Origin of the sequence: Kitasatospora sp. NPDC059648 (assembly GCF_042734825.1) — a bacterium.
Taxonomy (GTDB): domain Bacteria; phylum Actinomycetota; class Actinomycetes; order Streptomycetales; family Streptomycetaceae; genus Kitasatospora.
Genome location: NZ_JBHWDU010000025.1, coordinates 55,431 through 97,302, shown reverse-complemented (window position 1 = coordinate 97,302; position 41,872 = coordinate 55,431). Strand labels below are relative to the sequence as shown.

The 41,872-nt window shown below is 73.7% G+C and carries 32 protein-coding genes and 1 tRNA gene (1 of these 33 running past the window's edge); 11 read left to right on the top strand and 22 right to left on the bottom strand.

Annotation, left to right across the window (positions count from 1 at the left end):
- Positions 1–209: 209 nt before the first annotated feature.
- Positions 210–473: a hypothetical protein gene (locus ACFV1W_RS17705; RefSeq protein ID WP_380417503.1), complete on the bottom strand. Its 264-nt coding sequence runs from the start codon at positions 471–473 to the stop codon at positions 210–212.
- Between the two features lie 88 nt (positions 474–561).
- Between ACFV1W_RS17705 and ACFV1W_RS17700 the strand changes: the two genes are divergently transcribed.
- Positions 562–1,230 (top strand): helix-turn-helix domain-containing protein, encoded by a 669-nt coding sequence (locus ACFV1W_RS17700; RefSeq protein WP_380417501.1) that lies wholly within the window; start codon positions 562–564, stop codon positions 1,228–1,230.
- On the top strand, positions 1,227–2,873 hold the full coding sequence (locus tag ACFV1W_RS17695; protein WP_380417499.1) for a tyrosine-type recombinase/integrase: 1,647 nt from the start codon (positions 1,227–1,229) through the stop codon (positions 2,871–2,873). Before ACFV1W_RS17700 ends, ACFV1W_RS17695 begins: the two co-directional genes overlap by 4 nt.
- Before the next feature lie 79 nt (positions 2,874–2,952).
- Here the strand turns inward: ACFV1W_RS17695 and ACFV1W_RS17690 are convergent.
- Positions 2,953–3,026: transfer RNA gene (locus ACFV1W_RS17690), tRNA-Thr, on the bottom strand.
- A gap of 183 nt (positions 3,027–3,209) precedes the next feature.
- Between ACFV1W_RS17690 and leuE the strand changes: the two genes are divergently transcribed.
- Complete coding sequence (gene leuE, locus ACFV1W_RS17685) at positions 3,210–3,860, top strand: leucine efflux protein LeuE (RefSeq protein WP_380417497.1); 651 nt, start codon at positions 3,210–3,212, stop codon at positions 3,858–3,860.
- Positions 3,861–3,916: 56 nt separating this feature from the next.
- Here the strand turns inward: leuE and ACFV1W_RS17680 are convergent, their stop codons facing one another.
- From ACFV1W_RS17680 to bldG, 11 genes are all read right to left on the bottom strand, one after another.
- Entirely contained in the window at positions 3,917–5,554 is a 1,638-nt protein-coding gene (locus ACFV1W_RS17680; protein ID WP_380417495.1) for an alpha/beta hydrolase, read from the bottom strand.
- Positions 5,555–5,666: 112 nt separating this feature from the next.
- Positions 5,667–6,833 (bottom strand): hypothetical protein, encoded by a 1,167-nt coding sequence (locus ACFV1W_RS17675; protein ID WP_380417493.1) that lies wholly within the window; start codon positions 6,831–6,833, stop codon positions 5,667–5,669.
- 323 nt (positions 6,834–7,156) lie between these two features.
- Positions 7,157–8,368, bottom strand: coding sequence for a DNA polymerase III subunit delta' (locus ACFV1W_RS17670; RefSeq protein WP_380417512.1), 1,212 nt, complete (start codon positions 8,366–8,368; stop codon positions 7,157–7,159).
- 221 nt (positions 8,369–8,589) lie between these two features.
- On the bottom strand, positions 8,590–12,027 hold the full coding sequence (gene tmk / locus ACFV1W_RS17665; RefSeq protein ID WP_380417492.1) for a dTMP kinase: 3,438 nt from the start codon (positions 12,025–12,027) through the stop codon (positions 8,590–8,592).
- Positions 12,028–12,308: 281 nt separating this feature from the next.
- Positions 12,309–15,173 carry a type I DNA topoisomerase gene (gene topA / locus ACFV1W_RS17660; RefSeq protein ID WP_380417490.1) on the bottom strand — a complete coding sequence of 955 codons (2,865 nt, stop codon included), beginning with the start codon at positions 15,171–15,173 and terminating at the stop codon, positions 12,309–12,311.
- A gap of 441 nt (positions 15,174–15,614) precedes the next feature.
- Positions 15,615–16,085: a DUF3592 domain-containing protein gene (locus ACFV1W_RS17655; RefSeq protein WP_380417489.1), complete on the bottom strand. Its 471-nt coding sequence runs from the start codon at positions 16,083–16,085 to the stop codon at positions 15,615–15,617.
- A 171-nt stretch (positions 16,086–16,256) separates the two neighbouring features.
- A complete protein-coding gene (locus tag ACFV1W_RS17650; RefSeq protein WP_380417487.1) occupies positions 16,257–17,789 on the bottom strand; it encodes a methyltransferase in 1,533 nt (510 codons plus the stop codon).
- A 334-nt stretch (positions 17,790–18,123) separates the two neighbouring features.
- Positions 18,124–18,897 (bottom strand): small secreted protein, encoded by a 774-nt coding sequence (locus ACFV1W_RS17645; RefSeq protein ID WP_380417485.1) that lies wholly within the window; start codon positions 18,895–18,897, stop codon positions 18,124–18,126.
- Between the two features lie 161 nt (positions 18,898–19,058).
- The gene (locus tag ACFV1W_RS17640) at positions 19,059–19,427 is read right to left on the bottom strand and encodes a cyclophilin-like fold protein (RefSeq protein ID WP_380417483.1); all 369 of its coding nucleotides are present in this window, start codon (positions 19,425–19,427) and stop codon (positions 19,059–19,061) included.
- Positions 19,428–19,659: 232 nt separating this feature from the next.
- Positions 19,660–20,079, bottom strand: a complete 420-nt coding sequence (locus ACFV1W_RS17635) for an ATP-binding protein (protein ID WP_380417481.1) — start codon at positions 20,077–20,079, stop codon at positions 19,660–19,662.
- A gap of 158 nt (positions 20,080–20,237) precedes the next feature.
- The gene (gene bldG / locus ACFV1W_RS17630) at positions 20,238–20,579 is read right to left on the bottom strand and encodes an anti-sigma factor antagonist BldG (RefSeq protein ID WP_030289397.1); all 342 of its coding nucleotides are present in this window, start codon (positions 20,577–20,579) and stop codon (positions 20,238–20,240) included.
- Between the two features lie 221 nt (positions 20,580–20,800).
- On the opposite strand from bldG, the gene ACFV1W_RS17625 reads away from it, so the two are divergent.
- A complete protein-coding gene (locus tag ACFV1W_RS17625) occupies positions 20,801–23,158 on the top strand; it encodes a DEAD/DEAH box helicase (RefSeq protein ID WP_380417479.1) in 2,358 nt (785 codons plus the stop codon).
- Here the strand turns inward: ACFV1W_RS17625 and ACFV1W_RS17620 are convergent.
- The 8 genes from ACFV1W_RS17620 to ssd form a co-directional block, all read right to left on the bottom strand.
- Positions 23,153–23,743 carry an Rv3654c family TadE-like protein gene (locus ACFV1W_RS17620; RefSeq protein ID WP_380417477.1) on the bottom strand — a complete coding sequence of 197 codons (591 nt, stop codon included), beginning with the start codon at positions 23,741–23,743 and terminating at the stop codon, positions 23,153–23,155. The genes ACFV1W_RS17625 and ACFV1W_RS17620 overlap by 6 nt on opposite strands.
- On the bottom strand, positions 23,731–24,117 hold the full coding sequence (locus ACFV1W_RS17615) for a TadE family type IV pilus minor pilin (protein ID WP_380417475.1): 387 nt from the start codon (positions 24,115–24,117) through the stop codon (positions 23,731–23,733). Before ACFV1W_RS17615 ends, ACFV1W_RS17620 begins: the two co-directional genes overlap by 13 nt.
- 112 nt (positions 24,118–24,229) lie before the next feature.
- Positions 24,230–24,487 carry a DUF4244 domain-containing protein gene (locus ACFV1W_RS17610; RefSeq protein ID WP_380417510.1) on the bottom strand — a complete coding sequence of 86 codons (258 nt, stop codon included), beginning with the start codon at positions 24,485–24,487 and terminating at the stop codon, positions 24,230–24,232.
- Positions 24,488–24,595: 108 nt separating this feature from the next.
- Positions 24,596–25,195: a type II secretion system F family protein gene (locus ACFV1W_RS17605; RefSeq protein WP_380417474.1), complete on the bottom strand. Its 600-nt coding sequence runs from the start codon at positions 25,193–25,195 to the stop codon at positions 24,596–24,598.
- 182 nt (positions 25,196–25,377) lie between these two features.
- The gene (locus ACFV1W_RS17600) at positions 25,378–26,391 is read right to left on the bottom strand and encodes a type II secretion system F family protein (RefSeq protein WP_380417472.1); all 1,014 of its coding nucleotides are present in this window, start codon (positions 26,389–26,391) and stop codon (positions 25,378–25,380) included.
- A gap of 16 nt (positions 26,392–26,407) precedes the next feature.
- Positions 26,408–26,596 carry a hypothetical protein gene (locus ACFV1W_RS17595; protein WP_380417470.1) on the bottom strand — a complete coding sequence of 63 codons (189 nt, stop codon included), beginning with the start codon at positions 26,594–26,596 and terminating at the stop codon, positions 26,408–26,410.
- Positions 26,593–27,861: a TadA family conjugal transfer-associated ATPase gene (locus ACFV1W_RS17590; RefSeq protein ID WP_380417468.1), complete on the bottom strand. Its 1,269-nt coding sequence runs from the start codon at positions 27,859–27,861 to the stop codon at positions 26,593–26,595. The genes ACFV1W_RS17595 and ACFV1W_RS17590 overlap by 4 nt, the downstream gene beginning before the upstream one ends.
- Positions 27,862–27,944: 83 nt before the next feature.
- Positions 27,945–29,069, bottom strand: a complete 1,125-nt coding sequence (gene ssd, locus ACFV1W_RS17585; protein WP_380417466.1) for a septum site-determining protein Ssd — start codon at positions 29,067–29,069, stop codon at positions 27,945–27,947.
- Positions 29,070–29,792: 723 nt separating this feature from the next.
- On the opposite strand from ssd, the gene ACFV1W_RS17580 reads away from it, so the two are divergent.
- Complete coding sequence (locus ACFV1W_RS17580) at positions 29,793–30,713, top strand: HAD family hydrolase (RefSeq protein ID WP_380417464.1); 921 nt, start codon at positions 29,793–29,795, stop codon at positions 30,711–30,713.
- A gap of 381 nt (positions 30,714–31,094) precedes the next feature.
- On the opposite strand, the gene ACFV1W_RS17575 is transcribed toward ACFV1W_RS17580, so the two are convergent.
- The gene (locus ACFV1W_RS17575) at positions 31,095–31,985 is read right to left on the bottom strand and encodes an oxidoreductase (RefSeq protein ID WP_380417462.1); all 891 of its coding nucleotides are present in this window, start codon (positions 31,983–31,985) and stop codon (positions 31,095–31,097) included.
- 215 nt (positions 31,986–32,200) lie between these two features.
- Between ACFV1W_RS17575 and ACFV1W_RS17570 the strand changes: the two genes are divergently transcribed.
- The 6 genes from ACFV1W_RS17570 to ACFV1W_RS17545 all read left to right on the top strand — a co-directional run.
- Positions 32,201–33,220 carry an ATP-binding protein gene (locus ACFV1W_RS17570; protein ID WP_380417460.1) on the top strand — a complete coding sequence of 340 codons (1,020 nt, stop codon included), beginning with the start codon at positions 32,201–32,203 and terminating at the stop codon, positions 33,218–33,220.
- 438 nt (positions 33,221–33,658) lie between these two features.
- On the top strand, positions 33,659–36,082 hold the full coding sequence (locus ACFV1W_RS17565; RefSeq protein WP_380417458.1) for a SulP family inorganic anion transporter: 2,424 nt from the start codon (positions 33,659–33,661) through the stop codon (positions 36,080–36,082).
- A gap of 242 nt (positions 36,083–36,324) precedes the next feature.
- The gene (gene acs, locus ACFV1W_RS17560) at positions 36,325–38,280 is read left to right on the top strand and encodes an acetate--CoA ligase (protein ID WP_380417456.1); all 1,956 of its coding nucleotides are present in this window, start codon (positions 36,325–36,327) and stop codon (positions 38,278–38,280) included.
- Between the two features lie 871 nt (positions 38,281–39,151).
- Positions 39,152–40,609: a Na+/H+ antiporter NhaA gene (gene nhaA, locus ACFV1W_RS17555; protein ID WP_380417454.1), complete on the top strand. Its 1,458-nt coding sequence runs from the start codon at positions 39,152–39,154 to the stop codon at positions 40,607–40,609.
- Between the two features lie 201 nt (positions 40,610–40,810).
- A complete protein-coding gene (locus ACFV1W_RS17550; RefSeq protein ID WP_380417452.1) occupies positions 40,811–41,287 on the top strand; it encodes a phage holin family protein in 477 nt (158 codons plus the stop codon).
- 77 nt (positions 41,288–41,364) lie between these two features.
- A protein-coding gene (locus ACFV1W_RS17545; RefSeq protein ID WP_380417451.1) for an alpha/beta fold hydrolase crosses the window boundary here: on the top strand, positions 41,365–41,872 show its 5' portion. The gene runs 485 nt beyond the window's last position; 508 of the gene's 993 nt are visible here — the first part of the coding sequence; the start codon lies at positions 41,365–41,367; the stop codon falls past the right edge of the window.

The following is a 41,872-nucleotide window of genomic DNA, read 5'->3' as shown; positions in this document are numbered from 1 at the left end:
GTTTTTTATATCGCGCGGGGCTGGGGGGTGTTGGGGGGGGCCACCGCGCCCCCCTTCCCTTTTTGGTGTTGGGCGGGGGGGGGGGGGGGGCCGGGGGCGCCCTCGGCCGCCGGGGCCCCACGAACGTACGGTCATGCCGCAGGAAGATCCACTCTAATCGGGCAAGTACGCCCACGGCAGACAGGCTTGTGAATCGGTCTCTCGCCACGTCAAGCTGCATCAGCCGCCGAACCCTCACCGACCGCCGCCTCGATGCCGAGCAGGCGCAGAAGGTCCGCCGTGATCACGCGGTACTTCTTGCCCAGCCGCAGGACCCGGCAGGGGTACGCGCCGAGGCGGGCCAGCTCGTAGCCCTTGCTCCGCCCGAGGCCGATGGCCCGGTTAGCGGTGTCGAGGTCGATGGCCGCCGGCAGCCTGAGAAGTTCGGCCCGACCCATCCCCTGCGCCGTCGCCGATATATCACCAGTTCGCATATGAACTCCAAATCCGAGCTGCCCCCGGACGGGGGCTGCGGCGGAATGCCGCAACGGAGAAGAGCTTTCCAGTGGCTACTGTGTCGATATGACACAACGCCGCGCGGAACACTGGCCCACCGACGACAGAGACGCGCCCGACTGGCCCGAACGGATCACCAAGGACGTGATCCGAGCAATCACCCGAAGGAGGCAAGACCTTGGACTGTCCGCGCAGGATGTGGCCGACGAAACAAGGGACTTGGGCTACGAAGTCCCCCGGAACGTCATCGCCAACTGGGAGTCCGGCAGGCGCAAGACGATCACGATTCCCGAGCTGATCGTCGTGGCCGAGGCCCTGGACATCGCACCGGTCGAGCTGCTCTTCTCCCCAGCCCTCGGCGGCTGGGTCGACTACCTGCCAGAGATGCCCAGCGACCGCTGGTCGGCGCTCACCCACTTCACAGGAGAGGCCCGCCACTCGCTCGGGATGTATCGGCTCCGCCTCTACCGGGAGCACGAACGGATCTGGCAGGAGCTTCAGGAGGAGCATCACGACGCGTTCCAACTGGAGTTCAAGTTGTTTCGGGAGGAATGGCCTCCCGGCTCGCAGGAGAAACTCGACGCTTTCGTCGCCGCCGTCCGCGAGCGGCTTCAACCCGTCAGGGCACGACTGCGCGAGATCGGCCTGGAGGTTTCGCCCCTCGCGCCAAGCCTCGGTTTTCTCGACGCCGAACTCCCCCCTCTCAAAACCGATACCGATCTGGAGGACGAATGAAGGGTTCCACCTATCACCGCTGCTACTGCCGCGACGCCGAGACCGGAAAGCCGCTCGGCAAGGCGTGCCCGAAGCTCGGCAGCCGAAAGCACGGCGCCTACTCCATACGCCAGGAGCTGCCCAACGCCGAGGACGGCACGCGCCGTTCGTTCAACCGCGCCGGCTACGAGACGTTGAAGGAGGCTCAGGCTGACCTCGACCACGTTCGCGGCCTGCTCGCCCTCGGCAAGGAGGATCCCGACGACCTGGCCCTGGTCTCCGACCTCCTGGTGAAGGTCGCAGACGAGAAGGCTCAGCTGCCCGACATCGAGGAGACCCGCAACCGCCTGAAGGCTGGTCAGGATCTGTCCAGCCGCGTCACCGTGGGCGAGTGGCTCGATACCTGGCTGGCCGGCAAGAAGATCCGCAAGTCCGGGATCACCCGCTACGAGTGTGACGTGCGGGTCCACCTCAAGCCCCGCATCGGGCACATCCGCGTCGACCGGCTGCGGGTGAGCACGCTCGCCGAGATGTTCACGGCCATCGCCGACGCCAACGAGGAGATCCTGGAGAACAACGCCCTGCGGCACGCGCTGAAGGCCGAACTCGACGCGGTGCCGATCAAGGGCGTGGAGAACCGCGCCCGCCGCAAGGCTCTGCGCGCCGAACTCGCCGGGATGCCGCCCTTCCGGCGAACGACCGGCGCGGCCACCCGCCAGCGCATCCGGGCCACGCTCCGGACCGCCCTGAACGACGCGATCCCCGAGGGCCTGATCACTCTCAACCCGGCCGCCCACGTCAAGCTCGACCCGGCCGCCAAGCCGAAGGCTCTGGTCTGGACCCCAGAGCGGGTCGCCCAGTGGCAGGCGACCGGCGTGAAGCCCTCCCCCGTGATGGTCTGGACGCCGCAGCAGACCGGCGCGTTCCTCGACTTCGTTGCTGCCGACCGCCTGTACGCGATGTGGCACGTGATCGCCTTCCGCGGGCTCCGCCGGGGCGAGGCGTGCGGCCAGCTGTGGTCCGAGACCAACCTCGACAACGGCTCGCTGACCGTGACAGCCCAGCTCGTGCAGGACGGCTGGGAGGTCGAGGAGTCCGACCCCAAGACCGACGGGAGCTTCCGGACCGTGGCGCTGGACGACGACACGGTGGCCGTCCTCCGACGCCACCGGGAGCGGCAGCAGAAGGAGCGGGCCGACTGGGGGCCGGCCTGGAAGGACACCGGCCGGGTCTTCACCAACGAGGATGGTTCCTGGCTTCACCCAGGCAAGGTCACCGAGATGTTCGAGCGGCTCGTGACCGCGTCCGGCCTGCCGCCGATCCGCCTGCACGACCTCCGCCACGGCGCGGCCACCCTAGCGCTCGCAGGAGGGGTCGACATGAAGGTGGTGTCCGACATGCTCGGCCACTCCTCCATCAAGATCACCTCGGACATTTACACCAGCGTCCTGCCCGAGATCGCCAAAGACGCCGCCGAGGCCGCCGCGAAGCTCGTCCCCCTCCAGCGGAAGACCGAAGCCGAGGCCCGCGCCAAGGCCGCAGCCGAAGCGGAGAAGGCCAAGCGGAAGGCGGCGAAGAAGGCCAAGCGGAAGGCCAAGAAGGCCAAGGGCCAACCCAAGATCAACCCCAGCGCTCACGCATCGCTCACGCAAGCGATCTTGTAGCGCGCCACTGACGCCTGCTCACACGCCAAGGAACGGCAAAAGGCCCAGGTCATGGGCTAGATGACCTGGGCCTTCACTGAGCCGCCTGCGGGATTCGAACCCGCGACCTACGCATTACGAGTGCGTTGCTCTGGCCAACTGAGCTAAGGCGGCACCGCTGCCACGTGTGGTGGCAACGCGGGTCAGTCTACACAGGTTCGCAGGTGATCCGTAGCCGGGGTGCTCGGGGGCGGGCGGGGACGGGTGAGGGGCGGATGGTTGTCGCTTCAATCGATCGCCTGTACGACGTTACGATGAGCGCCCCCTGTCACCCCTCCCCCACCTCCGGAGCGCACCGTGCTCGGTGTCAACGACCTGGCGACGTACGTCCTCGGCGCCCTCGTCATCATCCTGCTGCCCGGCCCCAACTCGCTGTACGTGCTGTCGGTCGCCGCCCGCAAGGGCATCCGGACCGGGTACCGGGCGGCGGCGGGCGTGTTCGTGGGCGACCTCACGCTGATCAGCCTGACCTCGCTGGGCGCCGCCTCCCTGCTGAAGGCCAACCCGGCGGTGTTCGCGGTGGTCAAGTTCGGCGGGGCGGCCTACCTGCTGTGGATCGGGTTCGGGATGCTGCGGGCCGCCCGCCAGCTCTGGCGCGAGCGCCGGTCGGAGGCCGACCCGGCGGCCGAAGCGGTGCCGGAGGCGGGTGAGCGGCCGTTCCGGCGGGCGCTGGTGATCAGCCTGCTCAACCCGAAGGCGATCCTGTTCCTGCTGTCGTTCTTCACCCAGTTCGTCGACCCGTCGTACGGGCAGCCCGCGCTCTCCTTCGCCCTGCTCGGCGGCATCCTGCAGACCTTCAGCCTGCTCTACCTCTCGCTGCTGATCTTCGCCGGCACCACGCTCGCCACCGCCTTCCGCCGCCGCAGGCGCCTGTCCGCGACCCTGACCAGCGGTGTCGCCGTGCTGTTCGCGGGCTTCGCCGCGAAGCTGGCGGTCTCCTCCGCCTGACCGGGCGGCACGGCCGGCGACGGCGGGCGACGGCGGGCGTGTAGGGCGGCCCCAAGCTAGGAGGCGCAGCGCTTGCCCTGCTCCGGCGCCTCCCCGGTGAGCAGGAACCGGTTGACCGCGCCGTCCACGCAGGTGCTGCTCCGCCCGTAGGCGGTGTGGCCGTCCCCGTCGTAGGTGAGCAGGCGGCCGGACTCCAGCTGCCCGGCCAGCGACCGGGCCCAGTCGTACGGGGTGGCCGGGTCGCGGGTGGTGCCGACGACGACGATCGGGGCGGCGCCGGCGGCCCGGATGGTGTGCGCCGCACCGGTGGCCCGGATCGGCCAGTAGGCGCAGGTCAGCGCCATCCAGGCCATGTCGCGCCCGAAGTGCGGCGAGGCCCGCTCGAAGTCCGGCACCGCCCGCTGGACGTCCTCCGGCGAGCTGAACGGGGCGGGCAGGTCGAGGCAGTTCACCGCCGTGTTGGCGAACATCAGGTTGGGGTACGAGCCGTCCGCCTCGCGCCCGTAGTAGGCGTCGGAGAGCTTCAGCAGCGCGGTGCCGTCGCCCGCCTTGGCGTCGGCGAGCGCGGTGCGCAGCTCGGGCCACAGGAACGCGGCGTACATGGCCTGGACGACGCCGGTGGTGGCCTGGGACTCGGTCAGCCGGCGCCCCTTGTCGGTGCTGTGCAGCGGGGCTGCGTGGACGGCCGCGAGGAGGGCGGTGAGCTGCTCGCCGATCTGCTGCTCGGTGTGGCCGAACGGGCAGTCCTCCCGCTTGGCGCAGTCCTTGGCGAAGGCGGCCCAGGCGGTCTCGAAGCCGCCGGCCTGGACGCGGTTGCTGGTGACCGAGTCGAGCGCCGGGTCCATCGCGCCGTCCAGCACCACCCGGCCGACCCGGCTCGGGAACAGCCCGGCGTAGGTGGCGCCGAGGAAGGTGCCGTACGACTTGCCGACGAAGTTCAGCCGCTCGTCGCCGAGCAGGGCCCGCAGCACGTCCATGTCGCGGGCCGCCTCGACGGTGCTGAGGTGGCCGAGCGCGGGACCGGCCTGCTTGCGGCAGCCCTCGGCGTACTCCTTGTCGGCGGCGACCAGCGCGTCGATCGCCCGCTGGTCCCCGGGGGCCAGGTCGGCGGCGGTGAAGGCGTCCATCCGGTCCCCGCTCAGACAGCTGACGGGGTTGCTGCGGCCCACCCCGCGCGGGTCGAGGCCGACCAGGTCGTAGCGGGCGTGCACCGCGCGGTCGTACGTCCTGGCGACGGCCTCCAGGTACTCGACCGCCGAACCGCCGGGGCCGCCCGGGTTGAGCAGCAGCGAACCGAGCCGGGGGTCGCCCGAACCACCCGTCTCGGCGGTCGAGCGGGCGGCCGAGAGGGTGAGGTCGCCGTCACCGGGGCGGTCGTAGTCCATCGGCACCCGGAAGGTGGTGCACTCGAACCCGCCGTCGCACGGCTGCCAGGTCGGCTGCTGCGCGTAGTACGGCGCGAGCGCGGCAGGCACGGCGGCGGGCAGCGGCTCCAGCGGGGCGGCGGAGGGCGGCGCGTCGGGTCCGACGGAGTCGGTCGAGCCGGGATCACCGGACGCCACGGTGGGCCCGTTGCAGCCGCCCGCCGAGACGGCCACCAGCCCGGCCACGAGCACCGCCGCCGCCACCCGCGTCCGGGCCAGAAGCCGCACCCGCACCCGCACCCGCGCCCGCGCCCGCCCGACGACCCTCATCCGCTTCCTCTCCACCGCTCCGGGAACACCGGGAAAAGTACGGGAACCGAGCAACGCCACTGCCCGGTACCCACCCCGGGTGCCGGGCAGCGTAACGTCCGCGCGGTGGCCCTCAGGACGCCTTGGCCAGCGCCTCGGCCAGGAACTGCGCCGCTTGCCTGACCAGTCGAAGCCGCTCCCGGTCCGCGGTGTAGTCCTGCACGTTGTCCGAGATCCGTACCTCGGCCTTGGCCGCCGGGCCCGGCCCGGCCTTGAGTGCGTTCTGGAGCTTGCGGGCCGCGTCCAGTCCGGCCGCGTCGCCCCTGGCTGCGGCCAGCAGCAGCTTGGCCGAGCTGCCCGCCGGGGCCTCGGCGCCGGTCTGGGCGAGCAAGGCGGCGTCGTAGCGGCCGGAGACCGCGGCGGCCGCGCCGTAGAGGTCCGGCCTGGCCAGCCCGGCCGCGGCCGCGCAGGACGCGCCGTCGCCGATCCCGAGGACGGCCCAGGAGGCCGGGCCGGGCGGGAGGGTGCGGAAGGAGGCCGCGACGGTGGCCCGCAGCGTCGGGTCGTCGGCGACGGCGGCCGGGGCGGCGGCGACCAGCTCGCAGGGGTGCGCGGTGCCGTTCGGGGCCTCGGGCGCGACCAGGATGAACGGACGGGTGCGGCCGGTCTGCAGGGCGGCGCCGACGCCCTCGAAGACGTCCGGCACCTCTGCGTCGGCGGTCTTGCTCGGGGTGGCGGCGTGCATCACCACGACCGGGAAGCGCGCGTTCGGCTCCCTGCCGTACTGCGGCGGCAGCCAGACCCGGACGTTGCGCGGCTTCCCGTCGGGGCCGAGCACGGCGGACTGGAGCAGCTCGCCGCCGCCCGGGTGCCCGACGCTGTCGAAGCGGCTGGCCACGGCGGACGCCCCGGCCGGTGCCGCGCTCGCGGTCGGCGCCGCAGCGGCCGACTCGGGGGCCGTGGGCGGCGCCGCCTGCTGCCGGACCGCCGCCCCCGTCGCCGACCCGGGCCAGGCGCCCGCCCCGGCCGCGTCCACGGCGGACCGCGCCTGGTCCGCCCCACCCCGCTTCCCGCTCAGAGCGCCGAACGCCCCGAGCGCGGTGAGCAGCGTCAGCGCGGTGACGCACACCCCGCAGACCATGGCCCCGCCGGCCCGCACCAGCATCGGCCACCGGTCACCGGCCAGCTCGTACGCCTCGGCGGCCCGCAGGTCACGCCAGCGCTGGAGCGCACCGCGCGCCAGCCAGATCCCGCCGAGGGCAGCGGCCAACAGGGGGATGACGAGGAGCGGACGAACCACGGAACGCACCACCTCGGGAGGAGGGCCGACGCCGGACGAACCCGGTGCCGTACGGGAGGCGACCGCTCCGGCGTCGGGCCCTCCCGAACGGGAAGACCCGGGTACGGCCGGGGCACAGTCGGCCCCCAGCGTGCACAACGGGCGTGCCGTCACACGCGGGTGTGCCCGGCGAGTATCGCCCGTTCACTCGAAGGTGGGACACCGGGCCGACTCCGGGAGGCCTACACCGGGGAGCCGGAGCGGCGCGGGAAGAGCCAGTGGACGGCGCGGGAAGAGCCCGCGGGCGGCGCGGGGAACGCCCGCCGACGACGCGGGAGGGGGCCTCAGCCCGCCCGCAGCGCCACCGTCATCGCCTCGACCGCGAGCAGCGGGTCCACGTTGCGGTCCAGCGCCGTGCGGCAGGCGAGCACCGCCTCGATGCGGCGCAGCGTGCCCTCGGCCGGGCCGGCCTGGGCGACCCGGTCCAGAGCCTGCCGCTGGTCCTCGTTGGCGAGCGCGCCGGTGGAGCCGAGCTGGATCGCCAGGACGTCCCGGTAGAAGCTGAGCAGGTCGAGCAGCGCGACGCCGAGGGTCTCCCGGCGGGTGCGGGTGGCCCGGCTCTTCTGCCGCTTCTCCAGTTCCTTGACCGCCCCGGCCATGCCGCGCGGCGCCTTGGCGCCCTCGGCGGCGCCGTAGGCGGCCTTCAGGTCCCCCGTCTCCCTGGCGTCCTGGGTCTCGGCGAGTGCCTCGGCGTCGGCCTTGGCGGTGTCGACCAGCCGCTGGGCGGCGGTCAGGCAGCCGCCGATGTCGGCGACCTCCAGCGGGATCCGCAGCACCTCGGCGCGGCGGGTGCGGGCCTGCTCGTCCACGGCGAGGCGGCGCGCGCGCTCGATGTCGCCCTGCCCCGCGAGCGCGGCCAGCCGGGCGGTCTCGGGGTCGACACCGTCGCGGCGGACCAGCATGTCGGCGACCGCGTCGGCGGCGGGGGTGCGCAGCACCAGCAGGCGGCAGCGCGAGCGGATGGTCGGCAGCACGTCCTGGACGGAGGGGGCGCAGAGCAGCCAGACGGTGCGTGGGGAGGGCTCCTCCACGCCCTTGAGCAGCGCGTTCGCGGCGGCCTCGGTGAGCCGGTGGGCGGCGTCCACCAGGATCACCGACCAACGGCCGCCGGTCGGGTAGCTGGAGGCGCGCAGCACCAGGTCGCGCATGTCACCGACGCCGATGGACAGGCCGTCGCTCCGCACGTACTTGACGTCGGCGTGGCTGCCGGCCAGCACGGTGTGGCAGCCGTCGCAGAACCCGCAGCCGGGCGTACCGCCGAGCGCGAGGTCGGGGCTGGTGCACTGGAGGGCGGCCGCGAAGGCGCGCGCCGCGGTGACCTGTCCGGCCCCGGGGGGGCCGGTGAACAGCCAGGCGTGGGTCATCAGGGACGCGTTCCCGCCCTGGCCCGGAGCGGCTCCGCGGCCGGCCTCGACCGTCGCTCCGGCCGCCCGGGCCGCGGCGGTCAGCTGGTCGACCACCCGATCCTGGCCCACCAGGTCGTCCCAGACGGCCACTGCTGCTCCCAAGCTCCGTACGGCAGCGCTCCCGGCGCCGATTCCCCGCCGTCGAGCATACGTCTCCGCTCCGACAGCCCCTGCTCCGTCCGGGGCACGGAGTAAGCGGCCACGGGGTGGACACAGCCGCGCAGCCTCGCGGCCGGCAGTACGGCGACGGGCGGCGCCCCGGGGCTCACTGCCCCGACGGTGCCGCCCGTCCATCCGTCATCCGTACCGGTTCAGCCCCGGCGACCCCAGCGCCGGCCCTTGCCCTTGCCGCCGCTCTCGCCGCCCTCGCCGCCCTGGCCGCGGTCGTCCCCGCGGCGCCGGTCGCCGCCGTCGGGCCGGCCCGGCTCAGCCGGGTCGCCGCCGCCCTGCTCCCAGCGCGCCCACTCGTCGCGCGAGCCGAGCAGGGTGTCGGTCAGGCTCGGCAGGTCGTCCATCGGGGTCTCCTCGGCCCACTCGGGCCGGGGCCGCTCGGCGGTGGACTGCGGGTCGACCGCGGGCGGGGCAGCGAGCGGCCGGGCGGCCGACCGGCCGTCCACCACCGGCAGCTCACGGGTGCTGTCCGCCTGCTCCCCCGGGCGCCCCGGCTCGACCCGCGGCAGCACCGCGGTCTCGTCCACGGCGGGCACCTTGGGCAGCACGGCCGTCTCGTCCGCCGCCGGAACCCGCGGCAGCACGGCCGTCTCGTCCGCCGCCGGGACCCTGGGCAGCCGGGCGGTCGCGTCGGCGGCCTCCGCTGCCCGGACGGCGGCCTCCCGGTCGCGCAGCGTCAGCTCGCGCGTCGCCTCGTCGCCAAGGCCTTCCGCCGCGCCCTGCGGGGTCTCCGGAGCCGCCCGCAGCTCCGTCGTGGCCGCATCCCCGGCCGACGGGCCCGAACCCGACGGACCCGAACCCGAGCGTTCCGAACCCGAGCCGGAACCCGCACCGGCCCCGGAGCCCGACGCCGCAGCCGAACCGGCCCGGTCCGCGGCCGTCTCCGCCGCCGCGGCAGCCGCCGCCAGGGCCGCGGCCTGCGCCAGCCGAGCCTCCTCGGCCCGCTGGAGCGCCTCCTCCGCCCGGCGCCGCTGCTCCTCGCGCGCCAGCTCCCGCTGCCGCTGCAGCTCCGCCTGGGCGGCCGCCTCGGCGGCGATCCGCTGGCGCTCGGCGGCCTCAGCGGCCAACCGGGCCTCTTCCTCGGCCCGCCGACGGGCCTCCTCCTCGGCGCGGCGGTGCGCTTCCTCCTCCGCGCGGCGGCGGGCCTCCTCCTCGGCCTTGCGCCGGGCCTCGGCAGCGACCCGCTCGGCCTCCTCCTTGGCCAGCCGCTCCTTTTCGGCCTGCTCGGCCCGCAACTGCGCCAGCACCTCCTGGCGCTTGCGTTCGGCGGCCTCCTCCTCGGCCTTCTTACGGGCCTCCTCGGCGGCACGCCGCTCGGCCTCCTCCTTGGCCAGCCGCTCCCCCTCGGCGCGGGCGGCCTTCTCCTGCTCGGAGAGCGGCAGCTCGCGGTCGAGCCGGTGCCGGATGGCGGTGGTGACGAAGCCGGGGGCCTGGCTGCCGTCCACGACCAGGTAGCGCGCCGGATCGGCGGCCGCGAGGGCGAGGAAGCCCGCCCGGACCCGCTGGTGGAACTCGGTGGGCTCGGACTCCAGCCGGTCCAGCGCCTCGGTGAAGCGCTCCCGGGCCCTGGTCGGGTCGACGTCCAGCACCACGGTCAGGTCCGGCAGAAGCCCGCCGGTCGCCCAGCGGGAGATCCGGGCGACCTCGGTGGCGGCCAGGTCGCGCCCGGCTCCCTGGTAGGCGATGGAGGAGTCCATGTACCGGTCGGTGATCACCACGGCGCCGCGGGCGAGGGCCGGCCGGATGACGTTCTCCACGTGCTCGGCGCGGTCGGCGGCGTAGATCAGCGCCTCGGCGCGGTGCGACAGGCCGGTGTTGCCGACGTCCAGGACGAGCCCGCGCAGCCGCTGGCCGACCGGGCTGCCGCCGGGCTCGCGGGTGAGCACGACCTCGTGCCCCTTGCCGCGGATCCACTCGGCGAGCGCCTGGGCCTGGGTGGACTTGCCGGCGCCGTCGCCGCCCTCCAGGGCGATGAAGAATCCGGTGCCCGCGCCCCGGTGCGGCACCGGGCCGCTGCCGCCGCGCACCGCGTCCACCAGGTCCCGGCCGAACGGCACGGTGCCACGCCGGTCGTCGGTGCGCAGCAGCACGACGGCGGCGAGCACCAGGGTGAGCAGCCCCGAGGTGGCGACGGCGAGGGCGGCCCCGCCGTGGATGAAGGTGAAGGAACCGGGCTCGACGGTGCCGTACTCGACGTCCCCGTAGGCCGCGGCGATCAGCGGGACGGCGACCAGCGCGGCGGCGACCACGGCCCGCAGCACCGCGTGCAGGTGCTCGGTGACCTTGGGCAGCCGGGCCTCCTCGACCTCCTGGGCGAGCAGGGTGCGCCCGGCCGAGACGACGATCCCGGCGGCCAGCCCGGCCAGCCCGGTGAGCAGCAGCACCAGCACGAAGTCCAGCACCAGCCCGGCCAGGATCAGCGCGACGCCCTCGGTGAGCAGCGCCAGCGCGAGCAGCCGGCGGCGGGAGAGCGAGGGCAGGACGGCCCGGGTGAGCCCGGCGCCGAGCGCGGGGGCGCCGACCGCGGCGAGCACGATCAGGCCGTAGCCGATCGGCCCGGCCCGGTGCTCGGCGGCGGTGAGCAGCGCCAGCGCGGCGACGCCCGCCATCGAGGCGAAGCCGGCCGCGACGGCGAAGGTGAAGTACGGCGCGCTGCCGGTGCGGCCCTTGCGCAGGGCGGGGCCGGGGGTCGCGTCGGTCGGGGCGCGCAGGCCGGTCAGCGGCGAGTGCGGGGCCACGGCCACCGGTCCGCCGGGCAGCGGCTGGAGGTAGCCGCGGACGGCCGCGGCGGCGAACAGGCCGGCCGCGCCGAGCGCCGCGAAGGTCAGCTGGTGGGCGCGCAGCCAGTCCGAACCGAGCGCCGCGCCGATGTTGTTGACCAGGGTGAAGCCGACCAGGCCGACGGCGCCGAGCGCCACGGTCACCCAGCCGGTGAAGCGGTCGATGCTCCGGACGGTGTCCAGATTGGCGGCGGCCGGCCGCTGCTCGGCGGCGGGCGCGTACGGGTCGGCCGGCGGCAGCAGGCCGGGGACGGCGGCGGCCTTGGCGATCCCCCACACCCGCTCGGCGGCACCGGTGAGGAACACCGTAGCGAGCAGCACGTAGGTGGCCGCGCCGGAGGGCTTCGGGCCGGAGCCCAACCAGACCGTCCACCAGGGCGCGATGCCGATCAGCAGGGCGCGCAGCGCGTCCGCGCCGAACAGCGTCCAGCGTCGGTCGAGCTTCCCGGCGACCAGCTGGTGCACCGGCTCCAGCAGCGCCACGCCGACCAGCCCGGTGGCCGCCACCCGGACGGCCAGGACGGCCGCGGTGGTGAAGGCAAAGCTGCGCGGCAGGTCGCCGAGCTGCCCGGCCTGGGCGGCGGCGATCACGGTGAGCGCGAGCAGCACCAGCAGCCCGAGCCGGTCGGCGGTGCCGCCGATCAGCTGGGTGGTCCACAGGCGCCGGTAGGGCCTGGTCCGCAACAGCGCCCGGGCCCGGTCCACGGGGGTTCCGGCGGGCGCGACCTCGGGCAGGTCGGGACCGGTGGCTCTGGCGGCCGGGGCGGCGCTGGGGGTGGGCTGCTCCTCGCTCGTCATACGGTCAGCGTAGCGGTCTGGGCTTTGCCCGATTGAGATGAACGGGGTTCCGGTTCCCGCTCATCACCGGCCTGTGACGATCCCCGCACAGACCAGGGCGCCCCCCGCACGAACCATGGGGCCGTCCCGCACGGACCAGGGGCCGCCCCGGCCGCCGGTGCACCGGGAGCGCGTCGTGCCCCGTACCGGTCCAGCGCTGCCCCGTACCGATCCCGAGCCGGAACGGCCTCGGGCCCGAACCCCCGAACGGGGGCGCGGGCCCGGGTACCGCTGTCGGAGGATCAGCCCTCGTCGGTGGCGGCGGGCTTGCCGGCCGCGGCCTTCTTCGCGGCCGCCTTCTTCGCCGTCGCCGTCTTGGCGGTGGTGGTCTTCTTCGCGGCCGTCTTCTTGGCGGCGGTCTTGGTCGCCGCCGTCTTGGTGGTGGTCGTCTTCTTGGCCGCCGCCTTCTTCGCCGGAGCCTTCTTCGCCGCCTTCTTCACCGGCCCGCGCGCCCGCTTCTCGGCGAGCAGCTCGTAGCCGCGCTCCGGCGTGATGGTCTCGACGTCGTCGTCCTTGCGCAGCGTGGCGTTGGTCTCCCCGTCGGTCACGTACGGGCCGAACCGGCCGTCCTTGACCACCACCGGGCGCTCGCTGACCGGGTCCGTGCCCAGCTCCTTGAGCGGCGGGGCGGCGGCGGCCCGGCCGCGCTGCTTGGGCTGGGCGTAGATCGCCAGCGCCTCTTCGAGGGTGATCGTGAAGAGCTGGTCCTCGCTGGTGAGCGAGCGCGAGTCTGTGCCGCGCTTGAGGTACGGGCCGTAGCGGCCGTTCTGCGCGGTGATCTCCGCGCCCTCGGGGTCGGTGCCGACCACGCGCGGCAGCGACAGCAGCCGCAACGCGTCCTCCAGGGTGACGGTGTCCAGCGACATCGTCTTGAAGAGCGAGGCGGTGCGCGGCTTGACCGCGTTCTTGCCGGTCTTCGGCGTGCCCTCGGGCAGGATCTCGGTCACGTACGGGCCGTAGCGCCCGTCCTTGGCGACCAGCATGTTGCCGCTGACCGGGTCCGGGCCGAGCTCGAAGTCGCCGCTGGGCTTGGCCAGCAGCTCCTCGGCCAGCTCGACGGTCAGCTCGTCCGGCGGCAGCTCGTCCGGGATGTCGGCGCGCTGGCCGGGCTCGCCCTCGACGGCGGAGGCGCGCTCGACGTACGGGCCGTAGCGGCCGACCCGCAGGGTGATGTCCTCGCTGATCCGGAAGGAGCTGATCTCCCGGGCGTCGATCGCGCCGAGGTCGGTGACCAGTTCCTTCAGGCCGCCCAGGTGGTCGCCGTCGCCGTTGCCGGCCTCGGCGGCACCGCCGGCCGCGCCCTCGCCCTCACCGAAGTAGAAGCGCTTCAGCCACGGCACGGACTGAGCCTCACCGGCGGCGATCCGGTCGAGGTCGTCCTCCATCTTGGCGGTGAAGTCGTAGTCGACCAGCCGGCCGAAGTGCTTCTCCAGCAGGTTGACCACGGCGAAGGAGAGGAAGGACGGGACGAGCGCCGTGCCCTTCTTGAACACGTACCGGCGCTGGATGATCGTGTCGATGATCGACGCGTAGGTGGAGGGGCGGCCGATCTCCCGGTCCTCCAGCTCCTTGACCAGCGAGGCCTCGGTGTAGCGGGCCGGCGGCTTGGTGGCGTGGCCCTCCGGGGTGATCCGGTCGGCGGCCAGCGGGTCGCCCTGGGCGACCTGCGGCAGCCGGCGCTCGCGGTCGTCGAGCTCGGCGTTCGGGTCGTCGGCGCCCTCGACGTAGGCCTTGAGGAAGCCGTGGAAGGTGATGATCTTGCCGGACGCGGAGAACTCGACGTCCCGGCCGTCGGCGGAGGCGCCGCCGACCCGGACGGTGACCGACTGGCCGACCGCGTCCTTCATCTGGGAGGCGACGGTGCGCATCCAGATCAGCTCGTACAGCTTGAAGTCGTCGCCGCTCAGGCCGGTCTCGGCGGGGGTGCGGAAGCGGTCGCCGGAGGGGCGGACGGCCTCGTGCGCCTCCTGGGCGTTCTTGACCTTGCTGGCGTAGGTGCGCGGGGCGTCCGGCAGGTAGTCGGCGCCGTAGAGCTGGGTGACCTGCGCGCGGGCGGCAGCGATCGCGGTGTCCGACAGCGTGGTGGAGTCGGTGCGCATATAGGTGATGAAGCCGTTCTCGTACAGCTTCTGGGCCACCTGCATGGTCCGCTTGGCGCCGAAGCCCAGCTTGCGGCTGGCCTCCTGCTGGAGCGTGGTGGTGCGGAACGGCGCGTACGGCGAGCGGCGGTAGGGCTTGGACTCGACGCTGCGGACGCTGAACGCGGTCTGCGCCAGGGCGGCGGCCAGCTGGCGGGCGGCCTGCTCGTCCAGGTGCAGGGTGTTGGTGCTGCCCGCCTTGAGCCGCCCGTCCGAACCGAAGTCGCGGCCGCTGGCGATCCGCTTGCCGTCGACCGAGGCCAGCCGGGCGCCGAAGGTCTCCGGGTTGGCGGCGTCGACCGGGGTGCGGCCGGTGCCGAAGGTGCCGACCAGGTCCCAGTACGAGGCGGTGCGGAAGGCCATCCGCTCGCGCTCGCGCTCGACCACCAGGCGGGTCGCCACGGACTGCACCCGGCCCGCCGACAGCTTCGGCATGACCTTCTTCCACAGCACCGGCGATACCTCGAAGCCGTAGAGGCGGTCGAGGATGCGGCGGGTCTCCTGGGCGTCGACCAGGCGCTGGTTCAGCTCGCGCGGGTTGGCCACCGCCTCCTGGATCGCCGTCTTGGTGATCTCGTGGAACACCATCCGGTGCACCGGCACCTTGGGCTTGAGCACCTGCTGGAGGTGCCACGCGATGGCCTCGCCCTCGCGGTCCTCATCGGTGGCGAGGAAGAGCTCGTCGGACTCCGCGAGCAGCGACTTCAACTTGCTGACCTGGGACTTCTTGTCCGCGTTGACCACGTAGATGGGCGCGAAGTCGTGGTCGACGTCCACCCCGAGGCGGCGCACCTCGCCGGTGTACTTGTCCGGCACCTCGGCCGCGGTGCTGGGGAGGTCGCGGATGTGCCCGACGCTCGCCTCGACGATGTAGCCGGGGCCAAGGTAGCCCTTGATCGTCTTCGCCTTGGCCGGCGACTCGACAATGACGAGTCGCTGTCCGTGCGCGGTCTCGCTGCTCGGGGACACCTTCGCTCTTCTCTCCCGGTCCTTATTGGCTGGTCGGCGCTGGCAGCACGGGCTGCGCTCCGCCCGACCCCTCCACCGTCCCGGGGCCGCCGCTGAACGACACCCCACCAGCGGAGTGTGACCGTACCCCGGCCACCCTTGTCAAACGGACGGATCCCGCTTTTTCGCTTGCCGCGCTCACCGACGCCACTCGAACGGTAACCCGATGACGGAGGTTCGCGCCCCGTGGAGGGGGGCTTCGGCAGGTTCCGGAGGATGGAATGACGGATTTCAAGATCTGTCAACGGAAAAATCGGCGCGCTCGCGGTATCGCGCTCTCCGCTTCGCGCCCGGTTCGCGCCCGGTTCGCGCCGGGTTCATGGCCGGTGCGCGCCCGGTGCGTTCCGATGCGTGTCCGGCACGTTCCAGTGTGTTCCGGTACATCCGGTTCGCGCCGGGGCCTCAGCGGCCGACCGCAGCCAGCAGTCCGGCGCCGGCCAGCAGACAGGCCGTGCCCAGGGCGCTCCACAGCAGGTCGACGACCGCCGTCCGGCCGACCTCCCCGGCCGCCAGCACGGCCCGGCAGGGGCGGTCCGGGTCGTAGCAGATCCGCACCGGGGCGCCGGGGGCGAAACGCTCGGGACGACGCAGCGGAGTGTGCCCGCGCGGCCGGGTGAGCACGAGCTCCGCGATCCGGCCGGCCGCCCCGGAGCCGTTGGCGCCGCCCGCCGACGGCAGCACGGAGAAGGAGAGCAGCGGCGCGCTGTCGAGCTGACCGTGCGCGTCGTTCTCGGCGACGACCGTGGCCATCGTCGACACCCCCCGGCGCCGCACCTGGTGGCGAAGGCGCACTTCGGCGGCGCACCACAGCAACAGCACGCCACCGAAGAGCGTGAGCACCAGCCCGCTCACGGCCGCCGTCGTCGCGTCCACCCCTGGCCCCCGGCTCCCCAGCTCTGTCCACAGCCTGTGGACAGAGCCTCACAGTGTCCGGCCAACAGGGGGCAGCCGGACGGGGTCCGTGGGGCGAACCGGCGTGTACGGGCGGGTGAACCGGGAGCTCTCCTCGTGAGCCTCACCGGACCGGGACTCACCGAACCGGACTTACCGGACCGGGTTGATGAACCCCTGCTCGGTCAGCAGGCGGAGCGACTCCGGCACCCGGTCCCGCAGCACCACCCGGTCCTCGCCCAGCAGGTGCGCGATGGCGTCCACGATCTCGCCCGCCGACAGCGTCCCGTCGCAGACCCCGACGAACCCGGCGCCGACGGTGTCCACCTTGGTGGCCCGCCGCATGCCCCGGTTGTGCCGCAGCACCACATGCTCCGGGTCCTCCGCCCCCGGCGCGCCGACCTGCTCCTGGACCACCTCGTCGGCCAGCACGTAGCGGGCCGCGAGCAGGCCCGCGTCGTCGTGCGAGCGCAGGAAGTCCTGCCGGTCGAACCACTCGTCGATGTGCGGGCCGAGCGGCTGCTCCACCGGGTGCGGCCACTCCTCCACCCGGACGGTCGGACGCTCGGCGCCGCTCGCCCGCAGGGTGATCCAGCCCATCCCGATGCCCTCGACCCGGCCCGCCTCGAAGGCGTCCAGCCACTCGCCGTACCGGGCCTGGTAGTCGCCGCCCGGTCCGCGGTGGTCACCGCCGTCGCGCAGCCACAACTCGGCGTACTGGGCTACGTCCTGGACCTCGCGCTGGACGATCCAGGCGTCCAGCCCGGTGCCCGCCACCCAGCCGGCCAGCCGCTCGTGCCAGTCCTCGCCCCTGACGTGCTGCCAGTTGGCGAGCAACTGGCAGTAGCCGCCCGGCTCCAGGTGATCAGCGGCCGAGCGGACCAGGCTCCGGCACAGGTCGTCTCCGGCCATGCCGCCGTCACGGTAGGTGAACCGGCCGCCCGGCGAGATGACGAACGGCGGGTTGGAGACGATCAGGTCGAACTTCCGCTCCCCTACCGGCTCGAAGAGGCTCCCGGTGAGCGTCTCCGTGTTCTCGAACCCGGACAGCGCCAGGGTCAGTTCGGTGAACCGCAGCGCGCGCGGGTTCAGGTCGGTGGCGGTGACGCAACGGGCGTGCCGGGCGGCGTGCAGCGCCTGCACGCCGGAGCCGGAACCGAGGTCCAGCGCGGCCCGGACGGGCCGGCGGACGGTGATGTTGGCCAGCGTCGTGGACGCCCCGCCGACCCCCAGCACCAGGTCCTTGCGGGCCACCCCGTGCGCGGTCTCGCCGGAGCCGATCCCGCCCGCGCCGCCCACCGCGCACCCCAGGTCGGAGACCACCCAGCCATCCGAACTGGGCATCCCGGCAACCTCGTTGGCGTACGGCCGGACGTCCACCGTGGCGCGCACCAGGTCTCCGTCCGGGCGCAGCCAGCCGTCCGCCAGGCAGTCCTCCACCGGCAGCGCGGCGGCCGCCGCCTTGTACGGCACCGGCTGCTGCAGCAGGAACAGCCGGACCAGCGTCTCCAGCGGGCTGCCGCCGCGGGTCGCGCGCAGTGCCGGAACCGCCTCGCTACGGGCCAACGCCGCGTAGCCGGTGGGCCCCAACAGGTCCAGGCACCCATCGGCGGTGAACGAGGCGGCCAGCAGCGCCTCGCGCAGCTTGGCCAGACGGGTCGGGTCGAGAACAGGACTACTGATCACCCCGCCATTGTCCCCCGACCGGCCCCACCCCGGCCCCACCGGCCCGTGCGGAACGGGCGAGGGACCGCACCCGGCCCGCCGGTCCGGTTCCAGGGCGACGGGTGAACCTCTGCCTCGCCGCCGGTGTCGCGGCGCCCATCCCCTCAGCAGGAGCGCGCCCTCATCCCCACGCTCCCTGCCGGGGCCGGGGCGGCCCGCCATCCGGACCGGAACGCCGACTGCCGAACTGCCGAACTGCCGACACAGGGGCCGGGCCGGGGCCGGGACCGTTCGCGGGAACGGCCCCGGCCCCTGTGTTTCCTCCCGTCTCGCCCCGTCTCCTCCCCGCGCTCGATCAGCTCGCGCTGGGCGCCGGGGTGGCCGGGGTCGTGGCCGGGGCCGCCGGAGTGGTGCTGGCGCCCGCCGAGGGGGTGGCCGCCGGACTCGCGGTGTCCGTCGCGCCCGCGGCAGGGGTGCCGCTGGGGGCGCCGGCCGAGGCGGAGGCGCCAGCGCTCGGGGTGCCGCTCGTGCCGCCGGCGGCCGGGGAAGCGCCGGCCCTGCCGCTCGCACCGGCACTGGGGGTGGCCTGGGTGGGCTTGCAGCCCTCCTGCCTGGCCATCGCCGCGCCAAGGTCGCCGCGCTGCAGCTTGGCCTGCGCCTGGGTGGACAGCGAGGACAGCTGCTGCAGCTGGTCGCCGACGCTGTGCAGCGCGTCCGCGAACTTCGCCTGGTCGTTGTTGGGCAGCGCGTCCAGCTTCTTCTGGACGTCCAGGTAGCCTTCGGAGGCCTTCTTCAGCTCGTCGACGGTGTCCTTCTGCAGCGTCGCACCGTTGTCCACCTTGGGCGCACCGGCTGCGTCGATGGCGGCCGCGATGTCCTGGTTGGTCTTGGCGAGTCGCCCGATGTCCGTCGAGAGCCGCTTCTGCAGATCGGCCGGGGACTCACCGGTCTTCACCTGGCCGGTGTCGGCGAGGGCGGCCTGCGCCTGGGCGATCGGGTCCTTGGCCGCGCCGCAGACGTTCGATGCCCAGGACTCCAGCTGCTTGCTGTTGTCGTCGCCGCCGCAGCCGACGGCTCCGAACGCGAGCAGCACGCCGAGGGCGGGTACGGCCAGCAGTCGCTTGTTCACCGGGAGAAGCCTTTCGGTTCGTCGTCTTCGGTCGTCGAACCTACACGGCCCTCACCGGGCGTCCGGTTCCCGGCTGCTCGGCTCCCGGCTGCACGGCTCCCAGACCGCCCCTGTCCCGAACTCCCGCCCGGCCCGTGCTCAGAACACGCCCCCGCCGCCGATCAGGCCCGCTCGACCCTGATCGGATCGCCCGGCCGGACGGTGCGCAGCACCCCGGCGTCCCCGTCCAACGCACCGAGGACGTTGCAGGGGCTGGCCAGTCGGCACTCGCCGTCCTGGGAGACAGGGGTCGGGCCGTACGGCAGCGCAAGGCTGTCGCCGTCGGTCCAGAACGCGACCGTGCCCCGCTCGACGACCTGCCGGGCACCGTACTCGCGCGGCACGCTGGCGGGCGTGCCGAAGCAGACCTCCTCGCCCCAGGTGTTGGCCGTCGAGCTGATCGGCAGCTCCGCCCAGAGCGTGTCAGTGGTGGGGGTGGCCGCCAGCGTGGCGGTGGCCTGCCCGGCCGGCCACAGGATGCGAATCCGCATGAGCTTCCTCTTCCGCGACAGGTCCGATCGGCGATCGGACCCGGTCGTGCCGGAAGCAGCGAACCGCCGGGTCAACAATTTGTCAATGAGTACCCGGAGAGCGGGACGCCGGGAGACGGATCCTTCGAACGGGACCCTGGCGAAGGACACACCGACGCACCGAACCCCGAGGTGAGGAAACCCGGAGGTCGAGGCAAGGAGCCCCGGAGGTTGAGGAATCCCGGTTACGGCGTCAGACCGCTACGGAGGCGACCGAGACAGGCCAGCTCATCCGGATCACGCCGCCGTCGGCGCCGTTGGCGACCTCCAGGTCCTCGACCAGACCGGTGATCACGGCGAGGCCCAGGGTGTCCTCGTCCGAATCGCCGCCCTCGGCAGCGCCGGAAGCCGGGACCGCGGCGGGGCCCGCCTCGTCCTCGACCTCGATGAGGAAACGCTTCTCCTGGTCGGTCAGGGCGACCCGCACCGTGCCGCCGATGCCCCCGCGCTGGTGCAGACCCACCGCACGCGAGCACGCCTCACCGACCGCGAGCCGCACCTCGTCGAGCACCGACTCGTCAACCCCGGCCCGTCTGGCGACGGCCGCGGCGACCAGCCTGGCCGTCCGCACGTGCTCGGGAAGCGCGCTGAATCGAAGTTCGACGGTTGCCATCTCTCCCCCTCGGGGTACTCCGGCCGGAGCCGACGGTGCGGCCCCGCGGGCCGGCACTCGACCGGCCCTGAGGCGTCCGGGGAGCGCGGGGCCTCGCGGCCCCTGCACCCCGGACGCGTGGAACGGACGGGCCGGCCGCGTGAACCGGCCCGGACGCGTCAGTCGGTCGCGGAGACCGCGTCGTCCACCGAGGTGTGGATCGGGAAGACCTTGGTCAGACCGGTGATCCGGAAGATCTTGAGAATGCGTTCCTGGTTGCACACCAGGCGCAGCGAGCCCTCGTGGGCACGCACCCGCTTCAGGCCACCGACCAGCACGCCCAGGCCGGTCGAGTCGAGGAAGTCAACGCCCTCCATGTCGACGACGAGGTGGTACTTGCCGTCGTTGACGAGCTCGACCAGCTGCTCCCGCAGCTTCGGGGCGGTGTACACATCGATCTCGCCGCCAACCTCGACGACCGTACGATCGCCGACTGCGCGGGTCGACAGGGACAGGTCCACGGAACCTCCAGCACCTTGCCTTGCTACGTCATGTGCGATCCTCGGCCGGACGGCCGCCACCGCATGGTCGCGAGCCCGGGGCACCAAGCGAACGCGTGGCAAGCCTCAGCGCTGCGACCCACGGCCGTACGGCCGTCACGGCCACATTCAACCACCTGCGACCATGCCCGCACGATGGCTTACGACGATTCTCCGTCACGCCGGTGACACACTGGGTCCTCATGCCGCCCCGACACAGCCTGCCCGAGGCACTGCTCACGACCCTGTCCACCGGTCGGGGGCGGGCCGATCGGCTCACCCATACGGAGCACCTTCCCGCTCGACCTGCGCGTTATTCCCCGTGGCCCGACTCGATCCGGCCGGAGATCGTCACCTCGGCCCGGGACGTGGGAGTGGAACAGCCCTGGGCGCACCAGGCAGAAGCGATGAACCTGGCCAAAAGCGGCCAGACTGTGGTCATCGCCACAGGCACCGCCTCGGGCAAGTCGCTGGGCTATCTGGCGCCCGTGCTCAGCGACCTGCTGGAGGGCACCGAGGCCCGCAATGGCCGCGGCGCCACCGCGCTCTACCTGGCCCCGACCAAGGCGTTGGCCGCCGACCAGCGCCGCCGCGCCGCCGAACTCGCCCCGCCGAGGGTCCGTGCCGCCCTGTACGACGGCGACACCCCGCCCGAGGAGCGCGAGTGGGTCCGCCAGTACGCCTCCTACGTGCTCACCAACCCGGACATGCTGCACCGGGGCATCCTGCCCGCGCACGCCCGCTGGTCGTCCTTCCTCAAGGTGCTGCGCTACGTGGTCATCGACGAGTGCCACAGCTACCGGGGCGTGTTCGGCTCGCACGTCGCCCAGGTGCTGCGACGGCTGCGACGCATCTGCGCCCGTTACGGTTCGTCACCCACCTTCCTGCTCGCCTCCGCCACCACCGCTGACCCGGCCGTGACGGCCCGACGGCTGACCGGCCTGCCCGCCGTGGCCGTCACCGAGGACGCCTCGCCGCGCGGGCCGATGGTCTTCGGTCTCTGGGAGCCGCCGCTGACCGAGAACGTCGGTGAGCACGGTGCCCCGGTGCGCCGCACCGCCACCGCCGAGGCCGCGCACCTGCTGACCGACCTGGTCGAACGGCAGACCCGGACCGTCGTGTTCGTCCGCTCCCGCAGAGCCGCCGAACTCGTCGCCCTGCAGGCCCAGGACCAGCTCGGCCGGCCGCTCGCCGAGCGGGTGGCCGCCTACCGCGGCGGCTACCTCGCCGACGAACGCCGTGCCCTGGAGCGGGACCTGCACTCCGGCCGGCTGCTCGGGCTCGCCTCCACCTCCGCTCTCGAACTCGGCGTCGACATCTCCGGACTCGACGCCGTCCTGATGGCCGGCTACCCCGGCACCCGGGCCTCGCTCTGGCAGCAGGCGGGCCGGGCGGGCCGTGAAGCCCAGGGCGCGCTGGCCGTCCTGATCGCCCGGGACGACCCGCTGGACACCTACCTGGTGCACCACCCGGAGGCGCTGTTCGCGACGCCCGTCGAGGCCACCGTGCTCGACCCCGACAACCCGCACGTGCTGGCTCCGCACCTGTGCGCGGCGGCGGCCGAACTCCCGCTCACCGACACCGACCTGGAGCTGTTCGGGCCCTCCACCGCCCCGCTGCTGCCGGTGCTGGAGCGACGCGGTCTGCTGCGCCGGCGCGCCGACGGCTCCTGGTACTGGACCCGCCGGGAGCGCGCCGCCGACGCCGTCGACCTGCGCGGCAGCGGCGGCAGCCCGGTGCAGATCGTCGAGGCCGACACCGGCCGGCTGCTCGGCACGGTGGACGCCGCGGCCGCCCACACCACCGTGCACACCGGGGCCGTCCACCTCCACCAGGGCCGCACCTACCTGGTCCGGGAGCTCGACCTGGCGGACTCGGTCGCCCTGGTCGAGCCGGCCGACCCGCCGTACACGACGGCCGCCCGTGACATCACCTCCATCTCCGTCCTCGACACCGACACCACCGTCGAGTGGGGCGAGGGCCGGCTCAGCTTCGGTTCGGTGGAGGTGGTCAACCAGGTGGTCGGCTACCTCCGCAAGCGGATCTCCACCGGGGAGATCATGGGCGAGAGCAAGCTCGACCTCCCTCCCCGCACCCTGCGCACCCGCGCGGTCTGGTGGACCGTCACCGAGGACCAACTGCTCGACGCGGACCTCCCGCTCGACCGGCTGCCCGGCGCCGCCCATGCCGCCGAACACGCCTCGATCGGCCTGCTGCCGCTGTTCGCCACCTGCGACCGGTGGGACATCGGCGGCGTCTCCGTCCCGCTGCACCCCGACACCGGACTGCCCACGGTGTTCGTCTACGACGGCCACCCGGGCGGGGCCGGCTTCGCCGAGCGCGGCTTCCAGCGGGCCGTCCCGTGGCTGACCGCCACCCGCGCCGCGATCGCCTCCTGCGAGTGCGAGCGCGGCTGCCCGTCCTGCGTCCAGTCGCCCAAGTGCGGCAACGGGAACGACCCGCTGGACAAGGCGGCAGCCGTCCGGCTGCTGGACGTCCTGCTGGCCGGGGCGCCGGAGGCCGGCTCCGCGGCGGACGGTGGCGCGCCGGCCGCTTCATGACACCACCGCCGCACCGCTCGTGGCGCCCGGACCGCCGCCGGCACTGGCGGCAGCACCGGCTCCAGCAGCGGCACCGTCCTCGGCCGCGGTGACCGGAGCCCGAACCGGTCCGGCCCGGGCCCTCGCCCGCGCCGGACCGACCGGCAGCCGCAGCGGGAGCCCGCCGACCGGCACCTCGGCCACCACCTCGACGGCGTCCGCCGACCGGTCCACCGCGCAGGACACCAGAGCGGCGCCCTGCGTCGCGGCGATCCCGGTGGCCCGACCGCAGCCGCCGTCGGGGTCCAGCAGCAGCCGGTCCGCTGCCGCGAGGGCCGCCAGGTCGGCGGCCGACTCGGCCCGGTGCCGGGCGGCCACCACCGCACCGACCGCGATCGTCGCGGCGAAGACCACCGTGCCCAGCATCGCCAGGGTCAACAGCCAGACCGTCGCCGAGCCCGCGTCCGACCCGTACCCGCGCCGGCCGGCGGCAGCGGCCCGAGCGGTGCGGATCCGAACGGTACGAACCCGCACGGTACGGACCCACACCGTACGGACCCGCGCCAGCCGCTCCACCGCCCGCCGGGGACCGCTCAGGCGGGCCACGGGCCTCCGCCTCCCTCCGTAGTGCCGCCCAGTACGTCCTCCCTGGCGGCCACGGCCATCGCGCCGACCCGCACCGCGAGCAGACCGGCCAGCCGCCCCGGCGCCGCGCACGGGGCGTCCACGTCGACCCGCACCGTGTCCGGTGCGACCGCCAACCGCACCCGTGCTCCCGGCGGGGCCGCCGCGCGGGCGAGTTCGACGGCGTCCGTCTCCCCGCGCGCGGCCGCCCTGGCACCGATCCGGGCCGCGTCCACGCAGGTGATCTGCGCGGCCGCCGCGAGCACCCCCCAGATCAGCATCGCCGCGAGCAGGACGAGCGCCGGCAGCACCACCGCCGTCTCCGCCGTGACGAAGCCACCGTCCCCACGCCGCACCGACCGCACCGACCGCGTCAGCCGCACCCCTTGGCGCCGCACCGCCGCCGAGCTCCCGCAACTCCCGTCGGCCGCCCGGGGAGCGGGCACAGCATGAGGCCTCGGCCTGCCCCTACGTCGCATGGAGTGCCCGTTCCAGCATCTCGGTCAGCGCCCCGGTGATGGCCGTGCTGGTCACCACCTTGTAGAGCCCGGCCGCGAGGGCACACGCCCCCAGGGTTCCCACCGCGTATTCGGCGGTGGTCATTCCGGCGTCCGACCTGCCCCGGCGCCGGACCGCCCTACGCACCCGGGCCTCTGCCCCGCGCCCCCTCCGTCGCTGCACCCCGGGCAACTGTCGGAGCGACTGCCCGGTCCCGTCCTTGATCATCAGCACTGCAGCCATCGTTACTCTCCTGTCAGGAATCTTCTTCCGGTTCATTTCAGTTCGTTCGGATTCGTTCGGATTCGTTCCGGCCGTTCGCTAGCCGGCCACCACTCACATCGACTGGGCGAAACGGCTGGTGAGGCCGATCACCACCGGCACCACCCCGATCAGCACGAAGGCCGGGAGGAAGCACAGCCCGAGCGGCGCGGTGGCGAGCACCGCCGCCCGGCGGACCCGGGTATGGGCCGCCCGGGCGGCCGCCGTCCGCTGCGCCTGGGCCAGTCCGATCAGCGGACCGGCGGCCGGAGCCCCGCCGCGGCTCGTCCGGACCAGGCAGCGCGCCAGCGGAGCCAGTGCGGGGTGCTGTTCGCCCAGCCTGGTCCAGCACAGCTCCGGCGGTGCCCCCAGGGCCAGTTCGGCCCCGATCGCCACCAGCCTCGGCCCCAGCGGCGCGCCCACACTCCGGCCCACCGCCGACACCGCCACCGAGGGCAGCGCCGCCGACCCGAGACAGGCCGCCAGCAGTTCTGCACTGAGCGGGAGTTGCCTGATCAGCAGCTCTTCCTCCAGCGCCGCCCGGCGATCCGTCGGCGAGCGGGCCCGGGCCGACCACCGGTGGACTCCCGTCGCTGCCAGCACCCCGACCACGACACCGACCACGCCCCCGACCAGCACCACCACCGCCAGCCCGGCACCGACCGCCGAGACCAATCGCCGCCCTGGCCCGATACCCGGACCTCTCGGGCCCGTTCGCCGTCGCTCCACTTCCCGTTCGGACACCCAGGCGAACGCCCGCCGCTCGGCGGTGCGCCGCACCGACCCCACCGCCATGGACGCCGAGGTCACCGCCACCGCGACCACGGGCCCGGCCAACATCCATCCGAGGCCCCCCATCACGCCGCCCCCGCTCCGGCACCGAGCGCCCGCATCCGGGCCCGTGCCCGCGCCCGCAGGAGTCCTCGGCTTCCACCTCCGCCGCCGCCCGGCCCGTCAGCGCCTCGCGGGGCCTCCAGCGCGCCCCGCGCCGCCGCCCGGACAATGCGGGCCGTCCAGAGCACCCCCAGCCCCTCCAGGGCCGCGCCCGCCACGAGGCAGCCCAGCCCGGCCGAGGTGTGCAGCAGGACCTCCAGCGGGCGGGCCCCGAGCCCGCTGCCCAGGAACAGGCCCGCACCCGGCAGGGCGGCCAGAACGGCGATCGTCGTCCGCGGCCCGGCAAGCTCGCCGGAGATCTCCTCCGCCAGGGCCCGCTCGCCGCGCAGCGCCTCAGCGACCCGGTCCAGCGCGGCGGCCAGCCCCGATCCGCCGTCGGAGGCGACCCGCCAACAGGCCGCGATCGCCGCCGCCCCGCTGCCGCCGGGCAGTTCGGCCAGCAGCTGGAGCGCGGCGGGAACGTCCCCGCCGTAGCGGCCCGCCGCCAGCCGGGCCACCGGTTCGGCGCCCAGCCGGCGCAGCCCGTCCGGCTCCGCGGCGAGCCGCACGGTGACCAGGTGCAGCGCCTGCTCCGGCGTCGCGCCGCTGCGCAACTCCCCCGCCAGCGCGGCGCAGAGCTCCACCACCGCCGCGGCCCGCTGTCCGGCCTCCAGAGCCAGGCGCCGCCGCAGCCGCCACCGCCGCAGCGGCAGGACGGCCAGTACGGCGGCGAGCACCGGCACCGGTGAGGCGGTGGTTCGCCCGAAGGCCAACCCCACCGGCAGGATCAGCAGTTCGGGCGCCATCAGCTCCGGCAGGCGAGCCCACCACCAGCGCGCCGCCTGTGGATCCGGCCCGCAGGCCGGAGGCCCACTGCCCGCCAGGACCAGCCTGGAGCGCCGCCCGCCCGGCAGCTGCTCCTGGACGGCACGCCACCCGACGACAGCCAGCAGGCAGAGCACCGTCACCCAACCGAGCGCAACCTGACTTTCCGACATATCGCTCACCTCCACGTCATCGCTCCTTCCGGCCGCACGACCAGAGCAGCACCACGGCGGCCGTCGCACACGCGGCCAGCAGCAGCACGAAACCGATCTCGACCAACCGCAGCTCCCGTTCCGCCTGGGCTGCCGACGCCATCGACACGGACGCCGTCGACATCGACGTGACCAGCGCCGACACCGCTGCCACCGCCGCACTCATGGCGCCCCCGCCCCGAGCACCACCCCGCGCGCGGCCAGGAGCCCGACCAGCCGCTCCCAGCCCGCCCCGGGTGCCAAGCCGCCCGCCGCGGGAAACCGCACCGCCGGAGTGGTCACGGCCAGCCCGTCGCGGTCCCCGGCCAGGGTGTGGATCTCCGCCACCCGGCGGCGCCCCGAGTCCGGATCCCGCACCAGGTGCACCACCACGTCCAGCGCGGCGCGCAGTTGGCTGTGCAGCGCCGGCCGGTCGAGCCCGGCGAGCGAGCCCAGCGCCTCCAGCCGGACCGGCACGTCCGCCGCGGTGTTCGCATGGACGGTCCCGCAGCCGCCTTCGTGCCCGGTGTTCAGCGCGGCCAGCAGGTCCGACACCTCGGCCCCGCGGACCTCGCCGATCACCAGCCGGTCCGGCCGCATCCGCAGCGCCTGCCGGACGAGGTCCCGCAGGGTGAACTCGCCCAGCCCCTCCTGGTTCGGCGGTCGGCTCTGCAGCCGGACGACGTGCGGATGGTCCGGCCGCAGCTCGGCGGAGTCCTCGGCGACCACGATCCGTTCGTCCGGCCCGACCAGGCCGAGCAGCGCCGCGAGCAGCGTCGTCTTGCCCGAGCCCGTCCCACCGGAGACCAGCAGCGACAGCCGAGCCCGCACGATGCCGGCCAGCAGCTCGGCACCCTCCGGCGGCAGCGCCCCGCCCGCCGTCAGCTCGTCGAGCGTGAACGGCCGGGGCCGGCACACCCGCAGCGAGATGTGCGTGCAGCCGGCCGCGATCGGCGGCAGCACCGCGTGCAGCCTGGTGCCGTCCGGCAGCCGGGCGTCCACCCAGGGCCGGGCGTCGTCCAGGCGCCGCCCGGCCGCGGTGGCCAGCCGGTGGGCCAGCCGCCGCACCGCCTCGGCGTCGGCGAACCGGATTCCGGTGGCTCGGTGCAGGCCGCCGCCACGGTCGACCCACACCTCCTCCGGGCCGTTCACCAGGACGTCCGTGACGTCCGGCGCTGCCAGCAGCCGCTCCAGCGGGCCCGCACCCACCAGTTCGGCACGCAGCGAGCGCACGGTGTCCAGCACTTCGTCCCCGCCGAGCGGCGGCCGGGTGGCCCGCAGCACGGCCGCGACCGATCCCGCCGTCGGGGCGGCTCCCGACTCGGCGAGCCGCAGCCGCACCGCGTCCACCAGCTCCGCCGTCCGCTCCTCGCGGGCCGTCCGGCCGTACGGACAGGGCCCGTGTTCGGCCGCCGGCGACCCGCCGGGCGGCGGCACACTCCTGAGCGGCACGCTCCTGAGCGGCCGGTGCTCCCGCGCACCGTCGCCCGGGCCCGGGGCACCGCTCCGAAGGCCTGTTCTGCGCAGACGGACCATCAGTACACACCTCCTCCGACCGCCGACACCGGCGGCAGCACTTCGTTCAGGAAGGTCGCGCAGAAGCGCACGAGCGGACCGCCGTCCCGCATGCCGGGCGGGACGCCCTTCTCGACGTCCTCGGCCAGCCCCGGCTCCGGCTCCAACTCCCCGGCCAGCTCCAGCCGCAGCCCGCGGGCGATCCGGTGCGCGGGGAGCCCGCCGGCCCGCATCGGCCGGACCACGGCCCGGACGTCCCCGAGCCGCATCCGGGCCGCCGCCGCGACCCGGTCGGCGGCCGCCACCGCGCGCAACTCGGCCGGGACCACCAGCAGCGCCAGGTCGGACTGCTGCAGCGCCTGCCCGGCGGCCGCGTCGAGATGGCGCGGCACGTCGACCACCACCAGTCCGCCGCGCCGCCGGGCGGCGGCCAGCACGCTGCGCATGGCCTCCGGCGGCACCGCCAGGGTGTCGCCGCGGTCCCAGGACAGGCAGGACAGCGCGGAGAGCCGCTTGAGGGACGGCAGCGCCCGGGCCAGCTCGGCCCCGCTGACCCGCCCGCGCGCGCCGGCCAGGTCGGGCCAGCGCAGCCCGCGCACCGCCTCCCCGCCGAGCAGGACGTCCAGGCCCCCGCCCAGCGGATCACCGTCGAGGAGCATCGTCCGCCGCCCCGTCCGGGCGGCCGTGACCGCGAGGGCGCAGGCCAGCGTCGAGGCTCCGGCCCCGCCCCGGCCGCCGAGCACGGCGACGGTGACCGCCGGCGAACCGACGCCCTCGGCCGCGTCCGCGATCCGGTCCAGCAGCCAGGCCTCGGCGTCGGGCAGGAACAGCACGTGCTCGGCGCCCAGTTGGACGGCTCTGACCCACACCCCGGGATCGTCGAGGTCCAGCCCCAGCAGCAGCACCCCGGTGCGCCTGCCCAGCCCGGCGCAGCGCTCCGCCTGGTCGTCCCCGACCAGGACCAGCGGGGCGGCCTCCCACAGCTCGCGCGGCGGCGGCGCGCCCCTGACCAGCCTGGGCTCGGTGCCCGCCGCCGCACAGAGCCGCAGCAGGTGCTCGGCCAGGCCCTCGTCCGCGGTGACGACGAGCGGCGCGGCGGGCGCGGGGCCTCCAGCGGTGACGTGGTCGGCGATCGGCGTCGACATGGTGTTCTCCCCTCTGCGCCGCGGGCCACCAGGGAGGCCACGACGCACGTCGGACGGTTCCGACGGACGGCCGCCGAGCGGACCTCTCGAAGAAGGGGGATGAGGCCCTGCCCGGCGACCGCCGCCGACCATCACGGTGGGGGGAGATCAGGATTCCGTCATCCACGTTCCGATTGCCTGTGGATAACTCGGGGGCTGTGGATGAAAACGTTCACCCGGGCGGGGGGCTATTCGGCGAAGAATTGACGAATGGGGGTAACGGAGATGAACCGGCCCTCCGTCGGCCCCCGCCCGGCTGCCTTCCCGGCACCCGCGCGGCGGCTCCTCCGCACCCTCTCGGAGCGGCCGCCGGTACGGATCGGGTCCGGCCGCGCGCGCCGTGCCCACCATGAGCAAACGACGACGCAGGGTGACGAAAGGTGGTGGACGGACGGAGCTGTCGACACGCCCTGCACACCGTCGACGTGGCTTCGCGCAAGCTGCCGCGAAGGGCTTTCAAGCCCTGAAAATGGCCCCGGACGTGCGACGACCCCCGCCGGGGGGGAGAGCGGGGGTCGTCTATCCACAGCCCGACTCGGGGGGGAGGAGCCGGACCGGGTTAGCACGGTCGCGAACGATCCGTGACTTCCATGGTGTACCCGAGCGGCCAGAAACACAAACCCGCACGCCCACGAGTACACCGAATGGCGGGGTGTTTTGTGGCTCCCTCTATCCTCGGTTCCCGTGGACACCACCGAGAACGCCGACGATCACGCCGACGAGTCCCCGGGCGGCCCCACCGGGCCCGACGAGCCGACCACCCCCGCCCGCCCCCGGCCGAACGGGCCGCGCACGGCCGCCTTCTTCGACCTCGACAAGACCATCATCGCCAAGTCGAGCGCGCTGGCCTTCAGCCGCCCCTTCTACCAGGGCGGCCTGATCAACCGTCGGGCCGTACTGCGCAGTGCGTACGCCCAGTTCGTCTTCCTGGTCGGCGGCGCGGACCACGACCAGATGGAGAAGATGCGCCAGTACCTCTCCGCGCTCACCCGGGGTTGGAACGTCCAGCAGGTCCGTGAGATCGTCGCCGAGACCCTGCACAACCTGATCGACCCGATCATCTACGACGAGGCCGCCTCGCTGATCGAACAGCACCACGCGGCCGGCCGGGACGTGGTGATCGTCAGCAGCTCCGGCTCCGAGGTGGTCGAACCGATCGGTGCACTGCTCGGCGCCGACCACGTGATCGCGACCCGGCTCAAAGTCGAGGACGGCTGCTACACCGGCGAGATCGAGTACTACGCCTACGCCGAGAACAAGGCCGCGGCCATCCGCGAGTTGGCCGAGGCGGAGGGCTACGACCTGGCCGCGTCCTACGCCTACAGCGACTCCTCGACCGACCTGCCGCTGCTGGAGGCGGTCGGCCACCCCTCGGCCGTCAACCCCGACCGGGCGCTGCGCAAGGAGGCTCAGGCCCGGGAGTGGCCGGTGCTGGTCTTCGACCGGCCGGTGCAACTGCGACGGCGACTGCCCGAGTTCTCCGCGCCGAGCGGCTCGGTGCTGACCGCGGTGGCGATCGGGACGGCCGCGGTGACCGCCGGGGTCATCTGGTACCTGGCGCGCCGGCGCCGACCCACCGGCCGGGGTTCCCGACGGCAGCCGTGATCCGGAACGAAAGCCACCGAAACGGGCAATCGGCACAGACTTCTCGTTTCGGGTTCCCCTTTCGGCCGAAACGCGATACAAATGAAGCACGGCCCGCGAGACCCGGTCAGGACCGAAGAGGTCAAACCGACAACGCAGTTCAGGCCCCACGGACCGCGTGTACAGATAACCGAGCACCCACATGCAGCCGACCCGCTGTCGGGCCGCCGGACCAGACGAACGGGCAGGATCCCCGTCTGATCGGCACTTCCGGTGCATGCTTGGTCACCCGGTATCTGCACCAGCGGCGGCACCCAGCAGGACCAGGTGCCGCCGCATCTTCGCGTTCGCGAGGCCGGCGACGCCCGCAGCGCCGGGCTCGGGCGAGGACGGCCGGGCCGCTCAGACCATGCCGCGCTGCATCGCCTCGCAGACCGCCGTGCTCTCCCGCACGCCGAGCCGCAGCGCCCGCCCGCAGTGCTCGATCCAGGCCGCCATCCCCTCGGGCGTGCCCGCCAGGTAGCCCGCCAGGGCGCGGCGGTAGGCGTCGGTGCCCAGCTCGGCCAGGCCGACCTCGGCGGGGCAGATCGCCTTCGGGTCGAGGCCCTCGGCGATCAGCACGATCCGCTGGGCGGCCCGCGCGATCAGCCCGTTGTGGGTGCCGAACGGCCGCAGGGCGAGCAGCTCGCCGTGCACCACCGCGGCGACCACCAGGGCCGGCGTGCCCATGCCGTGCCCCTCCGCGCGGGCCACCAGCAGCCGGGAGAGCTGGTCCAGCCGGGCCGCGACCTCCTCCGCGTCCGGGGCGGCCGGCAGCACCGGCAGCGGCCCCACCCCGGCGTCGACCTGGACGCTCTCCACCGGCGCGAGCGCCAGCGGGAACAGCTCCTCGGCGCGCTCCCCCGCCCGGCGCGGCCGACCGGCAGCCGAGTCCGCGTCGCCGAGCGCGAGCAGGTGCAGCCGAGCCAGCACCTGCAGCGGCGAGTGCCGCCAGACGCTCAGCAGCTGCCCCGCCTCGGCGGCGATCCGCAGGGCCGCGCCGACCGTGCGGGCCTCGGCGTCCAGACTGAAGTCGGTGCGGCGCCGCACCTCCTCCAGCGGCCAGTCGGCCCCGGCCACCGCCGCCGACGCGCGGGCGCCGCGCAGCGCGGACTCGGAGGTGACCTCGGCCGCCCGGCGGCGCATCACCCGGTGGCCGTAGAGCCGGTCGACGGCCTTGCGCACCTCGGCCACGGCGTCGGGCACCCCGGGGAGCTGGGCCAGCGGGGCGAGGGGATCTGTTCCAGTGCTCACCTACCCGAGAGTAATGAACAGGCCGCCCCTCCCGGAACAGCAACCCCGCATCACCCGTTCGAGGCAATCCTCACTTCCCTCCCCCGGCAGGGCGCAAACCCCCGCTAGCATGGCCACTATCGGAGACGATAACGATTTCCAATTAGGGGCGCCCCCGCACGCGCCCTGAGCACCGCGGCCCGCCCCAGGGCCCAGAGCGAGAGCCGGAGCCCCAGATGAAGATCGCCTTCGTCGGCAAGGGCGGCAGCGGGAAGACCACGCTGTCCGCACTGTTCATCCGCCACCTGGCCGCCATCGGCAGGCCGGTCATCGCCGTCGACGCCGACATCAACCAGCACCTGGGTCCCGCCCTCGGCCTGACCGATGCCCAGGCGGCCGAACTGCCCCCGCTCGGCGGGCACCTGCCGGAGATCAAGGAGTACCTGCGCGGCAGCAACCCGCTGATCCGCTCGGCAGACGAGATGATCAAAACCACGCCGCCCGGCCGCGGTTCGCGCCTGCTGCGGATCGTCGAGGAGAACCCGGTCTACGCCGCGTGCGCCCGCCCGATCGCACTGGACGAGGGCTCGGTCCGACTGCTGGCCACCGGCGCGTTCACCGAGGAGGACCTCGGGGTGGCCTGCTACCACTCCAAGGTCGGCGCGGTGGAGCTGCTGCTCAACCACCTGCTGGACGGCCCGGACGAGTACCTGGTCACCGACATGACGGCCGGTTCGGACTCCTTCGCCTCCGGCCTGTTCACCCGCTTCGACCTGACCTTCCTGGTGGCCGAACCGACGCGCAAGGGCGTCTCGGTCTACCGCCAGTACAAGGACTACGCGCGGGACTTCGGCGTCCAGCTGCGGGTGATCGGCAACAAGGTGCAGGGCCCGGACGACGCGGCGTTCCTGCGCCGCGAAGTCGGCGACGACCTGCTCACCACCTTCGGGCAGTCGGACTGGGTGCGCCGGCTGGAGCAGGGTGCCGAGCCGCCGCTGAGGTCACTGGAGCCGGCCAACCGGGCCGTACTGGAGGAGCTGCGGACCGAGGCCGAGGCGGCGTACGGGCTGCGCGACGCGCGCCGCTACACCGAACAGGCCGTGCTCTTCCACCGGCGCAACGCGGAGAGCTGGGCCAACGCCAAGGTCGGCATCGACCTCACGAGCCAGGTGGACGAGGGCTTCGTGCTCGGCGGATTCCCGGGCGAGTTCGCGACCGACGGCGCGCCCGCCGCCCCGGCGGGAGCCACCGCCTGATCCCGGCGCGAAGAAGCGGGCCACCGACCGGACGGGCCGCGGCCTCCCCTCCACCCAGGGGAGCCCGCGGCCCGTCCGCCGTATCGACGCCAGGCCACCCACCAGCGGATTCCCGTCAGTTCGATCACCACCCAATGGGGTGAACCGGGGATTTCCCGCTTCCCTCCGGGAACGACGCCATGCAAAGCTTTCATTACCCTCGGTTTACCGAGTCTTGACAGCCCGCCCCCACGGCCCTCGGCGAGACATCCCGCACCTCGCCCTGGCGCTCGGCGGGTCAGATGGTCGACGCCGGCCGGTGACACCCACACTCCCCGCCGTGCCCACGCCATCCCGCCACACCGTCGCGACCCACGACAGCCGATCCGCCCCGGGGCCCGACCCCGTACTCACCACCGGACCTGACTGCGTTCGTTCCCCCGGACAGACGGGAAGACCATGACCCTCGACATCTCCAGTGCCCCCATCGCCTCCGACACCACCGACCACGCGCCACCGACCCCCGGCCCCCGGGCCCGCTGGGCCCACGACCTCTCCGCCTCCCTGGTGGTCGTCCTGATCGCCGTGCCGTTCTCCCTCGGCATCGCGCTCGCCACCGGCGCCCCGCTCACCGCCGGCCTGGCCGCCGCAGCCGTGGGCGGCATCGTGGTCGGGCTGTCCGGCGGAACCCAGCTGATGGTCAGCGGTCCCTCGGCCGCGCTGACCGTGATCACCGCCGGGCTGATCGCTCAGTACGGCTGGCGGGCCACCTGCGCCGTCACCGTCGCCGCCGGGCTGCTCCAACTCCTCCTCGGAGCACGCCGGGTGGCCCGGACGGCGCTCGCCGTCTCGCCCGCGATCGTGCACGGCATGCTGGCCGGAGTCGGGCTCACCATCGCCATCGCGCAGCTGCACGTCGTCCTCGGCGGCTCCCCGGAGAGCTCGGCGATCGCCAACCTCCTGGCGCTTCCGGGGCAGTTGGCGGGCCCGCACCCGCCGGCGGTGCTGGCCGGCACGGTGACCGTGGCCGTGCTGCTGGGCTGGCCCCGGCTCGACCGACTCCCCGGCCGCGCGGGCGAGTTCGGCGCCCGTCTGACCAAGGTGCCCGGCCCGCTGGCCGCCGTGGCCGTCGCCACCACGCTCGCCCTCACCCTGGACCTGCGACTCGCCCACATCGAACTTCCCGCCTGGCAGCCGCAATCGCTCGTGCCCACGCTGCCGCACGGCTCGCTCGCCGGGGTGCTCGCCGCCGTCCTCACCGTCACCGCCGTCGCGAGCGTCGAGTCGCTGCTGTCCGCCGTGGCGGTGGACCGGATGTCCCAGCGCACCGGTGACCTCGACCGCGAGCTGCGTGGGCAGGGCCTCGCCAACATGGTCAGCGGGCTGATCGGCGGACTGCCGATCGCCGGTGGCGCCGTGCGCAGCACCGCCAACGTGCGGGCCGGCGGGCAGACCCGGTGGGCCTCCGTGCTGCACGGCGTCTGGGTGCTCGCGGCCGCGCTGGCGCTGGCCGGCGGGCTGCGCCGGATCCCGCTGGCAGCCCTGGCCGCGCTGGTACTGGTGGTCGGGCTGCAGATGGTGAGCTTCGCGCACATCCGCAACGTCCACCGGCACCGCGAGTTCCCGGTCTACCTGACCACCATGCTCACCGTGGTCGCCTTCGGCGTGCTGTGGGGCGTCGGCCTCGGCGCCGCCACCGCTGTACTGCTCGCGCTCTACCGGCTGACCCGCGCCCATGTGGACGTCGAGACCGGCCCCGACGGCTCGGTCACCGTCCAGACCCACGGGCCGCTCACCTTCACGGCCGTCCCCCGGCTGAGCCGGGCGCTGGCCGGGATCCCCGTGGCCACCGAGGTCACCGTGGTGCACGACGGCTCCTTCCTGGACCACGCCGCGTACGAGACGCTGCACGGCTGGCGGACGGGGCACCAGGCCGCGGGCGGGCGGGTCTCGCTGGTGACGCGACGCCAGGACGACGAGGTGCTCGATCCCGACGGCACGGTCCGTACGGGCAGTTCGCCGGGCCCGCACCGCTGCCGGGCCTGGACGCCCTGGGTAGGCCACCGCTGCATCGAGCAGCAGGAGGACCCGCACAGCTGGCTGCTGGACGGCGTCCGGGTGTTCCAGGAGCACACCGCTCCGCTGATCAGGCCCGAACTCGCCCGGCTGGCGCGGGAGGGGCAGACGCCCTCCCAGCTCTTCCTGACCTGCTCGGACTCCCGGATGGTGACCAGCATGATCACCAACAGCGGCCCGGGCGACCTGTTCGCCGTCCGGAACGTGGGCAACCTGGTGCCAGCCCCGTTCGAGCCCGGCGCGGCCGACGACTCGGTGGCCGCCGCGGTGCAGTACGCGGTCGAGGTGCTGGAGGTGCGCTCGATCACGGTCTGCGGCCACTCCGGCTGCGGCGCGATGAAGGCCCTGCTGGAGGGGGTGCACGAGCGCAGCGGATCACCCACCCCGCTGACCCGCTGGCTGCGCAACGGCCGCGGCTCGCTGGACCGGCTGCGACGGGTCCCGGCCGAGTTCACCGACCGGCCGGTGGTGGATCTCGTTGAGCAGCTCTGCATCACCAACGTGGTGCAGCAGTTGGACCAGCTGATGGCTAATCCGGCGGTGGAGCGCCGGGTCGAGGAGGGCAGCCTGCGCTTGGTCGGGATGTACTTCGACTTCGCCACCGCCCAGGCCTACGTCCTCGACCGCGCTGCCGGGACGTTCAGCCCGGTCGAGGCCCGCACCGAGGCGCGTACCGAGACCCGCACCGAGGCCTGCGCCGGGGCCGGGCCGGATGGTCTCCCTGACGGGGAATCGGCCGAACGGGTTAGGAAGGATGGCCGGGTTCCGGCCTCCGACAGCGAGGAGGGCCCCCAGCTTGCCGCCTGAGAGCCGGGCCCGTGTCCCCGCCGGGCGGGCCGGGGCGCGGGCCCACCGGCCGCCGCACGGTCTGCCGCCCCGCGCGGCGGACCGCGCGGCCGGTCGTTCGATCTTCGGTCACAGGTCTACACCAATTCCAGGGAGCCTCTTGTCAACTGACCCGTTTGCCTGGTGAGCTTGTGCGCTGGGACACACGGGACAATCCCCACGCACGGGATCGCCCGAGATCATGACTCGATGAGGAGTGCGCGTTGAGCAACGAGAGCCTGGCCAACCTGCTCAAGGAGGAGCGGCGTTTCGCCCCGCCGACAGAGCTCACCGCGGCCGCCAACGTCACCGCTGCCGCGTACGCCCAGGCCTCCGAGGACCGGCTGGGCTTCTGGGCCGAGCAGGCCCGCCGCCTCAGCTGGGCCGTCGAGCCGACCGAGACGCTCGACTGGTCCAACCCGCCCTTCGCCAAGTGGTTCGCCGACGGCAAGCTCAACGTGGCCTACAACTGCGTCGACCGCCACGTCGAGAACGGCCTCGGCGACCGGGTCGCCATCCACTTCGAGGGCGAGCCCGGCGACAGCCGCTCGATCACCTACGCCCAGCTCAAGGACGAGGTGTCGCAGGCCGCCAACGCGCTGCTGGAGCTCGGCGTCCGCAAGGGCGACCGGGTGGCGGTCTACCTGCCGATGATCGCCGAGGCGGTCGTCGCGATGCTCGCCTGCGCCCGGATCGGCGCCACCCACTCGGTGGTCTTCGGCGGCTTCTCCGCCGACGCCGTCGCCTCCCGCATCCAGGACGCCCAGGCCAAGCTCGTCATCACCGCCGACGGCGGCTACCGGCGCGGCAAGCCCTCCGCCCTCAAGCCGGCCATCGACGAGGCGCTCACCAAGGTCGAAGGCGTCGAGCACGTCCTGGTGATCCGCCGCACCGAGCAGGGGATCCCCTGGACCGAGGGCCGCGACGTCTGGTGGCACGAGATCACCGCGCGCCAGTCCACCGAGCACACCCCCGAGGCGCACGAGGCCGAGCACCCGCTGTTCATCCTCTACACCTCGGGCACCACCGGTAAGCCCAAGGGCATCCTGCACACCTCCGGCGGCTACCTCACCCAGGCCAGCTACACCCACCACGCGGTCTTCGACCTCAAGCCGGAGACCGACGTCTACTGGTGCACCGCCGACATCGGCTGGGTCACCGGCCACTCGTACATCGTCTACGGCCCGCTCTCCAACGGCGCCACCCAGGTCATCTACGAGGGCACCCCGGACACCCCGCACCAGGGCCGCTTCTGGGAGATCGTCCAGAAGTACGGCGTGACGATCCTCTACACCGCTCCGACCGCGATCCGCACCTTCATGAAGTGGGGCGACGACATCCCCGCGAAGTTCGACCTGTCCTCGCTGCGGGTGCTGGGCAGCGTCGGCGAGCCGATCAACCCCGAGGCGTGGGTCTGGTACCGCGAGCACATCGGCGGCGGCAGGTGTCCGATCGTGGACACCTGGTGGCAGACCGAAACCGGCGCCATCATGATCAGCCCGCTGCCGGGTGTCACCGAGACCAAGCCGGGCTCGGCCCAGCGCGCCCTGCCGGGCATCGCGGCCACCGTGGTCGACGACGAGGCCAACGAGGTCCCCAACGGGTCCGGCGGCTACCTGGTGCTCACCGAGCCGTGGCCGTCCATGCTCCGCACCATCTGGGGCGACGACCAGCGCTACATCGACACCTACTGGTCGCGGTTCCAGGGCCGCTACTTCGCCGGTGACGGTGCCAAGAAGGACGAGGACGGCGACATCTGGCTGCTCGGCCGGGTGGACGACGTCATGCTGGTCTCGGGCCACAACATCTCCACCACCGAGGTCGAGTCCGCCCTGGTCGGCCACCCGTCCGTGGCCGAGTCCGCGGTGGTCGGCGCCACCGACGTCACCACCGGCCAGGCCATCGTCGCCTTCGTGATCCTGCGCGGAGGCGTCACCGAGAGCCCCGAGCTGGTCGAGGAGCTGCGGGCGCACGTCGGCCGCACGCTCGGCCCGATCGCCAAGCCGAAGCAGATCAAGGTGGTCGGCGAGCTGCCGAAGACCCGCTCCGGCAAGATCATGCGCCGCCTGCTGCGCGACATCGCCGAGGGCCGCGAGGTCGGTGACACCACCACCCTCGCCGACAGCACGGTGATGAGCCAGATCCAGGCCCAGCTGCCGCCGAACGGCGACAACGGCTGAGTGCGGCGCTGACGGCGGAGCGCGTGGCGGGCACGGCGCGCTGAATCCGTGACGGGGCCCCGGGTGGTGTTCACCGCCCGAGGCCCCGTGGTCGTGCCCGCACAAGGGGGTCACGCCCCTGCGGCCGCCGCCGCGCCCGGCCCACCCGCACAACGCCAGCAGCGCCCCTAGCGGCCGGTCGACGGCTCGTACTGCGCGACTGCGCGACTGCGCGACTGCGCGACTGCGCGACTGCGGCCAGGGTGCACAGGGGCTCGTGGGCTCGTACGCGACCTGGACGAAGCCCCGCCCGCGGTGCCCGCACGATGCCCGCACCCCAGTCCGGGCCCCGACCGTGCCTCCGGCGCGGCGCCGCGCCGACCAGCGCCGCCAGCCCGCCCCGGGCCCGTGAGCCGAAGTCGACGAAGGCGCTGCGTCCCCGGATCGACCTGGCGTGGAACACCGGCTCCTCGGCCCTGTCCGAGGTCAGCGAGGTGCGGGCGGCCCGGTGGAGCAGAGCGATCGGCCGCTCGGCGGCCATCCGGGGACGGCCGCCCGTCGCCGCGGACACCGCGCGCCCCCGACCGTGCCCTCGGACCGGGCGGCCCCGGGGGCGCCTGTGTCCGACGACAGGAAGACGTTCACCCGATCGCACTCGGCCCGGGCCGTTCGAGTGCCGGTCCGCTGCTCCTCGGGAGTGCAGAACCGGCCTGCAGGGCTTAAGTCCTTTAACAGGACAATCCCGATGTCACCCGAAAGTCTCGTTAGACTGTTAAAGACGCATCAAGATCCTTGAACAGGATTCGCGGGCGTCACAGGGCGCGCCGGGAAGTCTGGTCGGCAACTGCACCACCCGTGCATCCGTGCCGCTCCCAGCCCCAGGAGGTCCCGCGTGGCCGACCAGCCGCCCGTCCACGAGCCGACGACCCGCCGGCAGTTCCTCGGCCGGCTGTCACTGCCCGAGCGCACCTTCATCACCAACGCGCTGCGCACAGAGACGGTCGGCGGCGTGCTGCTGCTGGCCGCCGCCGTGGTCGCCCTGATATGGGCCAACGTCTGGCCGCACGCGTACGAGAGCGTACTCGACTACCGGATCGGCCCGTCGGCCCCGCTCCACCTCGACCTCACCCTGGCCACCTGGGCCAAGGACGGCCTGCTGACGGTCTTCTTCTTCGTGGCCGGCATCGAACTCAAGCGCGAGTTCGTCGCGGGCGAGCTGCGCACCCCGAGCGCCGCTCTGCTGCCGGTGGTCGCCGCCGTCTGCGGCGTCGCCTTGCCCGCGATCCTGTTCGCGCTGGTGAACTCCGGCAGCGGCGGCCACCTCGGCGGCTGGGCCATCCCGACCGCCACCGACATCGCCTTCGCCCTCGGTGTGCTGGCCGTGGTCGGCAGCCACCTGCCCTCGGCGCTGCGCGCCTTCCTGCTCACCCTGGCCGTGGTGGACGACCTGGTCGCGATCCTGATCATCGCGATCTTCTACAGCTCCGGGATCAAGTTCTGGGCGCTCGGCCTGGCCTTCGCGGGCCTGGCGCTGTTCTGGTTCCTGCACCGGCGCGGGGTGAAGGGCTGGTACCTGTTCGTGCCTCTGGCCGTCGTGGTCTGGGCGCTGATGCACGAGAGCGGCATCCACGCCACGGTGGCGGGCGTCGCGATGGGCCTGATGCTGCGCTGCTACCGGGAGGGCGACGAGAAGCACTCCCCTGGCGAGCACATCGAGCACCTGGTCCGCCCGCTCTCGGCTGGGGTGGCCGTCCCGGTGTTCGCGCTGTTCGCGGCCGGGGTGACGATCTCCGTCCCGGCCCTGCGCGAGGTGTTCACCCAGGCCACCCCGCTCGGCATCGTGACCGGGCTGCTGGTCGGCAAGACGGTGGGCATATTCGGCGGCACCTGGCTGGCCGCCCGGTTCACCCGGGCCGAGCTGAACCCACAGCTCAAGTGGGCCGACATGTTCGCCGTCTCGGTGCTCGCCGGAATCGGCTTCACCGTCTCGCTGCTGATCAGCGAACTGGCCTTCCCGCACGACCTGGCGCTCGCCGACCGCTCCAAGACGGCCGTGCTGGTCGGCTCGCTGCTCTGCGCGACGGTCGCCACCGTGCTGCTCAAGTTGCGCAACCGGCACTACCGCGCGCTGTGGGAGGAGGAGGACCGGGACGTGGACGGCGACGGCGTGCCGGACGTCTACCAGCAGGACGACCCGGCCTGGCAGACCCGGGCCGCCGGCGCGACGCCGGCCACCAGCGCAGGGCCGACCACCGGCCCGACGCCGACCACCGACACACCCACCGGCCCGACGCCGACCACCGAGCCGTCACGGCGCCTGCCCGGCGAGGGGTTCGGAACCGACGACTGAAGCCCTCCGGGACGCTCCCGCACGCCTTCCGAAGCCCGGACACGTCCCTCCGCCGGGGCCCCGGAGTGGTATCCGACTGACCGGTAGGGGCATGATTCTGAGCTGTCGACACACCACTGACGCCTCCGGACCCCCCACCGGCCCCGGAAACCGCACACCGCGACGGCGTCACGCCGCAACAGCCGCAGAGGAGAACCGCTGATGCCCGCAGGAGCCGCAGACCCGTCCAGCAACGGCCGGGCGCCCTACGAGGGCGAGCGTTCGGTGGGGCAGCTGTTCGCGGCGGCCACCGCCGACCTGTCCTCGCTGGTCCACGACGAGATCGCGCTCGCCAAGGCCGAGATCAAGTCGGACATCAAGCGCGGCGCCGCCGGCAGCATCTTCTTCGTCGTGGCCGGGGTGATCGGCCTGGCCGGCATTCCGATGGCGAGCATCGCGATCGCCTTCTTCTTCCACTGGCTGGGTGTGCCGCTGGGCTGGTCGTTCGCGATCTCGTTCTTCCTCCACGTGGTCCTCGCGGCGCTGGTCGGCTTCGTGGCGGTGCGCACCTTCAAGAAGATGAGCAGGCCCGAGCGCACCATCGAGGGCGTCCAGAAGACCGCCGAGGTGCTGAAGAACGCCCGGCCGCGGCCGGCCACCCAGGAGGAGATCGACCGGGGTCTGGGCCGCATCCCGTAACCGCGGGAGGGGACTCCGACCCACCGACAGCGAGTGCCGGGCACGTGCCGGGCTCGCGGATGTGACACGCTCTCGGTATGCCGCTTGACCAGACGCCCGTGACCGCGCAGCCGTCCGCCGACCCCGGCCCCGACTCCGGCACCGGTTCCGCCACCGGCGGCGCCGCCGAGGCCTGGAGCATCCGGCAGCCCGGCCCGTGGACACACCGCGACCTCGCGGCCAACGGCGCCCGTTTCCACATCACCGAGCTGGGCTCCGGCCCGCTGGTGCTGCTGGTGCACGGTTGGCCCGAGTACTGGTGGGCCTGGCGCCACCAGCTGACCGCGCTGGCCGAGGCCGGGTACCGCGCGGTGGCGCTCGACCTGCGGGGCATCGGCGGCAGCGACCGCACCCCGCGCGGGTACGACCCGGGCAACCTCGCCCTCGACATCACCGGCGTGATCCGCTCGCTCGGCGAGCGCCGGGCGCACCTGGTCGGGCACGCCTCCGGCGGCACCCTGGCCTGGGTGGCGGCGGTGATGCGCCCGTCGGTGATCCAGAGCCTCACCGTGGTCTCCGCGGCGCACCCCCGGGACCTGCGCCGGG

Excerpts from the sequence above, each read along its gene's own strand:
- ACFV1W_RS17705 (WP_380417503.1), bottom strand. The coding sequence starts at position 473 with ATGCGAACTGGTGATATATCGGCGACGGCGCAGGGGATGGGTCGGGCC.
- ACFV1W_RS17700 (WP_380417501.1), top strand. The coding sequence starts at position 562 with ATGACACAACGCCGCGCGGAACACTGGCCCACCGACGACAGAGACGCG.
- ACFV1W_RS17695 (WP_380417499.1), top strand. The coding sequence starts at position 1,227 with ATGAAGGGTTCCACCTATCACCGCTGCTACTGCCGCGACGCCGAGACC.
- ACFV1W_RS17680 (WP_380417495.1), bottom strand. The coding sequence starts at position 5,554 with ATGAGGGTCGTCGGGCGGGCGCGGGCGCGGGTGCGGGTGCGGGTGCGG.
- tmk (WP_380417492.1), bottom strand. The coding sequence starts at position 12,027 with ATGACGAGCGAGGAGCAGCCCACCCCCAGCGCCGCCCCGGCCGCCAGA.
- ACFV1W_RS17640 (WP_380417483.1), bottom strand. The coding sequence starts at position 19,427 with ATGCGGATTCGCATCCTGTGGCCGGCCGGGCAGGCCACCGCCACGCTG.
- ACFV1W_RS17635 (WP_380417481.1), bottom strand. The coding sequence starts at position 20,079 with ATGGCAACCGTCGAACTTCGATTCAGCGCGCTTCCCGAGCACGTGCGG.
- ACFV1W_RS17625 (WP_380417479.1), top strand. The coding sequence starts at position 20,801 with ATGCCGCCCCGACACAGCCTGCCCGAGGCACTGCTCACGACCCTGTCC.
- ACFV1W_RS17610 (WP_380417510.1), bottom strand. The coding sequence starts at position 24,487 with ATGATCAAGGACGGGACCGGGCAGTCGCTCCGACAGTTGCCCGGGGTG.
- ACFV1W_RS17600 (WP_380417472.1), bottom strand. The coding sequence starts at position 26,391 with ATGTCGGAAAGTCAGGTTGCGCTCGGTTGGGTGACGGTGCTCTGCCTG.
- ACFV1W_RS17595 (WP_380417470.1), bottom strand. The coding sequence starts at position 26,596 with ATGAGTGCGGCGGTGGCAGCGGTGTCGGCGCTGGTCACGTCGATGTCG.
- ssd (WP_380417466.1), bottom strand. The coding sequence starts at position 29,069 with ATGTCGACGCCGATCGCCGACCACGTCACCGCTGGAGGCCCCGCGCCC.
- ACFV1W_RS17570 (WP_380417460.1), top strand. The coding sequence starts at position 32,201 with ATGAAGATCGCCTTCGTCGGCAAGGGCGGCAGCGGGAAGACCACGCTG.
- ACFV1W_RS17565 (WP_380417458.1), top strand. The coding sequence starts at position 33,659 with ATGACCCTCGACATCTCCAGTGCCCCCATCGCCTCCGACACCACCGAC.
- ACFV1W_RS17550 (WP_380417452.1), top strand. The coding sequence starts at position 40,811 with ATGCCCGCAGGAGCCGCAGACCCGTCCAGCAACGGCCGGGCGCCCTAC.